We start from the raw sequence: 42,860 nt of genomic DNA, 5'->3' as shown, positions 1-42,860 counted from the left end.
GAGGCATTCCTTGACGAAATTAGAAAGCTAACGGATGTAACGAGTGTTCAATTTCGTATTGCAATTTAGACTGAGATTTTTTCTTTAGAAGAAGTGGTATCTACATCATCTGCTACAAGTGCAGCGAGTTTAGTTTTTTAGTTGGGCGGTAAGAAATACATTAATCTATAGCACGAATATGTAAAATTTACTAATGATTTGACCTAATTTTGACTAGTGATTTGTATACTGAGATTACGATTAGGAGGTTAGGTTAAGTTAGGAGTGACTTATATGGACCAAAGGCAAATTTTAAAAAATGGGATATGGGAGCTTACAGACTTAGGTAAGGCAGCTATTACAGCAGTAAAAAATGATTTTACTGAGGCTACAAGGCCTATTAGCTATGCAGAAAGAGATTGGAAACTATGGGACATTTCTAATCTTTGGATAGGTATTATAGTTTCCATTGCTGTATATCAAGTGGCCAGTGGTTTACTTGTTGCGGGAATGAATTGGTGGCAAGCACTTATCACAATTGTTTTAGGCCATACGATTGTAATGGGAGTAGCGATGGTGATTGGACACTTTGGAACACGCTATGGATTAACGTATCCTTTGCTTAGTAAACTGATTTTTGGTAGGAAAGGAATGGCATTCCCTGTCATTGTTCGAGGTATCCTGGGGGTGTTTTGGTTTGGTGTTCAGGCTTGGATTGGTGGTCAAGCTGTGAACATAATTATATCAGCCATATATCCGGCATGGCAGGATGGTGGCTTTACTACTTTGTTTATATCATTCCTTATATTCTGGTGTATGAATGTGTATATTGCTGCTTCGGGAAGTAAGGCTGTTAAGATTTTGGAAGGTATATCCGCGCCTGTTCTTATTGTACTTAGCTTGGTAGTAATCGTTTGGGGAATGGATGTAGCTAATTGGAATTTAGATACATTGCTAAGTGCCAAGGTTGTACAATCAAGACAAGGTATTGATTTTTGGACGTTGTTTTGGCCAGCCTTATCAGCTATGATTGCTTTTGACGGAGGCATTGCATTATCTATTACAGATTTTACACGTCATTGTGTTAATCAAAAAAGTCAAATATGGGGTCAGATTATTAGTGCCCCTATCATGACTGGTTATATTGCCTTCGTAGGAATATGCGGTACAGCAGGTGGTTATTTGGCATTTGGAAAGGAAATATGGGAGCCTGCAGTATTAGTGGGAAATTTTGAAAGTTTATGGGTGCGATTAGTCTTTTCTGCATTCATTATAATGGCAGTGTTGACTACTAATGTGGCAGGCAATTTGATACCGCCAACAAATATTATTGCAGCAGTAGCCAGGGGAAAAGTCGGGTATAAGATGGCTTCCTTCATTGCTGCGGTGTTAGCATTGTTTGCAAGACCGTGGGATTCGCTGTCTAGTGCCTATCATTTAATTTTTGAAATTACTCAGTTGTTAGGTGCCTTGTTGGGACCTTTGTCAGGTATCTTTGTTGTGGCGTATATATGTGAGCACATGAAATATGTTGAGTATGTAGATTTATTCAGAATAGAAGGTGGACGATATTCATATTCTAGAGGATGGAATGTACGGGCCGTAAGTATTTTCCTTCTTATTACAGCTATTATTTTTATTAGTCGCATAGTACCATCAATCGAGTTTATATTTAATAATGCGTATGTATATGGAACCATAGCATCTGGCTTACTTTATTATATAGCTATAAAAATTAAATAACGAAAAAAGCCCGAGTTTGGAATATACCTTACTCGGGCTTTTTTAAATTAATGCTTCTATCTCTGCCTTGGCATCTAGGAGCATTTTTTTTATTTGATTTATTTTCTCTTCGCTACGACGAAATAGGGGAATACTCACACTAAGGGCGACTTTTTTCTTACTGATTAGGCTGATAGGAATAGCATAGCAACATAGATGAGGTGTTACTTCTTCACACTCGTAACAGATGCCTTCTTTTCGAAAATGTTGAAGTTGAGAGTAGAGATCTGATATGGAGGTTATTGTATTTGGTGTTTTTGATTCTAATGTGGGAGGTAAAACTTTTACTAAATCGTTTAAAGTATAGTCTAATAATAGAGCTTTTCCTAGGGCTGTACAGTGTGCGGGCAAGCGTTTCCCTACATAGGAAATGATGCGGATAGGAAGATCGGCTAAAGGTTCTTCTTTTAAGATGTAAAGGACCTCACCTCCGTCGAGAATACCTGCTTGGCATATTTCGTTTGTTTCTGCGGCTATATGTTTCATTACGGATTTTAAATGAGGAATAAGTTCGTTGGTTTGATCATAAGCTGCAGATAAATAGTAAGTGCTTATACCTACTGTGAATAAACCATTTTCAGGATTTAAATATAAAAAATTTTGTAAGGTCATTTCGTTAAGTATTGGGGATAAGGTACTTTTAGGAATATTTAGGGCCTTAGATATATCAGTAAGAGTCAGACCTGATGGATGGGATGCCAAAATGTTGAATATATTTAAGACTCGCTCGGTAGGTTTATGGGACATATCTTTCCTCCTATCTAGTCGTAGAATTTGCAACTGTACCAAACATTATAGCAAAGTGTAGAGAAAAATAAAAAAATTTATTAGTACGTGGAATAAAATTCACAATATATGTTGAATAATCATTGACATAATACTTTTTTGTAATTACAATAAAAGCATGAAATTCGTATATAAGAATTTATAGTTCGCATATAAGAACAAAAGGAGGAGAAACGGAATGTCTGTTAAGAATCTATTTAGCAATGAAAACCATGCAATTTATAAAGCGGCTACTCATGCGGAGGGGCCTAAAGGAAAGCTACCTTTGACACCTTCATTGCTTAAGGAATCTCCTAGTGGAAATATCTTTGGCATGACGATTAATGCAGGGATGGGATGGAATCCTGACGAGTTGGCCAATGGTGATGTAATGTTAATAGGCACTAAAGGCGGTATGCGAGGTGCCGATAATGAAACGGTTGCAGTTGGTTTGCATAATGGGCATTTTGAATTAGATATTCAAATGGATGTAGCGGCGAGAACAATTAAAGAGATGGGATTGGTGCCACATGCTACATTCGTAACAGACCCCTGTGACGGCCGCAGTCAAGGTACAACAGGAATGTTCGATTCATTACCATATAGAAATGACGCTTCCATTGTTATGCGTAGACTAATACGATCTTTGCCAACAAGAAAAGCTACTATGGGGTTTGCTTCTTGTGATAAAGGTTTGCCGGCTATGATGATGGCACTGGCGGGGATGCATGATTTACCAACTATTCTAGTTCCTGGCGGTGCTACATTGGCTCCTAATGAAGGTGAAGATTTAGGCACGATTCAGACAATAGGTGTTCGTTATGCGAATGGGGAGCTTTCCTTGGAAGATGCTTCACGGCTGGGATGTAGTTCTTGTGCATCAGCTGGTGGTGGATGTCAATTCTTCGGAACAGCAGGTACCTCTCAAGTTATTGCTGAAGGTCTTGGATTAGCACTTCCTCATTCAGCATTGGCACCGTCAGGTCAAGAAATATGGAAGGATATTGCAGCTAAGTCAGCACGTGCTGTTTTGCAACTAGCAAAAGCAGGAATTACGACAAAGGATATTATTACAGACAAAGCGATAGAAAATGCGATGATAATTCATGCTGCTTTTGGTGGGTCTACAAACTTGCTTCTTCATTTACCGGCCATAGCTCATGCGGCGGGATGTAAAATGCCAACAGTGGAAGACTGGTCTCGTATCAATAAAGAAATCCCGAGATTGGTCAGTGTATTGCCAATAGGTCCTGTGAACTATCCTACCGTAGATGTATTTATGGCTGGTGGAGTACCAGAAGTAATGCTTCATTTGCGTAAATTAGGTGTTCTACATGAAGATGTATTGACGGTTACCGGCAGTACATTAAAAGAAAATTTAGATTGGTGGGAAAACTCTGAACGTAGAGTTGCTTGTCGTAAACAATTATTAGAGGCCGATAATGTTGATCCTAATGAAGTAATTTTTACACCAAGCAGGGCAGCGGAAAGAGGAATCGGCTCTACTGTTACATTCCCTGTTGGCAACATTGCTCCGGAAGGGGCCGTTGTAAAGTCAACAGCTATAGATCCCAGTGTTATTGATAAAGATAATGTTTTCCGCCATACGGGGAAAGTTAAGGTCTTTGCATCAGAAAAGGCGGCTATAAAAGCATTGAAAAATGTGGGAACAATAGTTGCAGGGGATATTATGGTTGTCATGGGCGGAGGTCCATTGGGAACAGGAATGGAAGAAACCTATCAGTTGACATCGGCACTTAAACACCTTCCTTTCGGAAAGCATGTATCCCTTATCACAGATGCACGATTCTCTGGAGTATCGACAGGAGCATGTTTTGGTCATGTTGGACCGGAAGCTTTGGCAGGTGGCCCTATTGGTAAGTTGCGCGACGGTGACATAGTAGAAATTATTGTGGATATGAATAAATTAGAGGGTAGCTTAAACTTTATTGGTACAGAAGATCATCCTTTAACTTATGAGGAAGGGGCAGAAGAGTTAGCTAGACGAGAAACAAATCCCGATGTTAAGCCTGATGATGATTTACCGGATGACACCCGTTTATGGGCTGCACTACAGGATGTTAGTGGAGGTGCATGGAAAGGCAATGTTTATGATGTGGATAAAATTATCGAAGTATTGGAAGCAGGTAAGAAAGCATTAGGTTTGAAAAAATAACTACGAAGGAGTAGATTACTATGCCATTAATAATTACTGCTGTAGCAGTGGTGCTTTTAATAGTACTTATTTCTGTATTTAGGTTAAATACATTTATATCCCTTATGTTGGTGTCAACGGGAGCGGCATTAGCTTTTGGAATACCTATGGCTAAAATAGCTACAACGCTTGAAGCAGGTATAGGGAGTACATTAGGACATATTGCACTGATTTTTGGGTTAGGTGCCATGCTCGGTCGTTTAGTAGCTGATGCCGGTGGGGCACAAAAAATAGCGCTTAGCCTTATACGAATTTTTGGGGAAAAGAAAATTCAATGGGCTGTGGTAGTGGCATCCTTTATCGTTGGTATTGCTATGTTCTTTGAAGTAGGATTAGTTCTGTTGCTTCCTATTATTTTCTCGATTGCAAGAGAAATGAAGGTGAACCCTTTATACTTAGGAATTCCTATGTTGTCCTCGCTATTAGCAACTCATTGCTTTTTGCCTCCGCATCCAGGACCTACTGTTATCGCCGGTGAGTATGGAGCAAATTTAGGAACGGTACTTGTGTATGGGATTATTGTTGCTGTACCTACGGTTGTATTAGCTGGTCCAATTTTTTTGGCTATTGCTAAACGGTTAGTCCCGTCTGCTTTTAGTAAACAAGGTGATATCAAGGCTCTTGGCGAAGTGAAGTCGTTTAGAGATGAGGAGATGCCCGGTTTTGGAATTAGTATTCTTACGTCTATGCTGCCGGTCATCTTGATGATTATAGCGACATTTGCTCAAACTATAAAATTGGCAACGGGAATGAATGAGTCTGTGATTCTACAATTCGTGGAATTTTGTGGACAGCCATCAATTGCCATGTTGATATCCATTGTAATTGCTATGTATACTATGGGTATTAGAAGAGGAATATCTGCAAAGGATATTATGGGCTCATGCGCATCCTCTATCGCAGCTATTGGAATGATGTTATTGATTATCGGCGGTGGTGGCGCGTTTAAGCAGGTGCTTATTGCCGGTGGCGTAGGGAAGTATATAGGAACTTTCTTTGCTAATAGTTCATTTTCGCCAATTTTACTGGCATGGACGGTAGCAGCGATTCTTCGTATTGCTTTAGGATCAGCAACAGTAGCAGCCCTATCTACCGCAGGTTTGGTAGTGCCTGTGTTAGGGGCTTATGATGTCAACTTAGCATTGGTAACACTGGCAACAGGTGCAGGTAGTACGATAGCTTCGCATGTAAATGATGCTGGGTTTTGGATGGTTAAAGAATATTTTGGTCTAACATTGAAAGAAACTTTTGCTACATGGACTGTGCTAGCAACATTACAATCGGTACTTGGGCTAGTATTTATTATGATTTTAGCAGAATTTGTATAAGCGATGATTTAGTATAAGAAAGGTGATATTATGATGTTTAAAGGTGTGTATTCTCCGATTATCACTATCTTTAAAGACAATGGTGAAATTGATTATGCCAATATGGAGCTTCATATTAATCATTTAGTAGAAGCAGGATTAAATGGTATTTTGTTTTTTGGTAGTCTGGGCGAGTTTTATGCTATCTCCTTGGAGGAAAAAAAGAAATTTATTGAATTTGCGGTTAAGCTAATTAATAAGCGTGTTCAAGTTATTATTGGTGTCGGTGGCACAGATGTGCGTGATGTAATTGAACTGGCAAATTTTGCTGAAACAGCCGGAGCCGACGCAATTAATATTATTTCGCCGTATTATTTTGGTCCTACAGAAGAGGCGGCAAAACAATATTTTAAAACTATTGCGGATGCAGTGAAATTGCCAATTATGCTGTATAACTTTGCGGACCGTACGGGTAGTGACTTATCTCCGGCAGTTGTTTCTTACCTTGCCGAAAATTGTCCATCAATTGTGGGGATTAAAGATACCGTAGACAATATCAGTCATACACGACGTTTATGCCAAGCTGTAAAACCTATCCGTCCTGACTTTTCAGTTCTATCGGGATTTGATGAATATTATATGGTGAATAGAATTTCAGGTGGTGATGGAGTGCTCTGCGGATTAACCAACGTTGTACCTGAAGTATTTGTAAAAATGCATAAAGCGTATGAGGATAATGATAAGGTAGCAGCTGTTGCTTGTGCAGAAAAAATCGCTTCTCTTATGCGAATTTATGAAGTGACAGGATTATTTATTGTAGCTATGAAAGCAGCTGTTAAAGCAACCGGTTTACCAATTTCAACATTTACTAAGGCACCGGGGATGGATATTACACCGGAAGAATATGCCAAGGTTGAGTGCATTCTAAAAGAGAATGGGATAATATAGGTATCAACAAAAAATGCGAAGGTCATTCATTTGATCTTCGCATTTTTGTATATTTTTAGGTTATATAGCTCATAGTAAATTATGTTTCTTGTCTAGTTCCGTGATTTCTTGAATAGTCAATAGGCTTCTACTTTTAGATCATTACAATAAAATAAAAAATTTTGTAAATGGCGTTTACATTTACTTCGCTGCCGGATGGTAATAAGTGAAGGGGAGAAGTTTCCCTGATCATTTTTTAGGAGGTATGATTCATGAATTATATCAAAGAAGTTAATCAATTTAATGTTTGGTTACATTTCCATCCGCGAGTATCTTCGTCGGCGCGTTTATTGTGGTATTCGCTGATGCATTATAACAACTCTTGCGGTTGGAAAAAGAAATTTACTGTTCCTATATCATCGCTGATGATGAGTAGTGGCCTGTCCGCATCCGCTATAAAACGCGCACGAGCTACATTGCAGAAAGCCGGTCGTATTCGTTACACACCGCAACCGGGCAATCGTGCCACAGTGTATGAAATGATTTCTATGGAGGAAGAAAATCTCATTACTAGCTGGATAGGAAAAAATAATTTGTAAAGCAAGGGTCACACTAACTAGCGAGGTAAGTGGTACAGTAACTAGTAACGTAAGGAGTAACGTAAGGAGTAACGTAAGTATTACAGCGACTAGTAGAGTAAGTACTATAGTAACTAGTAACGTAAGTGTCACAGTAACCGGTAAGGAAACTACTATAGTAACTACCAGGGTAACTACTAAGGTAAGCGCTAAGATAAAAAGTGAGGTAAAAATTTATCGTATAGGCGAGCTGCAGTTCGGATAAATGGTAAAAAATGGAGCAAAAATTTACCGTTCAACCGAACCACACACCGAACCACACCCCGAGCTACAGACCGAGCGCATTCCTAAACAAAACTAAACTAAACAAAACTATCTCTAAAGAAATAGTTAAAGAAAGGTAGCGCAGCTACTGGTGAATAACAGTATGAAGAAAATACATTTTGTTTGTGCAAGGATAATTAAGAAGTGAAATTGACTTACTGGCAATGGTCGATTTGCTTACACCTGACAAAAAGTTTTTGCAGATTCTCTTGCATTCATACTCTCTTTATGCCACAATAAAAACTAAGTTTGTACAGCTCATAATTCTTGCTTGCTAAGAAGAGTAGCAGACAAACCATCATTGTGTAGGCGCCTCAGGAGAGGCATGTAGGAGTATGTTGGAATTTGCTCTGGCAGCGATAGAATTCCAATATACAGAGAGGAAGGTTGAATGTATGAAGTCTGTTAAGGAAATGCCGACAAAGCGGCGTTGGTTTATGCTGTTTCTGTTATGTTTGGTCATCGGCATTAATTATTTGGATCGCGGCAATTTAGCAGTGGCTGCACCGGTTATGCAAAAGGAATTGGGATTGTCTCCGGCAACGATGGGTATTTTGTTTTCTGCCTTTGCCTGGTCCTACGCATTTTGCTTGCCGTTTGCAGGCGCACTGTTAGATAAAATAGGACCGAGAATCTTAATGACCATTGCTCTAGTGGGGTGGTCAGCCGCTACGTTTGCTATGGGGTTAGTATCTCAGCTGTGGAATTTAATTGCCGTGCGTTTGGGATTGGGTTTTTTCGAATCGCCCATCATGCCGTCGAACATTAAATGCGTAGCTGTTTGGTTTCCCGATAGGGAACGAGCCTTGGCGGTGGGAGCGTACACGGCTACCGAGTATGTAGCTTTGGGTGTGTTAACGCCGGTATTGGCTTGGATTTTAGTTACCTTCGGATGGGAAATGATTTTTTTTGTAACTGGGGTTATCGGTTTTGTGATTGGTGGTATATGGTACAAATGGTATCGTTCTCCCGGGGACTCGGCAGAAGTAAATGATGCGGAATGGCAATATATGAAAGCCGGTGGTGCGTTGTTGGGCGGTGAAACGGGTAAGCGTCCCGGGATCGTGCGCCCGGATACCAATGACTCCGTGAATGCTCATTCAAATCCTGTTGCTTCGTCTACGAAGATATCCGGTAAGGGAGAGGTAAATGAGACAATGCGTCTTACCCAGTGGCAGGCGACAAAAAAATTAATTACCAATCGTCGGTTAATCGGGATGTTCTTGGGCCAGTTCTCGATTATGACTACGCTCTTTTTCTTTCTAACGTGGTTCCCGTCGTATTTGGTTACCGAAAAAGGATTGACGATTTTAAAAGGTGGTTTTTATGCGATGTTCCCCTTTTTGGTGGCTATTGCCGGTTCGTTGATTGGTGGCAAGTGGTCAGATAGCATGTTGGATAGCGGCAAGTCAAAAACGTTGGCGCGTAAGCTGCCGATTATTTTAGGCTTCCTGCTTTCAACGGTCATTGTAGCAGCCAATTATGTGGATTCCATTCCGGTGATTATTGCTTTTATGGCCGTTGCGTTTTTTGGTCAAGCCATGGCCTCTACCGTTACTGGCGCATTGTTGTCGGATTTGGCACCGGCCGGTTATCTTGGTGTCAGCGGTGGTTTGCTCAACTTTTTTGCAAACCTGGGAAGTGCTACCTGTCCGCTGGTTATCGGGTTTATTGTTGATGGCACGGGAAGCTTTGCCTATGCATTGGCCTATGTGGGCGCGGTGGCGTTATGCGGCGTTATTGGTTATACCTTGGTGTTGACGAAGGTTGAACGAATTAGTATATGAAATAATATTTTACAAGCGATGTCCCTATATCTCAGAGGGGATCTTCCTTTGTTTCATCATCAACCGAGAGAATTGCACAATTAACTTACACAAGTGATGCTTTATATGCATATCATTATTTCGCAACAAAAATATATTGAAGTTAATCATGTATATATGTTATGCGGACCATACGTCACTACAGTATGACTTGATATAATATGATAACGATAGTTGAAAGTAAACATCTGTAGTGGAGGCTGTTATGAGTAAAAAAATAGTATTGGCCATAGATTCTTTTAAAGGCAGTGCATCCAGTCTGGCAGTAGAAGAGCATGTGGCAAAGGGTATTCAGGCTGTGGTTCCTGATGCGGAATGCGTATTGGTTCCGGTAGCCGATGGCGGTGAAGGAACAGTAGAAGCCATCGTTGATGCGCGTCACGGTATGTATCATGAAGCAGATGTCATGGGTCCGTTGGGGCAACCGGTGAAAGCACGCTACGGTATGATTGATAACGAGACCATTGCGGTGCTGGAGATGGCGGCTGCTTCAGGCATTACCTTGGTGAAAAAGGATGAATTAAATCCGTTGCGGGCGACGACCTATGGCACGGGTCAGATGATTTTGGATGCTATTAATCGCGGAGCCAAAGAGATTTATATGGGCATCGGCGGCAGCGCCACCAATGATGGTGGTATGGGGATGGCTGCCGCTTTGGGTGCTAAGTTTTTAGATAAGAACGGCAATGAGTTGGAACCTGTAGTTACCTCGTTGGCACAATTAGATCGAATTGATTGTAGTGGCATCGATCCTCGCATAGCCGATGTACGCTTTACTATTTTATGTGATGTTACCAATCCGTTATGCGGACCGCATGGGGCATCTCATATTTTTGGCGGACAAAAGGGAGCCGACGAAGAAATGAAGATACTCCTTGATAGCTATCTGGAATTGTATGCGGCGTGTATCAAACGCGACCTTGGTGTGTCGGTGAAAGATATTCCCGGTGCCGGGGCAGCCGGAGGAGTGGGTGCCGGTATGATAGCTTTTACCAAGGCGCACAAGCAAAGCGGTATTGATGCCGTGTTGAAATTAATTCGTTTGGAAGAACAAATCGGTGAAGCGGACTTAGTGGTTACCGGCGAAGGACGAATGGATAACCAAACAGCGTTCGGTAAAGCACCGGTCGGTGTATCGGGCTTGGCACAGAAGCAAAACATTCCCGTAGTGGCCGTTGTAGGTAGTCGCAGTTTAGATACGGAAGCGGTTTACGAGAAGGGAATTTCTCTGATTTTAGATATTATAAACGAGCCAATGCCCTTAGAGGAAGCCATGAAAAACGTAGATGCGTTGACACAGAATACGGGACGTATGATCGGTCGACTTATAAAAGGATGGATGAGGTAGTCGGCGTATTAGAACCAGTGTAGCTTGATACATACGACACGCGATACATTTAATACGCAACACATACAATAGAGGGCAAAATAAAAAGCAGTACATGAAATCAGCCGAATATAGGATAGTGGCGCTGGTTTCGTGTACTGCTTTTTTGTATAATTGTAATAAAAGGAATTGGTGCAATGAATTTTTATTGTAGTATAATGAGGGTAGTAAACCCTTTATGTGCATAAGCAAGACGAAGAAAGGATATACAGATGCCAAAAAATATAAAGAGTGAAGCTTTTGAAAAATTTCTAGTAGACGAACAGATTACGTGCTTTGATAAACGTGATATCGGCGATGAAGACGGCACGGTAGTGTATCGTTCCTATATTCAAACCGATATTGGCGATATGCCTATTTTTGTATTGTTGGATGCAACAATTTACAGTGTGATTCGCGTGCTGGTCGGCGGTGGTGTGGTGACTGACGATAACTATAATGCCATCGTTGATTTTATCAATCGTGAAAACAGCGTGTATAAAAATTTTAAATATTATGTGGAAAAAGATGATGACAGCGTGTATTTGGATTGTATTTATATCAGTTCGAACACGGCCTTTGAACCGCAGCTGCTATATGTATTGATGAATCAAATTGTGAAATACATGCCCGGCGTAACGGCAGAGCTCAAACAGGTAATGAACATTGACGTATTGCCAAATCCGTTTGCTGCTCACGAGCATCATCATGCGCATGATGATGCGGCTATGGAATCTGAAAAACAGAGCTAACAGAGTAAGCCTTGTCACGGTCTAATACCGTGGCAGGGCTTTTTGTGTCTTTAATGTTCGATATGTATCGAACGATTGTGAAAAAGAAATAGAAAAGCATTCGTTTATTTGGTTGACTTATGAGTGAGGCTTTGTTAGAATTTACATAGATAAATAAACAGGATTTGTTTCCATCAGGAGGATGCTATGAAAATCGGTATTGTCATGGGAAGCGACTCTGACCTCGCAGTAATGAAAAAGGCAGCAGCCGTTCTTGATGAATTTGGTTTGGACTATGAAATGGTCATTGCGTCGGCACATCGTACGCCGGCAGAGGTAAAGGCCTTTGTGGAACGTTTGGAAGCGGAAGGTGCGGTGGCTTTCGTCGCCGGTGCCGGAGCAGCCGCTCACTTACCGGGGGTAATTGCTTCATTTACTACCTTGCCGGTTATTGGGGTACCTCTTAATGCAACGGCACTCAAGGGAATGGATGCCTTGTTGGCTATTGTGCAGATGCCATCCGGTATGCCGGTAGCTACGATGGCGGTAGACGGAGCTAAGAACGCAGCCTTGTTAGCCGTACAGATTGCGGCCACTGCCGATGCCAAGCTGCGAGATGCGTATAAAGCGTACCGTGCCGATATGGCTGCCAAGGTTATTGAAAAGAATAAAAAGCTGCAGGAAGAATTGGCAAAATAGGTTAGTGTACGTACTTTGATTATTGATTGATTTTCGTGCACCGTGTCATTACTAGAGTAAAGTGCGATGCATGACGATGGGATAGAGAAAAGTTAAGGAGTAATTTACGGAGGCGAATCACCATGAATATGTTGTACGAAGGCAAAGCAAAACAGGTATTTGAAACAGAAGATAAAGATGTGTATTTGGTTCATTATAAAGATGATGCCACTGCTTTTAACGGCGAAAAGAAAGGTACCATTCATGATAAAGGCGTGCTGAACAATAAGATTGCATCTTTCTTCTTCGGTTTGCTTACGGAAAAAGGGGTACCGAATCATTTTGTAAAGCGCGTAAACGATCGCGATCAGTTGGTAAAGCGTCTTGAAATTCTTCCGTTGGAAGTTATTGTGCGCAATATTGTAGCTGGTTCCTTAGCTAAACGCCTCGGCATTGAAGAAGGTACTCCGTGCAAACAGCCGATTATGGAATTGTGCTACAAGAACGATGATCTCGGTGACCCTTTTGTCAATGAAGATCAAGTGTTGGCTTTAGGCTGGGCTACGCGCGAACAGCTGGACACCATTCGCAAATATACGATGCAGGTAAATGATATTTTAAAAGCGTTCTTGGCAGAAAAAAAGGTTACCTTGGTTGATTTCAAATTGGAATTCGGCGTGCATAACGGTGAAGTGCTTTTAGGCGACGAAATTTCTCCGGATACTTGCCGTTTCTGGGATAGCGAAACCGGTGAAAAACTTGACAAGGATCGCTTCCGTCGTGACTTGGGCAATGTAGAAGATGCCTACAAAGAAATGTTATTCCGTTTGACGGGTGAACGAGCATAATAGGAGAGAATAATGCAATACGATTCTGTGTTTGACAAGTGGCATGAAGAATGTGGTGTATTTGGTATTTATGATACTACCTTACCGGTTATGAGCTATGCCTATTGGGGGCTGTTTGCTTTGCAGCATCGCGGGCAGGAAAGTGCGGGTATTGCTATTAGTGACGGTACGCATATAGAACTGGTAAAAGGCATGGGCCTGGTGACCGAAGCAATTAAGGAATTGCCGCCGCTGAAAGGTTATATTGCCGGCGGTCATGTACGATATTCGACGACGGGTTCGAACAATCCGCGCAATATTCAACCGTTGGTAATTCATTACCAAGGTGGTGATATGGCGGTGGCTCATAACGGAAACTTGACGAATGCGTATGCACTTCGTAAGGAGCTGGAGGATAAGGGGTCGATTTTCCAGACTACTATGGATTCCGAAGTTATTGTCAGTCTTATTGCCCGTTCCAAGGCAGCGTCGACAGAGGATCGCATCATCGAAGCCGTTAACCGTGTAGAAGGTGCTTTTTCGTTGGTGATCACTACCAATACAAAGCTTATTGGGGTGCGCGATGCGAATGGATTCCGTCCGTTGTGTTTGGGAAAGACGGCCAACGGATACGTCATCAGTTCGGAAAGCTGTGCGCTTGATGCGATTAAGGCCACCTTCGTTCGCGATATTAAGCCGGGTGAAATGGTCATCATTGATGAGAACGGGGTGCGCAGTCGCTTTATTAAAGAGGAAGCGTTGCTACCGCAGCAGTCGTTGTGCATTTTTGAATATATTTATTTTGCGCGGTCGGACAGTAATATCGACGGACAGAATGTGTATGCGGCACGTATTAACATGGGACGCGAGTTAGCACGGGAAACAAAATACGATGCGGATCTTGTTATGTCGATTCCCGACTCCGGTACGGCAGCCGCATTGGGATACTCCCGCGAGTCGGGGATTCCTTTCGGTGAAGGATTGGTTAAAAACCGATACATGGGGCGTACATTCATCAAGCCGGATCAGTCGGAACGCGATTTGGCGGTGCGCATGAAATTGAATGCAGTCCCCGATGTGGTGCGCGGCAAGCGGATTGTTTTGGTAGATGACTCCATCGTACGCGGTACTACCAGCGGCATCATCGTGCGCATGCTCAAGGAAGCCGGTGCCAAGGAAGTGTATATGTGTGTCAGCTCGCCGGCTATCGAGTATCCGTGTCACTATGGCATTGATACGTCGGTGCGTAAGGAATTGATTGCCGCCACACATAGTGTTGAGCAGATTCGTGAATATATCGGAGCCGACAAGCTCCACTACTTAAGCCGGGAAGGCTTATGCCGGGCTATTGAAGCCCTTGAAGAGAGAGAGTTATGCTTTGCGTGTTTTGACGGCCACTATGCCGTAGAGGTGCCTAAGGAAGAGGAAGAAGGAGGCAAATATGTGCTCGAAGACTAAGGGATTGACCTATCGCGATGCCGGTGTAGATATCGATGCAGGTAACAAAGCGGTAGAATTGATGAAATCGGCGGTAAAGGCAACATATACTTCCGGTGTAGTTGGCGACTTGGGCGGCTTTGGCGGATTGTTTTCGCTGGCCGATATGGATTTGAAAAATTCTCTTCTCGTAGCCGGTACCGACGGTGTGGGTACGAAGCTTCGCTTGGCGATTATGATGGATAAGCACGATACCATCGGTCAAGATTGCGTGGCTATGAGCGTTAACGATATTTTGGTGCAAGGAGCAACGCCGTTATTTTTCTTGGATTACGTAGCGGTAGGTAAATTACTTCCCGAACAGGTTGCGACGATCGTTGCCGGTGTGGCCAATGCGTGCAAGGAATCCGGCTGTGCCTTGCTGGGCGGAGAAACGGCGGAAATGGCCGGCTTCTATGAAGACGGTGATTATGACGTGGCCGGATTTGCCGTAGGCATTGTCGATAAATCGCGATTGTTGACGGGACAGTCGATTGCTCCGGGCGATGTTATTTTGGGCCTTCATTCCAGTGGCGTTCATTCCAACGGATTTTCTTTGGTGCGTCGTATTGTGTTTGATCGCATGCAGATGAAGCTTACCGATGAAGTGCCGGAATTCGGCAAGACGCTGGGCGAAGAATTGTTGACGCCTACGCGATTGTATCCGCAGGCAGTATTGCCGATTATAAAGAAGCGTTTGCTTAAAGGCATGGTACATGTGACGGGTGGCGGTTTTTACGATAATATTCCGCGCGTGTTGCCTGATGGTGTCAGTGCGGTGATTAATGCCGATGCTTGGCCGAAGCTGCCGGTATTTACAAAGCTTCAGGAATGGGGCAATGTGGATACGAAGGAAATGTATCGCACATTCAACATGGGAATCGGCATGATTATGGTTGTATCACCGGATGATGCGGATGCTGTGATTGCGAACCTAAAAGGACGGGGCGAAGCGGTATATACTATCGGCGAAATTACTGAGAATCAAGGAGTACCGGTTGTGATGAAAGGCAGTGAATTCAGTGCGTAAACGAATTGCCATTTTTGCCAGCGGTCGCGGTTCTAATGCAGAAGCCTTGTATCAGGCAATGCAAGCCGGTGAGGTGAATGGTGAAGTCGTCGTAGTTGTCAGTGATTATTCGACGGCGGCCGTTTTGGCGAAGGCGCAGGCTTGGGGCGTGCCTTCGGTAGCGGTAGAGCGCAAGGCGTACGGTAGCAAAGAGGATTTTGAACAAGCCTTATTAGATGCTATTGCTCCGTATACACCGGATGTTGTAGTATTAGCCGGTTTTATGCGCTTGCTGGGACCGACTTTTATCAATGCATATCCCAATAAAATTGTAAATATTCATCCGGCGTTATTGCCGTCCTTTCCGGGGTTACATGCGCAGCGTCAAGCGGTAGAGGCCGGGGTAAAGGTTAGCGGTTGTACCGTTCATTTTGTGGATTACGGTATGGATTCCGGGCCGATTATTATGCAAACAGCAGTGCCCGTAATGGCTGACGATACGGAGGATAGCTTGGCAGCACGGATTCTGCCGCATGAACATACAACGTATAAACGGGCATTGACATTACTTTGTGATGATAAACTGGAAATCATAAATCGCATTGTGCATGTGAAGCCCTGATAGATAGAACATAGAGGGGCAGCCGATGTGGCTGTCCCTTTTTACTTACGTAAGAGCAAGGAGGATATTATGATTAAAAACGCGCTTATCAGCGTATCCGATAAGACAGGTGTTGTGGAGTTTGCTAAAGGGTTGGTTGAGCTGGGAGTGACTATTTATTCTACCGGCGGCACCTTAAAGGCGCTATCGAATGCCGGCGTACCGGCTAAGGCCGTAGAGTCGCTGACAGGATTTCCCGAAATGCTGGATGGTCGCGTAAAGACCTTGCATCCTATTGTACATGGCGGAATTTTAGGAATTCGCGATAATGAAGAACATAAAAAGGCTATGGCTGAACATGGAATCCAGCCTATCGACTTGGTCGTTGTTAATTTGTATCCGTTCCGCGAAACGATTGCTAAACCGGATGTGACCTTGGCCGATGCTATTGAAAATATAGATATCGGCGGTCCGACTATGGTCCGTTCGGCAGCCAAGAATAATGCCTTTGTCGGTATTATTGTCAATCCGAAGCATTATGATGAAGCATTGCGAATGCTCCGCGAAAAGGGTGAGCTTACTCGTGAATATCGTTTTGCCCTGGCTCGCGAAGCTTTTGCGCATACGGCAGCGTATGATGTGGCCATTGCTAATTATTTAGGTGAACAGGTAGGCGATATGCCGTTACCGGACACCTATTTGGCGGCCTATGAAAAAGCAGCTGATTTGCGTTACGGTGAAAATCCGCATCAAAAAGCAGCGTTCTATACCACTATCGGCGAAAAGGAAGGCTTAGGTGCTATGAAGGTGCTTCATGGCAAAGAGTTGTCCTATAATAATTTGGTGGATATGGAAGCAGCTTGGCAGATAGTAGGAGAATTTACGGAACCGGCGGCTATTATTGTTAAGCATACCAATCCGTGCGGGGCAGCCGTCGGCGATACCTTGCTAGAAGCGTATACGCGTGCGTATGAGGCAGATCCTGTTTCGGCATTCGGCGGCATTGTGGCATTGAATCGAGAAGTGACTAAGGAAGTAGCCGAGCAGCTGGCATCCATTTTCTTGGAAGTAATTATGGCACCGCATTTTACGGCAGAGGCCTTGGACGTACTGACGGTGAAGAAAAATATTCGACTCGTTGAATTGCAGCAACCGGAAGAGGAAGGTGTCGTTGTGAAAAAAGTGTCCGGTGGATTGTTGGTACAGACAGAAGACGGACGTGAACCGGTAGTAAGTGATGCGGCATCGGCAGCCAAGGCCGGTTATACGGTGGTAACCAAGGTGCAGCCTACCGAAGCACAGTGGCGCGCATTGGGATTGGCATGGAGATTAGTGAAACATGTAAAATCCAATGCCATTGTCGTTACCGATGAACACAGCACGCTGGGTGTCGGTGCGGGACAGATGAATCGTGTAGGCTCGGCAAAGATCGCTTTGGAAGAAGCCGGCGAGAAAGCAAAAGGGGCAGTTATGGCATCGGATGCGTTCTTCCCCTTCGGCGATACCGTAGAGGAAGCAGCGAAACATGGTATCACCGCAGTCATCCAGCCAGGCGGATCTATTCGTGATGAAGAATCCATTAAGAAAGCCGATGAAGCAGGCATTGCTATGGTCTTCACTCATATGCGTCATTTTAAACATTAATAGATAAGGAGACTGTCATGAAGGTTTGTGTAATCGGTAGTGGCGGTCGCGAGCATGCATTGGCTTGGCGACTGTCTAAGAGCCCGTCGGTAGAAGAAGTATTGGCGTTGCCCGGTAGCGCAGCGATTGCGGAAGTCGCTACCTGCCTCGATGTGGATTGGCATGATGCGGATGCTGTGACAGCCGTACTGGGTGCCAATAAAGTGGATCTGGTTGTGGTCGGTCCGGAAGAGCCGTTGGTCCTCGGTGTAAGCGATGTGTTGAAGGATAAAGGCTTTGCCGTGTTTGGGCCGTCAAAAGCGGCGGCACAGCTGGAAGGGTCCAAGGTGTTTGCCAAGGAAATTATGAAAAAATATAATATTCCCACAGCGGCGTATGATACCTTTACCGATGTAACAGCGGCAAAGAAATTTATTGATGAAGTCGGTGCACCGATTGTCGTTAAAGCGGATGGCTTGGCAGCCGGTAAAGGTGTTGTAGTGGCCCAGACCAAGGAGGAAGCGTATGCGGCGGTAGAGGATATGTTGACGGCCCATCGTTTTGGATCGGCCGGTGGCACTGTTGTCATCGAAGAGTTTATGTCCGGTGAAGAAGCATCGCTTTTAGCATTCGTCGATGGTACACATGTGGTGCCTATGATTGCTGTGCAAGACCATAAGCGTATTTACGATGGCGATAAGGGACCGAATACAGGCGGCATGGGAACCTATGCGCCGGCTCCGGTATTGACACAGGCGCTTCGTGAGGAAGCGGTTCAAAAAATTTTATTACCTATGGTGCAAGCGATGAAGGCAGAGGGTATGCCTTATGTAGGCTGTTTGTATGCAGGCCTTATGATTACGAAAGAAGGCCCTAAGGTAGTGGAGTTCAACGTACGCTTCGGTGATCCGGAAACACAGGTCATCATGCCTCTTTTTGATGGTGACTTAGGCGAAGTGATGATGGCTTGTACGGAAGGGACATTAACAGATGAAATGGTAAGCTGGAAATCGGGAAGTGCGGCTTGCGTTATGTTGGCGTCGGCAGGCTATCCGGAAAGCTCGCACAAAGGGGATGTCATCAAAGGAGATTTGACGGAGCAAGATACGGTAATGCTTTTCCATTCGGGCACGGCAAAGCAAGGTGACCACTACGTGACGGCCGGTGGGCGCGTGCTCGGTATTGTCGGCTTGGGAAATGATTTGCGTCATGCCTTGGATCGTGCGTATAATCGGGTCGAGGCTGTTAGCTTCGATGGCTGTCAGTTCCGCCGCGATATCGGTCAAAAGGCATTTAAATAAACCCGAATCGGATGATAGCGCTCAAAGCATGCGGCGATGACAAAAGGCCGTACTATATATTTTCTCGGTTTCGGTGTATACTAATAAGTGATAACTATCGCCGCACCATGAAAGTCAGGAAAACGGCAGGAAGGGTATAGGGTAGTAATATGTCACTGTATGATAAACTGAGAAAGGCGCGTAAGCGCATGGGGCAAAGTCAGATGGAAGTCGCTACGAATGTGGGAATCAGCAATGCGGCGCTTTCCAATTATGAAACAGGTTATCGTGAACCGGATATCGAAACGCTGAAGCGATTAGCTTTGTATTATGATGTATCATTGGACGAGCTATACGGTATCAAGGACATAGGTAAGAATCCGCTTTATGACTTGTGGGCGGTATTACGCAATAATGATATTGCTTTTAACGGCAAGCGGTATCGCCTAAAGGACTCGCAGCGACAGGCGTTGCGCCGTCATATAGCGACATTCTTTGAACAGCTGGAGCCGGTGGAAACAGTGCCGCGCGGTGATGAAAGCGGTCGTGTTATTTCCGCAAACGGGACAGCCAAGGGAAGCCATGGAAAGAACGGACAGTCAAAGGAGGGCAAGTCGGTTGCTGCAGGCAGTTTGACAGCACAAACAAACAAATCACAAAAGTAATTCATGCCACGCATAGTCATGCAGGTATAGTAACCATGAAATGGCATAGCGAATTATAAAACAAATCCAAAAAACTGTAATAAAATAAATGAAAAAGCTGTAATGAAAATGAAGCTACAAACTGATGGCTATGCATTAGACTATCGTCTAATCGTGAAAGGTCAGTTCGCGGTACTCATTTCGTTACAGCTTTTTGTATTACCTTTAGATTAATATTAGATTGTGTTTAGCGTGTGTGGCCGTAAGCGTCAAGGTTACAGCGTAATGGTGGAACCGGGATCGACTACGAGTCCGGCTTGTTTGTATTTAGCTTCTAACAAAGCAACATAGGTAGCCGGTTCTTTGTCGATAACAGGCCATGTTTTATAGTGAATAGGAATTGTAATGCGTGCCTTAATATAGGACGCTGCCAATAGGGCATCCTCTACGCCCATTGTAAAATTATCGCCAATCGGCAACAGGGCATAATCAATATCACCAAAGCGATTTAATAATTTCATATCACCGAAAAGTGCGGTATCGCCGGCAAAGTATAGAGTTGTACCGTAGAAGTCAACGATACATCCGCAAGCATGACCACCGGGAATACCGGCTCCGTGGAAAGCGGGAACAATGCGCACAGACCCAAACTCAAAATCGTATTTGCCGCCTAAGTGCATTGCGTGAGTGCGAAGTCCGGCTTCGGCCGCTTTGTTGGCAATTTCTGCGGTAGAAATGAGTAGCGCGTCATTAGCTTTGCCGATTTCTTCCGCATCGCCGTAGTGATCACCGTGGCCATGGCTGACAAAAATATATTGACATGTAATGTCTTCCGGTTTGGCTTTGTCCCATGTATTGCCCGTAAAGAACGGATCGAATACCATTGAGACATCACCGTGAGTAAGCATAAAAGTAGCATGACCATAGTAGGTAAGCGTCGTTTTCATCAGTACAACCCCCTTTAAAAGATATGTTGCTATATTTATGACCTTATTCTATCATATATATACAGGCATTTAAAGCATTCAGGTAGTAAATTAATGGATTCAGGAGAGACACATGGAATTGACACATTTTGATGCCGACGGCAATGCACGAATGGTAGATGTTGGCGATAAGGAAGTTACGGAACGCACTGCGGTGGCAGAAGGTTTTATTGCGGTGAACGAAGATATATACACGCGCATTGAAGAGGGGACTATGAAGAAGGGGGATGTGCTGGCGGTAGCGCAATTGGCTGCCATTATGGGGGCGAAGGAAACAAGTCGGCTTATCCCGTTATGCCACCCGTTAGCGTTGACAAAGGTAGATGTTCACTGTACGCTTGATGCGGTGCGTCGCGCCGTATGTGTGAGAGCTACGGTTAAGACAAAGGGACGTACCGGCGTGGAGATGGAAGCCTTGACGGCAGTGCAGGTAGGATTGCTCACGGTGTACGATATGTGTAAAGCTGTGGACAAAGGCATGGTTATCGGTCCGGTATATTTAGTGGAAAAGGATGGTGGTAAAAGCGGTCATTTTGTAAGAGCTACTTCGGTAGAAGACGTTGATTAGAAATACAAATTTGATGAATCAAACACTGAATAGATAACTCTTGATGAAATAAAGTGATTTCGGTAAAATAAAAAAGATGATATGCAATCGTAATATATCATACAAGAATAAAGAAGGATGACATATGGAAATCGTATTAGTAGAACCGGAAATTCCGGGTAACACAGGTAATATTGCAAGGCTATGCGCAGCGAATCATATGACGCTACACTTGGTGAAGCCCTTAGGCTTTTCTCTGGATAGCAAGTATTTGAAAAGAGCCGGTCTTGACTATTGGCATTTGGTAGATGTACAGGTACATGAAAATTTACAGGAAGTGTACGATAAATATCCGGACAGACGCTATTTCTATGCTACGACAAAGGCAGAGCATACGTATGCGGATGTAGAATATCAAATTGGGGATATGCTGGTTTTCGGTAAAGAAACGAAAGGCTTGCCGGAGGAATTGCTGGCGCAGCATCGTGAAAGTTGTATCCGAATTCCCATGGTTGAAGAAGCACGATCGCTGAATTTGTCAAATTCGGTAGCAATCATCGCTTATGAGGCAATGCGGCAATTGGATTTTCCGGATCTTAAGGAAATAGGTCGCGGTGTACCGTACTTCCCGGAAACAAAAGCATAAGAGCGGCGGATAAAATGCCGGGGATAACCCCATATATTTAGGATGCTAAGGTATGACTAAGATATGACCTTACAAAACTAGGAGGAACGAAATGAATTACGATAAGGCACATGAATTACAGAAAGCAATGCGTGAAAGCGAAGAATTTAAGGCATTGATGGAGGCACAGGCGGCCGTGGAAAGTGATGCTACTGCTAAAGGATTGGTAGAAACATTTTTGCTTCAGCAGATGCAGTGGGAATATGCTAAGATGGCGCAGGCTCCGGAAGAAGCGGAGTTGCTGAAAAAGCAAGAAGAATTAATGCCCATGATTCAGGCTAACAGCAATGCACAGAACTATTTGCAGGCTCATATGCGTTGGAGTCAAGTAGCTAACGATATATATCGCATCATTAGCGAACCGATTACGGAAGCTATGAAAATCCTTGAAAATGTGAAACCGGGCAATGATCATGCTAACTAAAAAATTACAAGACGTGCTGACGTCGGACGAGCTCATGATCGGTGAACCCTTGTCGGCACATACTACCTTTAAAATTGGAGGCCCTGCAGATATTTTTGTGGAACCTAATTCACCGGAAAAATTAAGCCGTGTTATGCAGTTAATTAGCGAATACAAGGCCCCGCTTACCGTATTGGGCAGCGGCTCCAATGTATTGGTACGCGATGGTGGCATTCGCGGGGTAGTGCTGTCCCTTTGTCAACTGCGCCATGTAAAGCGTCGAGATGAGAAGACGCTGGTGATGGGAGCGGGCTTTATGTTAAAAGAAGCCTCGGAATATGCATGGCAGGAAGGGCTGTCGGGTATGGAGTTTGCTATCGGTATCCCCGGAAGTTTGGGCGGTGCCGTGTTCATGAACGCCGGTGCGTATGATGGTGAAATGAGTCAGGTCGTAACGAAGGTAACTGCTGTTGATAGAAACGGTGAATTTCATACGTACAGTGGTGGAGAGTGCCGTTTTGCGTATCGTCACAGTCTGTTCCAAGATAATCACGAAGTGGTGGCTGAAGTGGAAATGACATTAGTCCCCGGTGATGCCAAGAAAATCAAGGCAGTCATGGATGATTTAACGGAGCGTCGCGAGTCTAAGCAGCCGTTAGAGCATGCTAGCGCAGGATCGACATTTAAGCGTCCTCCCGGTTATTTTGCGGGTACGCTTATTGAACAGACCGGATTGAAAGGACTGGCGGTAGGCGATGCTATGGTATCGCAGAAGCATGCCGGCTTCGTGGTGAATGTAGGGACGGCCAAGGCCAAGGACGTACTGGCTGTTATTCATGAAGTGCAGCGACGCGTGAAAGAGGCGCATGGGGTGGACTTGGAAACAGAGGTACGACTCATTGGCGAGGATGAATAAGCGTTGAGTAGTAACAGGTTATAAAGAAAGTGACGATTATTACTTGACATGGGTATGTCAGGATTATATAATATTTCGGTAAGCATATGTGTCTGCTTCCATTAGCCCCGGAAAGAGAAACAATATGCTTTTGGTAGATTAGTCGTTATTAGGAGGAATTTGCAGCATGAAAACCACATATATGGCCAATCCGAACACTGTAGAACGGAAATGGTATGTTGTTGACGCTGAAGGTAAAACTTTAGGACGCCTTGCTGCCGAAGTAGCTAAAGTTCTTCGGGGCAAACATAAACCGACCTTTACACCGCACGTTGACACCGGCGATCACGTTATCGTAATCAACGCGGAAAAAGTTCGTTTCACCGGTAAGAAATTATTGCAGAAAACGTATTTCCGTCATTCCGGTTATCCGGGTGGCTCCACTTTCGTAACGGCCGGCAGTATGTTGGCTAAGCATCCGGAACGCGTTGTTGAAATGGCAGTTCGCGGTATGCTTCCGAAAAATAAATTGGGTGCTCAGATGTATCGCAAACTGAATGTATATGCAGGTGCAGAACATCCGCATGCAGCTCAGAAACCTGAAGTATTGGAAATTGATATTCGGTAATCACCGGGAGGAGGAACATATACATGGCAGTAGCTCAGTACTACGGTACAGGTCGTAGAAAATCTTCCGTTGCCAGAGTTCGTCTGGTACCGGGCACAGGTAAAATTACAGTAAATAAGCGTGAGCTTAATGAATATTTCGGTCGTCAGACTCTTGAATTGATCGTAAAGCAGCCGTTGGCATTGACCGGTACGGTTGAACAGTACGATGTAATCGCTGACGTTGCCGGCGGCGGTCCGTCCGGTCAGGCCGGTGCAATTCGTCACGGTATTTCCCGTGCATTGCTCGGTGTTGACGAAGAACTTCGTCAGTCCCTTAAAAAAGCTGGTTTCTTGACTCGTGACCCGCGTATGAAAGAACGTAAGAAATACGGTCTTAAGAAAGCCCGTAAAGCTTCTCAGTTCTCCAAACGTTAATAGAACGCAAGAATACATACCCAGTAGCTGTTACAGCTACTGGGTTTTTTGTTGTATTAAGGAATTTTCATTACAGTTGAATTTTCTTATGCATCAAAGGCATAGTATAGTAAAATAATTGATTATAACTGAAACTAGAGATACTTTGATTAACGGGATACATTGTATTTTGATGATGAAATGTAATATTATAATTGAATTATTCGCAAATGATAATTGACACTCTAAGTAGAAGTTTTATAATGAGAGCGTAGAATTTTTTTTAGAGTAACAACATTGTGTGTGAGGCTGTAGTATTCATCAGTTCTTATTATTTTATGTGAGTCATCACTTTCAATGTTGTTATACGTTGGAGGTGTTTTTTATGGAAATGAATGGGTTGTATATCGTAATTGCCTCGGCGTGCATCCTCATTTTAGCGTATCGCTATTATGGGGCCTTCTTGGCAGCCAAGGTATTGGTGTTGGACCAATTCCGTCCGACTCCGTCCGTCGTTCATAATGACGGTCATGACTATGTGCCTACCAACAAGTGGGTAACATTCGGTCACCATTTTGCGGCGATTGCCGGTGCAGGTCCTTTGGTTGGTCCTGTTATTGCGGCGCAGTTCGGTTATTTACCGGGGCTGTTGTGGATATTGATTGGATCGGTCCTAGCCGGTGCCGTCCATGATATGGTTATCCTGTTCGCATCGATTCGCTATGACGGCAAGTCTATTGCCGATATTGCTAAGGAAGAGATATCCAACTTGGCCGGTATCGGGGCTATGCTTGCTACTTTATTCCTTTTAATTATCACCTTGGCTGGGATGGCAGTAGTTGTTGCTAATGCACTTCATAACTCCGCATGGGGATTCTTTTCCGTCAGCATGACGATTCCTATAGCAATTTTTGTCGGTATCTATCTGCGTTGGTTACGTCCCGGTAAAATTCAGGAAGCTACGGTTATTGGTGTGGTACTTATCTTTGCGGCTATTATTTACGGACCGCAGGTAGCTGCTTCCCCTTATGCAAGTTGGTTCCTCCATGATTTAGAAACCATTGAAATCATGTTGGCTGTGTATGGTTTCTTTGCAGCGGCCTTACCGGTTTGGTTACTCTTGGCACCGCGTGATTATTTGTCCACGTATTTAAAAATCGGTACTATCGGTGCTTTGGCTTTAGGTATTATTGTTGTTATGCCGATTATTCAAATGCCGGCTGTTACGCCGTACATTTATGGTGGCGGTCCTGTACTCAAAGGTTCCGTATTCCCCTTCATATTTATTACCATCGCTTGCGGTGCGTTATCCGGATTCCACACAGTAATCGCGACAGGTACAACACCTAAGATGATTACTAATGAAAAGGAAATATTACCTATCGGCTACGGCGCTATGCTTACGGAAGCTTTCATCGCTATGATGGCTTTAATTGCAGCGACTGCATTACATCCCGATGATTATTTTGCTATTAACTCTACCGTTGAATCCTTCAAGGCGTTGGGCCTTCAAGTTCATGAATTGCCGGCGCTGTCTCAGATGGTAGGTGAAGATTTGATGCATCGCCCCGGCGGCGCCGTTTCCTTGGCTGTCGGTATGGCTCATATTTTCTCTCGTTTGCCAAATATGGATCACCTCATGGGGTATTGGTACCATTTCTGTATCATGTTCGAAGCATTGTTCATTATGACTTTGATCGATGCCGGTACTCGTGTAGGTCGTTATTTGTTACAAGAATTATTAGGCCGTTTTTATAAACCGCTTGAAAATGTTAATTGGGCACCGGGCGTATACGGTTGTGCTGCATTAATCTGCCTCATGTGGGGTTATCTCGTATTGCAAGGTAACATTGGTATCATTTGGCCGTTATTTGGTGTATCCAACCAGTTACTGGGCACTATGACTTTGGCCGTAGGTACTACGGTTATCATGCGTCTCGGACACAAACGGTATGCATGGGTAACAGGCGTTCCTTGTTTCTTCATGGCTATCATTGCGATTGCAGCGGATTATGAAAACGTTTTCTACAGTTATATTCCGGCTGGTAAATGGACATTGGTTGCTTTCAGCGTTGTCATGTTCTTGATGATTGTCATCGTATTGGTAGAAGCTGTTCGCAGCTGGATTCGCTTGGCAAAAATTCCGCAAAACTATAAGACACAGGCTGAACAAGAAGCCGAAAGTCTTAAAAAATACGGTAATGTTCAAGTCGATATCAAATAGAGGGTTCGATAGTTATTATTCGGCTTGATACATCATTTGAATGATAGTTAGTTACATAACCGCTCCGACTCATTATGAGTTTGGAGCGGTTATGTATATATTAATGGTATGCACTTCATCGGAAAACGTATCGAACAGCCCATTAGTAGTTGACACCTCAAGATACGGCCGTATGGACGGTCGTAAGTGATACCCATTATTGCAGTTATCGTGATTTTGTGCTAGAGTAGGCATATAATCAGAAAGAAGAGGAGCAACTGCTATGAGTGCAAAACCTATGACAGTTTCATATAATTGCCGGGAACAGCTGTGTATCGAATCAGCACCGGGCGCCGGAGCCATGGTTATCTTTGGAGCCTCCGGTGATTTGACAAAACGAAAATTATTACCCGCTGTGTATGCGTTGTTTCGTCGCGGATTGTTACCGGACGGCTTTGCAGTAATTGGCGTGGCTCGTACGGAAATGTCTCATGAGGAGTTTCGCCGTGAGGTGCAGCAAGCTGTAATCGGTGATGCTACGCCGACGGAACAAGATGCATCGTTTTTGGCACGCTTTTCCTACGTAGCCGGGCAATATACAGAATCGGATACCTTTGAACGGTTGCAAGCAGAATTGGTTCGGGTAAGTGAGGTTCATGGTACGGAGGGAAACGCGCTCTTCTATTTGGCCATGCCGCCGACTATGTTTGAGCCTATTGTACGTGGCCTGGCTGAACACGGTATGCTTGCAGAAGAAAAATCGTGGGCTCGTGTTATCATTGAAAAACCGTTTGGTCATGATTTAGAAAGTGCTGTCGAGTTAGACCGGGCATTGAAAAAATATATTAAAGAGTCACAGATTTATCGTATCGATCATTATATGGGGAAGGAAACCGTCCAAAATATTTTGATGTTGCGCTTTGCCAATGCGATTTTCGAACCGTTGTGGAATCATACGTATATTGAAAAGGTGGAAATTACGGTAGCTGAAGAGTTGGGCGTAGAGAAACGCGCCGGGTACTACGACAATGCCGGAGCGTTGCGCGACATGTTCCAAAACCATATGATTCAGATGTTGTCTCTTATTGCCATGGAGCCACCGGCGGTATTTGAAGCCGATGCCTATCGCGATGAGATTGCGAAACTGATTTCGTCTATACGTCCGTTGTGCGGGCAAGACTTAGCAACTATTGCCGTACGGGGGCAATATGTGGAATCCGTAGATCCGGAGCGACCGGCACCGGGGTATCGCAAGGAGGACGGTGTCAATCCAAAATCCAATACGGAAACATATGTAGCGCTCAAGTTATTTATCGATAATTGGCGTTGGCGCGGTGTGCCGTTTTACATGCGTACCGGCAAGCGATTGCCGCGTAAGTCCAGTGAGATAGCTATTACCTTCCGACCTATACCCCATTCTATTTTCAAGCCTATCAGGCCTAAAGATTTTTCGCAGAATGTGTTATTGTTGCGCATGCAGCCTCATGAGGGAATGGGCTTATCGCTGGAAGTAAAATCACCGGGCTCGAAGTTGTGCGTCAATACATTGGATATGAATTTTTCGTATAGTGATTTTATGCATGGTGAGGACATTCCCGATGCCTATGAGCGCTTGATTTTAGATGGCCTCTTAGGTGATCAAACATTGTTTGTTCGCAACGATACGGTGGAAGCATCCTGGAAACTTTTTATGCCGTTGTTGCGTGCATGGGAAGATAATCTTGACGTGGTACCGTTGTGCTTTTACCCGGCCTTTAGTCAAGGACCGAAGGAAGCCAACGAAATTCTGGAGGGAGGCACGTTGCAATGGCGGAAGATTTGATTCACCGCTATGCTACGGCAGAGGACGTAGCTAAGGCGGTAGCCGATGCGTTTGTAGCGTTTACAACAGAGTGCATTAAGCAAACGGAAACATGTGTAGTGGCAATTTCCGGCGGTACGACGCCGAATGCGTTGTTCGAATTGTTGAATACCGAGGAATACCGAAAGAAAGTAGATTGGGAAAATATTTATTTCTTATGGGTTGATGAACGGTTTGTACCGCATAGTGATCCGGATAATAATTTCCATCGTGCTAAGGAACGTCTCTTTGGTAACTTGGGATGTTCTTGTCACTTTTACCCGGTACCGACCAATAACGGCACTGTGGAAGAAGCAGCCGCTGCTTATGAAAAAGAAGTACGCACGGTATTGAATGCTTGCGAAAAAACGGAACTTGATTTAGTCTTGTTGGGACTCGGTGATGACGGGCACACGGCATCCCTGTTTCCTAAATCATCGGTGCTGCAAGAACAGGACCATATAGTGGTTGCTGTTAAGGATGGCAAAGTATGGAATCGGGTGACGATGACCTTCCCACTGTTGACGTCGGCAAAGCATGTGTGGTTTACGGTTGTAGGAGATTCAAAAGCAGCGGCACTGGCTCGCGTCTTCCGGCAACGACGCGACTATGCGGACGAATCGTGGCAGGATCGAATCGGTCGTGTATTGCCCGGAGCGGTATTGACGCAAGATACCGTGGAGTGGTACGTGGATGAGGCTGCTTCGGCGGGCAACTAGTATTTTGGAAGTAATCGTGATACACTATACATATATAGTGTCCTTTGTTAACTATATGGGGTGATATATATGTTTAATTTCGGTACACAAGAGTTAATTTTGGTATTGGTGATTGCTCTCGTAGTATTTGGACCGGGTAAATTGCCGGAGGTCGGGAAGGCGATCGGTAAGAGTATCAATGAGTTCAAAGGTGCCATGGGCGGCGAGAAGAAAAAAGAAGAGCCTAAGGCAGTCGATACGGCGGAAACGATTGACGTGGAAGCAGGCGCTAAAAATGATAAGCGTCATAAAGAAGTGTCGGATTCGTCCAAGGAAGTGTAACAAAAGCATAGAGGAGGTTTGGCTATGTGTAAAGAATGTGGATGTGAAAGTTCGGGACATATTCATCAGCAGGTACTTAAAGTGCCGGGAATGATGTGCTCTAACTGTGAAAATACGGTAAAGACGGCAGTGCTTGGCTTGGCCGGCGTTAACTCGGTAGATGTAGATCTTGCGAGCAAGGATGTTAAAGTATCCTTTGATGCTCATCAGGTGACGATCGATGCGATTGTTGCCGCTATTGATGCTACCGGTTTTGAAGTCACTGAGATTAATAAAGCCGAGCATACTCATGGAGGCATTGTAGGCAAACTGAAAGGTTTGTTCAAATAGAAAATACGATTGTAATTGAATGTCGCAGAGACGGCGACAGCGGTTACCGTGAGGAGATACCCGTTGCGTGAGCAACGGGTATTTTTTATGAATAACGGATATGTTATGAATACCGTAGAAGGCAAAGAGGTGTAAGTACAATGATGCGTAAATTCGATGAAAAGAACTATACATGGGACGGGGTAGACACATTGGTGTACAAAGCAGATGGCAGTCCTTTTAAGGATGTAACCAGACAGGTGCTTTTTGATGGAGCTTTTGATATTCCCTGCCAGTTTCGTTATTTTGAAGTTAAGCCTGGTGGATATTCAACCTTGGAATACCATGAGCACACGCACATGGTTATGATTTTTCGCGGGCACGGACAATGTTTGTTGGGGGATGAAATAAAAGATGTTAAGGTAGGCGACTTCATTGAAATCCCCAGCCATACGATTCATCAATTTCGCGCCAATAAAGGAGATTATGTAGGATTTCTATGTTTGGTAAACAAAGATCGTGATAAGGTGAAATTATTGGATGATACACAAATGGCTGAACTAATGGCTAAGCCGCATATTAAGGCCTTTTTGGAAAGTTGCTGATACGATTGCGTTAGATTTCTACATGACTTGACAAAAAAGCTACATATCATACAGGCTACCTCTATAGTAAATGCTAAAATTTGTGGTATAATAAACCGTTGAACACTTGAAATCTTACATGAAGTATAGATTGCATAAGCGTGGAATAGAGAACAAAAAGGAATATAGCCTTAAGGAGGATTACTGATGATTCGCGAAAATCTTCGTAATGTAGCAATTATCGCGCACGTTGACCATGGTAAAACAACTTTGGTGGATGCGCTGTTAAAACAGAGCCATATTTTCCGTGAAAACGAAAAGGTTGCGGAACGCGTTATGGACTCTAATGACTTGGAACGTGAAAGAGGGATTACCATTCTTTCCAAGAACACGGCAGTTATGCACAACGATGTAAAAATCAACATCGTTGATACCCCGGGCCATGCCGATTTCGGCGGTGAAGTAGAACGTGTACTCAACATGGTTGACGGCGTACTGCTTTTGGTTGATGCATTTGAAGGTCCGATGCCGCAGACAAAATATGTATTGCGCAAAGCATTGGAACAGAAATTAAAGCCTATCGTAGTTATTAATAAAATCGACCGTCCCGACCAGCGTGTTAAGGAAGTGGAAGATGAAGTATTGGAACTTTTCATGGAACTCGATGCCGACGACGATCAGCTCGACTTCCCGGTAGTTTATGCATCCGCTCGTGACGGTATTGCCAAACTCAGTATGGATGACGAAGGCAAGAATATGGATCCGCTCTTCCAGGTATTGATTAAAGAAATTCCGGCGCCGAGCGGTGATATCGACGGCCCATTGCAATTCATGGTAACGACTCTTGACTATGATGATTATGTAGGTAAAATTGCTGTTGGTCGTATTGTGCGCGGTCGCATGAAAACCGGCCAGCAGGTAGCTATCATGAACGGTGAAAGTACACGAAAAGCTAAAATCGGTCGTGTATACACATATAATGGTTTAAATCGTGTAGAAACCGATGAAGCAGCTATGGGCGACATTATTGCATTCATTGGCATTGAAGATATTAACATCGGTGAAACGGTAGCGGACGTAGAAAATCCGGAAGCATTGCCGTCCATCTCCATTGATGAACCGACATTGTCCATGGTGTTCTCCGTCAATAACTCGCCTTTTGCCGGTCGCGAAGGGGAATTTGTAACCAGCCGTCACTTACGCGATCGTTTGTTTAAAGAAGTACAGACGAATGTATCTATGAAAGTAGAAGAAACCGAGTCTCCGGATGCTTTCAAAGTATCCGGTCGTGGTGAGCTTCACTTGGCTGTACTCATCGAAACTATGCGTCGCGAAGGCTATGAATTACAGGTAGGGAAGCCGCGTGTAATTTATAAACGCATCAACGATCAGTTGTGCGAACCATTGGAACACTTGACTATTGATGTACCGCAGGAATTTATGGGAACGGTTATGGAAAACCTCGGTGCACGCAAGGCTGAATTAATTAATATGAATGAATTGGCTGGTTATCTTCGCATGGAATTTATTATTCCGGCGCGCGGCCTTATCGGTTTCCGCGCACAGTTCTTGACCAGCACCAAAGGTAACGGTATCATGAACCATGTATTCCATGGTTATGCACCGTTCAAAGGTGAAATCCCGGGGCGTACGCGTGGTGCTTTGGTAGCCTTTGAAGATGGTGAAACAACACCGTATGGCTTGAACTCTGTACAGGATCGCGGTACTCTCTTCGTGGGACCGAATGAACCGGTATATACCGGTCGCATCATTGGTGAAAATGCGCGCGAAATGGATATGGACGTGAACCCATGTAAGAAGAAACACGTTACCAATATGCGTTCTAGCTCCTCCGATGAAGCTGTTCGCTTGGTACCGCCGCGTATCTTCAGCTTGGAACAGGCATTGGAATGGATTAACGATGATGAACTCGTAGAAGTTACTCCGAAGAGTATTCGCATGCGCAAGACCATCCTTGATCGTGCTGCTCGTGCTAAGGCTGCTAAATCCGGTCGCTGATAAAAAGAACATGATGGCAGGAGTTGAAAAAGGCTCTTGGTATGATGGCGAATGTAAAGTGCGCACTAAGGGAATAGACTCCCTTGGTGCGCACTTTGTGCTATAGAGAGTTAAAGGTATAATCTATGTCACACGAAGAAGCGGATTAGATATAGGGATTGATAAGATGACATTGGCATGTTAGTTGATGAGATCGCACCAGTGTACTAGTTGATGAGATTATGTTCAGTGTGCTAAGTAATGGCTCCGATTTAGAGTGAGGATAAGAGGTGAATTTGATGAAGCGTACAGGAGTTGTGACATCGCATACGGTACGTATTAACGATGAACAGTTAACGTTTGAATTGACAAGAAAAGCAGTGAAGCGCATTAATTTGCGCGTAGTAAAAGACGGATCAGTGAAGGTGTCGGCAGCGCCGCGGGTACCGCTTCATCGCATTGAGGCTTTTGTAATTACAGAAGCCGATTTTATTCGGCGCGCTCGTGCGCAGCTGGCTATGGCGGCAATAAAACGACCGGATCCGTTTCGATACAGGAACGGAGATATTTTTACTGTATTGGGCACATCGGTAACTTTACGGATTCAATGGGTGTCGGCGCCGAAAGAAGAAGGATGCTATTACGATACGGCAAGCGGTGAGGTATGGTTGTATGTTGTGGCTGATGCCGACGAGGTACATCGGCGACGAATATTGGAGCGTTTTTGGCGTGAGTTGGGAAAGAAGACTTTTCCGCCGTTGCTTATGACGGCGTTGGAAGCGATGCGGCAACAGGGATACAAAGGGCCGGTGCCGGAACTGCGTATGCGTCGAATGAAAAGTCGCTGGGGTTCATGTATGCCGTCGCGACCCTGGATTACTATGAATACGCGATTACTGGAAGGACCGCACGAATATATTTATTATGTAATGGTCCATGAAGCAGCACATTTACTGAGGGCTGATCACTCACCGGCCTTTCATGCATTGGTGGCGCATGAGTTGCCGCAGTGGCCTATGCTAAAGAAAGCGCTTAATGACTATTTTAGAAACAAGCCTATGCTATAATAAAAATAGATTGTTTACGGATAGATTAGAAAAAGATAAAAACAATAAAGAACGAATAGTTTGAATCGAGGAGGGATGTCATGCGACCGTTTGTACATTTACACGGACATACGGAATATAGTTTAACTGACGGTATCAGCCGATTGCCGGAGTTAGTGGCGAGGGCTAAGGAGCTTGAGATGCCGGCATTGGCCGTAACGGATCACGGGAATATGTACGGTGCCGTTTATTTTTATAAAGAGGCAAAGAAGGCAGGGATTAAACCGATTATCGGCTGCGAGGTATATGTGACATCCGGCAGCCGATTCGATCGACCGGAAAGCGGAGCTAAGCGAGATCGATTAAAGCATTTAATTTTGTTGGCGGAAACGATGGAAGGCTACCGAAATATCGTAAAAATCGTATCGAAAGCATCTACGGAAGGATTTTTTTACAAGCCACGGGCGGATCATGAGTTGCTACGTACCTACAAGAATGGGATTATAGCTCTCAGTGCCTGTATTCAAGGGGAAATCCCGCAAATGATTTTGCAGGATAACCCGGAAGGGGCTCGACGCACCTTGGAATGGTATATCGAAACCTATGGCAAGAATAATTTCTTTTTGGAAATTCAAAATCACGGCTTGCCGGAAGAGATTAGGGCACAAGAGGCGTTGATTGCATTGGCTAAGGAATACGGCGTCGGATTGGTATGCTCCAATGATTTTCATTACGTATTGAAGGAAGATGCGGAAGCACAGGATATAAAGGTTTGTATTGCCACCGGCCGTAAACGGGATGAGGAGAATCGCTTGAAATTTCCTAATGATGAATTTTATTTAAAGAGTGGCGATGAAATGGCAGCCCTCTTTAGCCATGTACCGGAGGCCTTGGATAATACACTGGCTATTGCGGAGCGATGTAATGTAGAATTTAATTTTGATGAGCATCACTTGCCCCACTTTGATGTGCCGGAAGGGGAAACGGCGGCCACGTATTTGCGAAAGATATGTGAAGCCGAGGTACCGCGCTTGTACGGTACGATGACGCCGGAGGTGGCTAAGCGTCTTGATTATGAGTTAGGCGTTATTGGTAAGATGGGCTTTGACGATTACTTTCTCATTGTGTGGGACTATGTGCGATATGCGCGGGAGCATGATATTCTTGTCGGCCCGGGCCGCGGCAGTGCGGCCGGTTCGGTAGTGGCATATTTATTGGGAATTACCGGACTTGATCCATTAAAGTATGACCTTCTCTTTGAACGATTTTTAAATCCGGAACGCGTAAGTATGCCTGATATTGATATCGATTTTTGCTATGAAAAGCGGGGTAAAGCTATCGAGTATGTAACGCACAAATATGGGCAAGCGCGGGTAGCACAGATTATAACCTTCGGAACGGAAGCGGCTCGTGCGGTTATTCGTGATGTCGGTCGTGTTATAGATATGCCGTTGGCGGAAGTGAATCGCATTGCTAAGATGATACCTAATGAGTTGGGGATTACCTTAACCAAAGCATTGGCCGGCAAAGAATTGAAAGAGTTGTATACGACTAATCCGGCAGTTAAGGAATTATTCGACTTGGGATTAAAATTAGAAGGAATTGCCAGGAACTCCTCTACACATGCGGCAGGGGTGGTAATTTCTGCCGATCCCTTGGACGATCATGTACCAGTACAAAATTCCGGTGAAGACGGTGTTGTTACTCAATACGACAAGGATAATGTAGAAGAGCTGGGCCTATTAAAGATGGACTTTTTGGGTTTGCGCACCTTGACGGTAATGAACGATGCGTTGGAGCTTATCAAGGCTAACCGCGGAGAAAGTATTGATTTGAATGCAATTCCTTTAGATGATGAGGCTGCCTGTGCTATGCTTCGTCGCGGTGAAACAGCCGGCGTGTTCCAGCTGGAGTCGGAAGGAATTACAAAACTGGTTATGGATTTACGACCGACACATTTTGAAGATTTAATTCCTTTGGTAGCGCTGTATCGTCCTGGACCGTTAGGCAGTGGCATGGTAGAGGATTTTATTAAACGCCGTCACGGTGAGAAGGAAGTTACCTATCTTCATCCTTTGTTGGAACCCATCTTAAAAGATACTTTCGGTGTTATTTTGTATCAGGAACAAGTTATGCAAATTGCGTCGGCCATGGGCGGCTTTTCGCTGGGACAAGCGGATTTGATGCGTCGTGCTATGGGGAAGAAGAAGGAAGCTGTCTTAAAAGCGCAACGTGATTCCTTTATTGAAGGCGCTATCAAAAATCAGATTGATGAAGCTATTGCCAATGAAGTATTTGATTTGCTGGTGTACTTTGCCGGTTATGGCTTTAATAAATCGCATAGTGCGGCGTATGCGTATATTGCGTATCAAACGGCCTACTTGAAGGCGCATTATTTCCCGGAATTTATGGCGGCTACTATGTCTAGCTTTATGTCCAACGGTGATAAAATTTCTTTTTATATTAATGAATGCAAAAAGCATGGTGTGTCTGTGTTGGGGCCGGACATTAATTATAGTGAACGCACATTTGCCGTACAAAATAATGCGATACGATTTGGTTTGGGCGGTATTAAACATGTCGGAGAAAATGCTATTGAAGCGCTTATTGCGGAGCGACGTAAGGGTGGAGTGTATACATCCTTAGTTGATTTTTGCAAACGGGTGGAAGCCAGAGTGGTGAATCGTAAGCTGCTAGAAAGTTTGATTCGCTGTGGTGCTATGGACAGCTTTCGGGAAAATAGAAATCAACTATTAGCTATTCATGAACGTGCGCAAAGCATGGGGCAGCGCTTGCAAAAGGAAAATGCGCGCGGTGCGGTTAGTCTGTTTGGAGAAGAGACGGCGGTAGAAGAGATTACAGCGCCGGTGTTGGAAGATTTATCCGAAGAGGAAAAACTGCGTGATGAGAAGGATTATACCGGTTTTTATATTACCGGTCATCCGTTGAATGCATTTGCCGAAGAGATGAAAGGTTTATTTGAATTGGGGCGTTTGCGGGAAGAAGCAGAGCGTTATGATGGAACGAAGGTTACCGTCGGCGGGCTCATTGTCAATAAGGTAGATCGTATGACGCGACGCAATGAAGTGATGTCGATTATTCAAGTAGAAGATTTTTCGGGAACGGCGGATATTGTTACCTTTCCGCAGGTGTATCGGCGGGATCAATATTGTATGGCTGTAGACATGGCGGTGCGCGTTGAAGGGCGTATTGATGCTGACGAAAAAGGCGTACAGATTATTGCTGAATCCGTGGCTCCTTTGAAGATTGACTACAGTCGGGCGAAAGGCGTGGTGTTGCATATTCGCCCTGGTTATGATACAGCAGAAGCTAGCACTAAATTAAAGGACCTGCTTATCTCGGCCGATGGGGAGGTGCCGGTAGCATTTTATTTGCATCGCCAGCGCAAGCGTATGGCTGCGGATAAAGCTTATTATTTTACACCGGGAACAAGTATTTGCCGCAAAATAGAGGAAATTTTAGGTCCTCAAAGCGTAGAAATAGTGCAAGGTAACATAGTATAATGAAGCCAATATAAGACATAACGTGCGATTGGTAAAGAGGTGTAAGTGATGGATAAAAAGACAAAGATTGTATGTACCATAGGGCCCAGTACAGATGCACCGGGCGTATTGGAAGCAATGCTTCGCGCAGGTATGAATGTGGCACGCTTTAATTTTTCTCATGGCAGTTATGAAGAGCATGCTGCGCGTATGCAAGCGGTGCGAGATGCATCAAAAATTACGGGAATTCCAGTTGCAATTATGCTGGATACTAAGGGACCAGAAATTCGGTTGGGACATTTTAAGAATGGGAAAGTACAATTGGAAGCCGGCAAGCCCTTTACCTTGACTATGCGTGATATAGAGGGGGATGCTACTATTTGCTCCGTAAATCACAAAGGTTTAGTGGATGATGTGAAAGTAGGTAGTCGCATTCTTCTGTCCGATGGTTTGGTAACGCTTACCGTGGATGCCATTGAAGGAACGGAAATACACACAACTATCATGAACAGCGGGCCTATGAGTGATCGTAAACGCGTAGCCGTGCCGGGTGTAGCCCTTAGCTTACCGCCTGTGTCGGACAGCGATATTGCGGATTTGCGCTTTGGTTGTGAACAAGGGGTAGACTATGTGGCGGCCTCCTTTATGCAGCGGGGCACTGATGTGGTAGCAATCCGCCGAGTTCTGGAAGAGGAAGGTCAGGACATTAAGATAATTTCCAAGATTGAAAATGAAGAAGGCCTTACCAATTTGGATGATATTCTGAAAATGTCCGACGGTCTTATGGTAGCTCGTGGGGATCTTGGTGTGGAAATTCCGGCAGAGGAAGTACCGGTGTTACAAAAAATGATGATTGCCAAGTGTAATCATGCGGCAAAGCCGGTTATTACAGCAACGCAGATGTTGGAGTCTATGACGCAGAATCCACGACCTACAAGAGCGGAAGCCAGTGACGTTGCCAATGCCATTTTGGATGGTACCGATGCGGTTATGCTTTCCGGTGAAACGGCTGGCGGTAATTATCCGGTAGAAGCGGTGGCTACGATGGCACGTATTGCGCGAGTGACGGAGCAATCTGCTTTGTATTGTGAGGCTGATCACAGTCTTCAAATTTCCGAAGCACAAACGACGGATGCCATCAGTACGGCGACGGTAAATGTAGCCAAAGCCTTAGAGGCAGCAGCCATTATTACATGTACGGAAAGCGGTAAAACAGCGATGAGCATTTCGCGTAATCGACCGTCTGCTAAAATTTTGGCGGTTACGCCGCATGAAGAAACGATTCGGCGATTACAATTATATTGGGGGGTAGAAGCAGTACACGGAGCAGCGCACAGTAATTCAGATGAGATGGTGTATAGTTCCATCAGTGCTTCTTTGGCAGAAGGACATATCGAGCCGGGGGATTTGGTCGTGATTACTGCCGGCGTACCGTCCGGTGAATCGGGTACAACCAATATGATTCGTGTTCACGTAGTCGGACAGGCGGTCTTGTCAGGAAACGGTGTTGGTAAAGGGGCGGCTACCGGCCATGTATGCTTGGCGTATAATGCAAGCGAAGCACAAAGCATGTTCCGCGATGGTGATATTCTCGTTGTTCGTACGTTGGAACCGGAGCTTATGCCGCTTGCCAAACGTGCTGGTGCTATCATTTCGGCAGAAGATGGCTACACATCGACGACGGCTATTGCCGGCATTAACTTTGGAATTCCCGTTATTCTTGGCGTAGATGATGCGGAACGCGTATTGAAGAACGGTATGGTTGTTACCGTTGACGGACCGCGGGGAAAAGTATACGAAGGAATTGCTAACGCACGTTAGGTATTTTAGTTCAAGTCCTACATATAGATAGTGCAAGTCAAGTCTTATGAATGATATTGCTCAATCTGTATGCAGGACTTTTTTTACTTTAATGGTGACCATCAATAGAGCGAAAGAGAATGACATTGTTCAATCTAACTGTGGGGCATCTGTAATTCAGTGAGTAATGAGTAGTCATAATCTTCGATGCAGAGATTGTGCCGTATGGTATAATGTCAATAGGAATTACAGGAAAGGAGCCGGTTATGAATCGCAAAGAGTTACAGCAAGTGCTGGAAGCATTGACTCGAGAGGAAGTCAATCGCGTAGGGTGTGATACAAAGAAGCCGCATAAGGTGGCGTTGGTATATCCGAATACATATTTTGTGGGTATGAGCAATTTAGGCCTGCAAATTATATATGAGGAAATCAATGAGCGCGAGGATAGTGTGGCGGAGCGCGTATTTTTGCCTTCTAAAAAAGAAATGGAAGCGTATGAACGAACACGGACACCGCTTATGAGTGTGGAGTCACAGCGTTATCTTTGTGATTTTGAAGTTATCGGTATCGATATTACCTTTGAAATGGATTATTTTCATATTCCGTGGATACTGAAGGCCGGTCAGGTAGCGGTACGAGCCGAGCATCGCCGCGAGTATGATCCGATTGTCATTGGCGGCGGACCATGTGCTACCTTCAATCCGGAACCGTTGGCGGATTTTTTTGATGCATTCATTATAGGTGAAGGTGAAGGCGTTATCAGCGAGGCATTGGAGATTATTTATGATGCACGGCGTAATGGTGTAGCACGGCAAGAGTTGTTGCAGAAGTTATCAAAGATAGCGGGGATATATGTACCCTCTTTGTATGAACCGGTATACGGAGAACATGGCGTGTTTGCAGGCTATCGGGCTGAAGAAGGAGTCCCTCGTCGAGTATTGCGACGACATGCGCCTTTGGTGCGGGGCGGAGAAACGGTAGTGGCTACGGACTTTACGGAATTTGGTGCCATGTATATTGTTGAGGTTGCCCGTGGTTGTGGTCGTCATTGCCGTTTTTGTATGGCTGGGTATTGTTATCGAAAACCTCGGGTTCGTCCATTGGAGATATTAAAGGCTGGGGTAGATCGAGCGGCTGAGTTGGGCAAAAAAGTAGGACTCATGGGAGCGGCAATTTCCGATTATCCTGAAATAGATGCGTTGGTACGCTACATTCGCTCAAAAGGATTGCGCTACTCCTGTGCATCGCTTCGTGCCGATTCATTGACCGCAGATGTAGTTCAGGGGTTGGCAGACAGCGGACAACAAACAATTACCATTGCCCCAGAGGCAGGGAGTGAGCGCCTGCGTCGGGTGATTAATAAAGGTATTACCAATGATGACTTACGTCATGCGGTAACGTTGGCAGCTGGTGCAGGGATACCTCATATAAGGTTATATATAATGGTGGGACTGCCTACAGAAACAGAGGAAGATATTGATGCGATTATCACCATGGCCGAGGAAGTGCAAGCGCATATGGAAACGGTCGGTTGTCACGGGCGATTAACGCTGAGTGTGAATCCGTTTATTCCCAAGCCGTTCACTCCTTTTCAGTGGATGCCGATGACGGATAAAAAAATAGTTGCCAAACGTTTACAGCGTTTAAAGCAAGGCTTGCGGAAAAATCGTCGCATTGAGGTATTGGTGGAGTCGCCTAAGGAAGCATACATTCAAGGTGTATTGGCTCGTGGGGATCGCCGTTGGAGTAAGGCTATTGCATATGCAGCAGAGCGAAATGGAGTTAAAAGTTTTCTTGAGGCCTGTGAGGAGCTTGACCTATCTATGGAAGATGAGCTATATCGCTCACGGTCGGAATGTGAACCGCAGCCTTGGGATATATTGGATATGGGCTTGCGTGATGATTATCTAACCGAAGAATGGCATCGTAGCACGGAGGAAGCCTATACGGCACCTTGCTGTGATGGCTGCCGGCGATGTGGTGTATGCGGTCGAGAGGTGTAATATGAGAAGTATTTTACAAAATAATAACCGAACGGTGGTGTACGAAGGTACATCGGATTGGTTGAAAAGCTGGTCTTTTGAAGCGGCCGTTAACTTGAATCAATTCCCGTTGATGCACGGTGTTACACGACGTTTCGGCGGTGTATCGAAGGGGTGCTTTTCTTCCTTTAACCTAGGTTTGCACGTGGAAGATGAAATAGAGGATGTGTGGGAAAATCGGAAGCGACTGGCCAAACATTTAGGTGTTACGCCGGATGTTCTCACCTGTGGTCAACAGGTACATGGCTTAGGGGTAACGGAAGTAACGAAAGCAGACATCGGTAAAGGAGCGTTCGCATTTGATGCAGCGATTCCCAACAGTGATGCGATTTTTACTCGCCTTAAGGAAGTCCCGTTATTATTGATGGTAGCGGATTGCGTGCCGGTACTTCTGTATGATGCTGCGCATGAAGCCGTGGCATTGGCGCATGCAGGCTGGCGAGGGACTATTGGACATATTTCGGTGCTTACCCTAGAGGCTATGCACAGTGCGTATGGCACGGAACCGGAACGCTGCTATGCGTATCTCGGGCCGTCCATCGGACCTAAATCTTTTGAAGTAGAAGAATCCCTGGCCGATACGTTTCGCATGGCAAAAGCCGGATTGAAACGATTGGTAACATATCATCGTCGACCGGGGGCATCCGTGATGACTCCGCATATCGACTTGAAGGGATTTATTGCAGATGATCTTTTAAATTGGGGTGTTCCGTCGTCTCATATTACGGTGTCGGCTACGGATAGTATGACTAATGCGGGGTGTTATTCGCATCGTAGAGATCATGGTCATACCGGTAGGATGGCGATGTTTGCTAAGTTGATTAAACGGAGGTAAAACATTATTCTATACATTACCGATAAGTCATAGTATAATGAGGACATATGCAAGTAGATTTACGACGATTGCCGGAAGGCAATTGTCTGTGAGGAGGCTTATAGATGATCGAAGCAGCGTTGAAAGAAGTACGCCGGCGGATGGATGAGGCAATGGCCAGGGCCGGGCGCGTCGATCAGGCGATGTTGGTTGCGGTTACCAAAAACCACCCGGTCAGTGCTGTGGAAGAAGCGGCACAGTTAGGCGTGCGTGTAGTCGGTGAAAACCGCGTACAAGAGGCGAAGAAAAAAATATTGGCCTACAAGGGACCCGCATTGGAATGGCATCTCATCGGTCATTTGCAGGTAAATAAAGTGCGACAGGCGGTACCGTTATTTTCCTTGATTCATTCTGTAGACAGCTGTAAGCTGTTGGATGAAATCGAGCGTGTAGCGGCTAAGCATGATAAGGTGCAGGATGTACTGTTACAGGTAAACGTAGCTCGCGAGGCAAGTAAATCGGGTATGGCGGTAGAGGAGTTTCCGACGGTACGCGATTATGCTAATACCTTGCCCCATGTACGGGTACGTGGCCTTATGTGCATGGCGCCGTTTTTTGAAGATCCTGAGGAGGCACGACCTATATTCAGGGTAGCCGACGCACTGTATGAAGATATGAAACAGTATTTTCCCGCCGGACAGATTAAGTATTTGTCAATGGGAATGACGCATGATTTTGAAGTAGCTTTGGAAGAAGGCGCCAATATAGTTCGTGTAGGTACGGCGATTTTCGGCGAACGCGTGTATGACTAACGGCGTGTACATGTAGGAGGGTACATAATGGGTTTATCTTGGAAGGGCATTAAAGATTATTTCACAGGTAATGAAGCAGATGAGTACGGCGATGACATTTATGAAGAAGAGGAAGGTACGGATTATGAACCGGTAGCACCGGCTCCGGTAGCAACTCCGACACCGGCATCTTCGTTCCGTTCGTCTAAGACAGGAGGCTATAATTCAGTGGCAACACGTCCGACAGCAATGAAAGTAGTCGTTGTAGAACCTAAAGTGTTTGAAGACTCGCAGAATATTGTCAATCATTTACGGGAAATGCGCCCGGTAGTCATTAACTATGAAAATACGGATCCGCAAATCGCGGCTCGCATTGGTGATTTTGTGTGCGGGTCTACCTTTGCATTGGATGG

38 protein-coding genes (1 of these 38 cut by a window edge) are annotated in these 42,860 nt (G+C 44.8%); 36 read left to right on the top strand and 2 right to left on the bottom strand.

What is annotated here, in order from left to right:
* Positions 1-273: 273 nt before the first annotated feature.
* Positions 274-1,722 carry an NCS1 family nucleobase:cation symporter-1 gene (locus Q5873_RS01505; protein ID WP_303058998.1) on the top strand — a complete coding sequence of 483 codons (1,449 nt, stop codon included), beginning with the start codon at positions 274-276 and terminating at the stop codon, positions 1,720-1,722.
* A 42-nt stretch (positions 1,723-1,764) separates the two neighbouring features.
* Here Q5873_RS01505 and Q5873_RS01500 read toward each other — a convergent pair whose 3' ends face one another.
* The gene (locus Q5873_RS01500) at positions 1,765-2,508 is read right to left on the bottom strand and encodes an IclR family transcriptional regulator (protein ID WP_303058997.1); all 744 of its coding nucleotides are present in this window, start codon (positions 2,506-2,508) and stop codon (positions 1,765-1,767) included.
* 217 nt (positions 2,509-2,725) lie between these two features.
* On the opposite strand from Q5873_RS01500, the gene Q5873_RS01495 reads away from it, so the two are divergent.
* The 15 genes from Q5873_RS01495 to Q5873_RS01425 all read left to right on the top strand — a co-directional run bounded on the left by Q5873_RS01495 (position 2,726) and on the right by Q5873_RS01425 (position 19,959).
* Entirely contained in the window at positions 2,726-4,702 is a 1,977-nt protein-coding gene (locus Q5873_RS01495; protein ID WP_303058996.1) for a YjhG/YagF family D-xylonate dehydratase, read from the top strand.
* Between the two features lie 20 nt (positions 4,703-4,722).
* Positions 4,723-6,069, top strand: a complete 1,347-nt coding sequence (locus Q5873_RS01490; RefSeq protein ID WP_303058995.1) for a gluconate:H+ symporter — start codon at positions 4,723-4,725, stop codon at positions 6,067-6,069.
* Positions 6,070-6,099: 30 nt separating this feature from the next.
* Positions 6,100-6,996, top strand: a complete 897-nt coding sequence (locus Q5873_RS01485) for a dihydrodipicolinate synthase family protein (protein ID WP_303058994.1) — start codon at positions 6,100-6,102, stop codon at positions 6,994-6,996.
* Positions 6,997-7,247: 251 nt separating this feature from the next.
* A complete protein-coding gene (locus Q5873_RS01480; protein WP_288301357.1) occupies positions 7,248-7,574 on the top strand; it encodes a hypothetical protein in 327 nt (108 codons plus the stop codon).
* 698 nt (positions 7,575-8,272) lie between these two features.
* Positions 8,273-9,664 carry an MFS transporter gene (locus Q5873_RS01475; protein WP_303058993.1) on the top strand — a complete coding sequence of 464 codons (1,392 nt, stop codon included), beginning with the start codon at positions 8,273-8,275 and terminating at the stop codon, positions 9,662-9,664.
* A gap of 244 nt (positions 9,665-9,908) precedes the next feature.
* Positions 9,909-11,051, top strand: coding sequence for a glycerate kinase (locus tag Q5873_RS01470; RefSeq protein WP_303058992.1), 1,143 nt, complete (start codon positions 9,909-9,911; stop codon positions 11,049-11,051).
* 251 nt (positions 11,052-11,302) lie between these two features.
* Positions 11,303-11,821, top strand: a complete 519-nt coding sequence (locus Q5873_RS01465; protein ID WP_276624978.1) for a hypothetical protein — start codon at positions 11,303-11,305, stop codon at positions 11,819-11,821.
* Positions 11,822-12,007: 186 nt separating this feature from the next.
* A complete protein-coding gene (gene purE / locus Q5873_RS01460; RefSeq protein WP_028254632.1) occupies positions 12,008-12,499 on the top strand; it encodes a 5-(carboxyamino)imidazole ribonucleotide mutase in 492 nt (163 codons plus the stop codon).
* A gap of 122 nt (positions 12,500-12,621) precedes the next feature.
* Entirely contained in the window at positions 12,622-13,326 is a 705-nt protein-coding gene (gene purC, locus Q5873_RS01455; RefSeq protein ID WP_038154682.1) for a phosphoribosylaminoimidazolesuccinocarboxamide synthase, read from the top strand.
* 12 nt (positions 13,327-13,338) lie between these two features.
* A complete protein-coding gene (purF, locus tag Q5873_RS01450) occupies positions 13,339-14,763 on the top strand; it encodes an amidophosphoribosyltransferase (RefSeq protein WP_205087986.1) in 1,425 nt (474 codons plus the stop codon).
* Positions 14,747-15,811: a phosphoribosylformylglycinamidine cyclo-ligase gene (purM, locus tag Q5873_RS01445; protein WP_303058991.1), complete on the top strand. Its 1,065-nt coding sequence runs from the start codon at positions 14,747-14,749 to the stop codon at positions 15,809-15,811. The genes purF and purM overlap by 17 nt, the downstream gene beginning before the upstream one ends.
* Positions 15,795-16,412 carry a phosphoribosylglycinamide formyltransferase gene (purN, locus tag Q5873_RS01440; RefSeq protein ID WP_303058990.1) on the top strand — a complete coding sequence of 206 codons (618 nt, stop codon included), beginning with the start codon at positions 15,795-15,797 and terminating at the stop codon, positions 16,410-16,412. The genes purM and purN overlap by 17 nt, the downstream gene beginning before the upstream one ends.
* Before the next feature lie 69 nt (positions 16,413-16,481).
* Positions 16,482-18,035: a bifunctional phosphoribosylaminoimidazolecarboxamide formyltransferase/IMP cyclohydrolase gene (gene purH, locus Q5873_RS01435; RefSeq protein WP_288190139.1), complete on the top strand. Its 1,554-nt coding sequence runs from the start codon at positions 16,482-16,484 to the stop codon at positions 18,033-18,035.
* Positions 18,036-18,052: 17 nt separating this feature from the next.
* The gene (gene purD / locus Q5873_RS01430) at positions 18,053-19,315 is read left to right on the top strand and encodes a phosphoribosylamine--glycine ligase (RefSeq protein WP_288761043.1); all 1,263 of its coding nucleotides are present in this window, start codon (positions 18,053-18,055) and stop codon (positions 19,313-19,315) included.
* A gap of 149 nt (positions 19,316-19,464) precedes the next feature.
* Positions 19,465-19,959, top strand: a complete 495-nt coding sequence (locus tag Q5873_RS01425) for a helix-turn-helix domain-containing protein (RefSeq protein WP_303058989.1) — start codon at positions 19,465-19,467, stop codon at positions 19,957-19,959.
* Positions 19,960-20,213: 254 nt separating this feature from the next.
* Here Q5873_RS01425 and Q5873_RS01420 read toward each other — a convergent pair whose 3' ends face one another.
* Positions 20,214-20,885 carry a metal-dependent hydrolase gene (locus Q5873_RS01420; protein WP_303058988.1) on the bottom strand — a complete coding sequence of 224 codons (672 nt, stop codon included), beginning with the start codon at positions 20,883-20,885 and terminating at the stop codon, positions 20,214-20,216.
* Positions 20,886-20,997: 112 nt separating this feature from the next.
* Between Q5873_RS01420 and moaC the strand changes: the two genes are divergently transcribed.
* The 20 genes from moaC to Q5873_RS01320 form a co-directional block, all read left to right on the top strand.
* On the top strand, positions 20,998-21,492 hold the full coding sequence (moaC, locus tag Q5873_RS01415; protein WP_288190137.1) for a cyclic pyranopterin monophosphate synthase MoaC: 495 nt from the start codon (positions 20,998-21,000) through the stop codon (positions 21,490-21,492).
* 124 nt (positions 21,493-21,616) lie between these two features.
* Positions 21,617-22,117, top strand: coding sequence for a tRNA (uridine(34)/cytosine(34)/5-carboxymethylaminomethyluridine(34)-2'-O)-methyltransferase TrmL (gene trmL, locus Q5873_RS01410; protein ID WP_028254622.1), 501 nt, complete (start codon positions 21,617-21,619; stop codon positions 22,115-22,117).
* A 91-nt stretch (positions 22,118-22,208) separates the two neighbouring features.
* Complete coding sequence (locus Q5873_RS01405; RefSeq protein ID WP_288190136.1) at positions 22,209-22,580, top strand: YlbF/YmcA family competence regulator; 372 nt, start codon at positions 22,209-22,211, stop codon at positions 22,578-22,580.
* Complete coding sequence (gene murB, locus Q5873_RS01400) at positions 22,570-23,475, top strand: UDP-N-acetylmuramate dehydrogenase (protein WP_374014732.1); 906 nt, start codon at positions 22,570-22,572, stop codon at positions 23,473-23,475. Before Q5873_RS01405 ends, murB begins: the two co-directional genes overlap by 11 nt.
* A 166-nt stretch (positions 23,476-23,641) precedes the next feature.
* Entirely contained in the window at positions 23,642-24,082 is a 441-nt protein-coding gene (rplM, locus tag Q5873_RS01395) for a 50S ribosomal protein L13 (RefSeq protein ID WP_028254619.1), read from the top strand.
* Positions 24,083-24,105: 23 nt separating this feature from the next.
* The gene (gene rpsI, locus Q5873_RS01390; RefSeq protein ID WP_028254618.1) at positions 24,106-24,498 is read left to right on the top strand and encodes a 30S ribosomal protein S9; all 393 of its coding nucleotides are present in this window, start codon (positions 24,106-24,108) and stop codon (positions 24,496-24,498) included.
* A 364-nt stretch (positions 24,499-24,862) separates the two neighbouring features.
* Entirely contained in the window at positions 24,863-26,701 is a 1,839-nt protein-coding gene (locus Q5873_RS01385; protein ID WP_303058987.1) for a carbon starvation CstA family protein, read from the top strand.
* A gap of 262 nt (positions 26,702-26,963) precedes the next feature.
* Positions 26,964-28,502: a glucose-6-phosphate dehydrogenase gene (gene zwf, locus Q5873_RS01380; RefSeq protein ID WP_288301340.1), complete on the top strand. Its 1,539-nt coding sequence runs from the start codon at positions 26,964-26,966 to the stop codon at positions 28,500-28,502.
* On the top strand, positions 28,487-29,239 hold the full coding sequence (gene pgl, locus Q5873_RS01375) for a 6-phosphogluconolactonase (protein ID WP_205087979.1): 753 nt from the start codon (positions 28,487-28,489) through the stop codon (positions 29,237-29,239). The genes zwf and pgl overlap by 16 nt, the downstream gene beginning before the upstream one ends.
* Before the next feature lie 69 nt (positions 29,240-29,308).
* Positions 29,309-29,560 (top strand): twin-arginine translocase TatA/TatE family subunit, encoded by a 252-nt coding sequence (locus Q5873_RS01370; protein ID WP_288190574.1) that lies wholly within the window; start codon positions 29,309-29,311, stop codon positions 29,558-29,560.
* Between the two features lie 24 nt (positions 29,561-29,584).
* Positions 29,585-29,890 (top strand): heavy-metal-associated domain-containing protein, encoded by a 306-nt coding sequence (locus tag Q5873_RS01365; RefSeq protein ID WP_288190573.1) that lies wholly within the window; start codon positions 29,585-29,587, stop codon positions 29,888-29,890.
* Between the two features lie 140 nt (positions 29,891-30,030).
* Positions 30,031-30,474, top strand: a complete 444-nt coding sequence (locus Q5873_RS01360; protein ID WP_028254612.1) for a cupin domain-containing protein — start codon at positions 30,031-30,033, stop codon at positions 30,472-30,474.
* Positions 30,475-30,660: 186 nt separating this feature from the next.
* The gene (gene typA / locus Q5873_RS01355; RefSeq protein WP_028254611.1) at positions 30,661-32,472 is read left to right on the top strand and encodes a translational GTPase TypA; all 1,812 of its coding nucleotides are present in this window, start codon (positions 30,661-30,663) and stop codon (positions 32,470-32,472) included.
* Positions 32,473-32,750: 278 nt separating this feature from the next.
* Complete coding sequence (locus Q5873_RS01350; protein WP_288190572.1) at positions 32,751-33,518, top strand: M48 family metallopeptidase; 768 nt, start codon at positions 32,751-32,753, stop codon at positions 33,516-33,518.
* 80 nt (positions 33,519-33,598) lie between these two features.
* Complete coding sequence (locus Q5873_RS01345) at positions 33,599-37,021, top strand: DNA polymerase III subunit alpha (protein WP_303058986.1); 3,423 nt, start codon at positions 33,599-33,601, stop codon at positions 37,019-37,021.
* Positions 37,022-37,069: 48 nt separating this feature from the next.
* Complete coding sequence (gene pyk, locus Q5873_RS01340; protein ID WP_303058985.1) at positions 37,070-38,821, top strand: pyruvate kinase; 1,752 nt, start codon at positions 37,070-37,072, stop codon at positions 38,819-38,821.
* 245 nt (positions 38,822-39,066) lie between these two features.
* Complete coding sequence (locus Q5873_RS01335; protein ID WP_303058984.1) at positions 39,067-40,803, top strand: radical SAM protein; 1,737 nt, start codon at positions 39,067-39,069, stop codon at positions 40,801-40,803.
* A 1-nt stretch (position 40,804) separates the two neighbouring features.
* Positions 40,805-41,677, top strand: coding sequence for a peptidoglycan editing factor PgeF (gene pgeF, locus Q5873_RS01330; protein WP_303058983.1), 873 nt, complete (start codon positions 40,805-40,807; stop codon positions 41,675-41,677).
* A 104-nt stretch (positions 41,678-41,781) separates the two neighbouring features.
* Positions 41,782-42,468: a YggS family pyridoxal phosphate-dependent enzyme gene (locus Q5873_RS01325; RefSeq protein ID WP_028254605.1), complete on the top strand. Its 687-nt coding sequence runs from the start codon at positions 41,782-41,784 to the stop codon at positions 42,466-42,468.
* Between the two features lie 27 nt (positions 42,469-42,495).
* A protein-coding gene (locus Q5873_RS01320) for a cell division protein SepF (protein ID WP_028254604.1) crosses the window boundary here: on the top strand, positions 42,496-42,860 show its 5' portion. It continues 124 nt past the right edge of the window; 365 of the gene's 489 nt are visible here — the first part of the coding sequence; it begins with the start codon at positions 42,496-42,498; its stop codon lies beyond the right edge, outside the window.

It is taken from the genome of Veillonella magna (genome assembly GCF_959600285.1).
In the GTDB taxonomy this organism is placed as follows: Bacteria; Bacillota; Negativicutes; order Veillonellales; family Veillonellaceae; genus Veillonella_A; species Veillonella_A magna.
This window is presented reverse-complemented; position numbering and strand designations above follow the sequence as displayed.

Bases quoted from the DNA above. Each gene is read 5' to 3' on its own strand.
- Q5873_RS01505 (WP_303058998.1), top strand. From the start codon at position 274: ATGGACCAAAGGCAAATTTTAAAAAATGGGATATGGGAGCTTACAGAC.
- Q5873_RS01500 (WP_303058997.1), bottom strand. From the start codon at position 2,508: ATGTCCCATAAACCTACCGAGCGAGTCTTAAATATATTCAACATTTTG.
- Q5873_RS01495 (WP_303058996.1), top strand. From the start codon at position 2,726: ATGTCTGTTAAGAATCTATTTAGCAATGAAAACCATGCAATTTATAAA.
- Q5873_RS01490 (WP_303058995.1), top strand. From the start codon at position 4,723: ATGCCATTAATAATTACTGCTGTAGCAGTGGTGCTTTTAATAGTACTT.
- Q5873_RS01485 (WP_303058994.1), top strand. From the start codon at position 6,100: ATGATGTTTAAAGGTGTGTATTCTCCGATTATCACTATCTTTAAAGAC.
- Q5873_RS01480 (WP_288301357.1), top strand. From the start codon at position 7,248: ATGAATTATATCAAAGAAGTTAATCAATTTAATGTTTGGTTACATTTC.
- Q5873_RS01475 (WP_303058993.1), top strand. From the start codon at position 8,273: ATGAAGTCTGTTAAGGAAATGCCGACAAAGCGGCGTTGGTTTATGCTG.
- Q5873_RS01470 (WP_303058992.1), top strand. From the start codon at position 9,909: ATGAGTAAAAAAATAGTATTGGCCATAGATTCTTTTAAAGGCAGTGCA.
- Q5873_RS01465 (WP_276624978.1), top strand. From the start codon at position 11,303: ATGCCAAAAAATATAAAGAGTGAAGCTTTTGAAAAATTTCTAGTAGAC.
- purE (WP_028254632.1), top strand. From the start codon at position 12,008: ATGAAAATCGGTATTGTCATGGGAAGCGACTCTGACCTCGCAGTAATG.
- purC (WP_038154682.1), top strand. From the start codon at position 12,622: ATGAATATGTTGTACGAAGGCAAAGCAAAACAGGTATTTGAAACAGAA.
- purF (WP_205087986.1), top strand. From the start codon at position 13,339: ATGCAATACGATTCTGTGTTTGACAAGTGGCATGAAGAATGTGGTGTA.
- purM (WP_303058991.1), top strand. From the start codon at position 14,747: ATGTGCTCGAAGACTAAGGGATTGACCTATCGCGATGCCGGTGTAGAT.
- purH (WP_288190139.1), top strand. From the start codon at position 16,482: ATGATTAAAAACGCGCTTATCAGCGTATCCGATAAGACAGGTGTTGTG.
- purD (WP_288761043.1), top strand. From the start codon at position 18,053: ATGAAGGTTTGTGTAATCGGTAGTGGCGGTCGCGAGCATGCATTGGCT.
- Q5873_RS01425 (WP_303058989.1), top strand. From the start codon at position 19,465: ATGTCACTGTATGATAAACTGAGAAAGGCGCGTAAGCGCATGGGGCAA.
- Q5873_RS01420 (WP_303058988.1), bottom strand. From the start codon at position 20,885: ATGAAAACGACGCTTACCTACTATGGTCATGCTACTTTTATGCTTACT.
- moaC (WP_288190137.1), top strand. From the start codon at position 20,998: ATGGAATTGACACATTTTGATGCCGACGGCAATGCACGAATGGTAGAT.
- trmL (WP_028254622.1), top strand. From the start codon at position 21,617: ATGGAAATCGTATTAGTAGAACCGGAAATTCCGGGTAACACAGGTAAT.
- Q5873_RS01405 (WP_288190136.1), top strand. From the start codon at position 22,209: ATGAATTACGATAAGGCACATGAATTACAGAAAGCAATGCGTGAAAGC.
- murB (WP_374014732.1), top strand. From the start codon at position 22,570: ATGCTAACTAAAAAATTACAAGACGTGCTGACGTCGGACGAGCTCATG.
- rplM (WP_028254619.1), top strand. From the start codon at position 23,642: ATGAAAACCACATATATGGCCAATCCGAACACTGTAGAACGGAAATGG.
- rpsI (WP_028254618.1), top strand. From the start codon at position 24,106: ATGGCAGTAGCTCAGTACTACGGTACAGGTCGTAGAAAATCTTCCGTT.
- Q5873_RS01385 (WP_303058987.1), top strand. From the start codon at position 24,863: ATGGAAATGAATGGGTTGTATATCGTAATTGCCTCGGCGTGCATCCTC.
- zwf (WP_288301340.1), top strand. From the start codon at position 26,964: ATGAGTGCAAAACCTATGACAGTTTCATATAATTGCCGGGAACAGCTG.
- pgl (WP_205087979.1), top strand. From the start codon at position 28,487: ATGGCGGAAGATTTGATTCACCGCTATGCTACGGCAGAGGACGTAGCT.
- Q5873_RS01370 (WP_288190574.1), top strand. From the start codon at position 29,309: ATGTTTAATTTCGGTACACAAGAGTTAATTTTGGTATTGGTGATTGCT.
- Q5873_RS01365 (WP_288190573.1), top strand. From the start codon at position 29,585: ATGTGTAAAGAATGTGGATGTGAAAGTTCGGGACATATTCATCAGCAG.
- Q5873_RS01360 (WP_028254612.1), top strand. From the start codon at position 30,031: ATGATGCGTAAATTCGATGAAAAGAACTATACATGGGACGGGGTAGAC.
- typA (WP_028254611.1), top strand. From the start codon at position 30,661: ATGATTCGCGAAAATCTTCGTAATGTAGCAATTATCGCGCACGTTGAC.
- Q5873_RS01350 (WP_288190572.1), top strand. From the start codon at position 32,751: ATGAAGCGTACAGGAGTTGTGACATCGCATACGGTACGTATTAACGAT.
- Q5873_RS01345 (WP_303058986.1), top strand. From the start codon at position 33,599: ATGCGACCGTTTGTACATTTACACGGACATACGGAATATAGTTTAACT.
- pyk (WP_303058985.1), top strand. From the start codon at position 37,070: ATGGATAAAAAGACAAAGATTGTATGTACCATAGGGCCCAGTACAGAT.
- Q5873_RS01335 (WP_303058984.1), top strand. From the start codon at position 39,067: ATGAATCGCAAAGAGTTACAGCAAGTGCTGGAAGCATTGACTCGAGAG.
- pgeF (WP_303058983.1), top strand. From the start codon at position 40,805: ATGAGAAGTATTTTACAAAATAATAACCGAACGGTGGTGTACGAAGGT.
- Q5873_RS01325 (WP_028254605.1), top strand. From the start codon at position 41,782: ATGATCGAAGCAGCGTTGAAAGAAGTACGCCGGCGGATGGATGAGGCA.